This window comes from Cohnella baijiui, from assembly GCF_020731285.1.
Taxonomy (GTDB): domain Bacteria; phylum Bacillota; class Bacilli; order Paenibacillales; family Paenibacillaceae; genus Cohnella.
The window spans coordinates 113,841-171,511 of sequence record NZ_JAJFOW010000009.1; the positions used below are offsets into that span (position 1 = coordinate 113,841).

Consider the following 57,671-nt stretch of genomic DNA (forward strand, 5'->3'; position numbering starts at 1 on the left):
GAACGACGATCGGCTAAAGGCCGAATCCAGGCGGCTTCAAAGCGAAGCCAAGGCTGGCGCGCCGCTCGACAAGCTGCTGATCGATGCTTACGCACTCGTTTGCGAAGCGGCGCAGCGAACGCTTGGCATGCGGCCATACGAGGTTCAAATGATGGCGGCTATTGCCCTTCACGAAGGGAATTTGGTCGAAATGCAGACAGGCGAAGGGAAGACGCTTGCGGCCGTTATGCCGGCGTATTTAAACGCGATAACGGGCAAAGGTGTGCACGTCCTGACGTTTAACGATTATTTGGCGAACAGGGATGCGGAGTGGATGGGACCGATTTATCGGTTTCTCGGACTATCGGTAGCCGCGATTCAAGCGGGCATGAGCTTGGCCGAGAAAAAGCAAGCTTATTCGGCGGACATTACGTACGTGACGGCCAAAGAGGCGGGCTTTGATTATTTGCGCGACTCGATTGCGATGACCGCAAGCGACACCGTCCATCGGGCTTTTCATTACGTGATCGTCGACGAAGCGGATTCACTGCTGCTCGACGAGGCGCGTGTTCCGCTCGTAATTGCAGGCGAAGCTGCAACTACTGGAAACGACGATACAAGGTTCGCGGCTGTGGCCAAGCAATTGCATCATGAAGAGCATTTCGTTTTCGATGAGTTTAAGCGTAACATCTACTTAACCGAAGCCGGCTCCGAAAAGGTAGAATCGCTATTGCACTGCGGTAATTTGTACGAAAGCCATAACCATTATTTGTTAACGTCCATCAATTGCGCTCTTCATGCAGAGGCTCTATTACAACGGGATATCGATTACATTGTACGCGACGGTAAAATCGAACTGATCGACGAATATACCGGACGCGTGGCGGAAAACCGGCATTTGCCCGACGGGCTGCAAGCCGCGCTGGAAGCGAAGGAAGGGCTTAGTCCGAAAGCCGGCGGCCAAGTACTCGGCACGATCACGCTTCAGCATTTGCTGAGCTTATACCCGAAAATCAGCGGAATGACGGCTACCGCCCAAGCTTCGGCGATCGAATTCGAGGATATTTATTCGCTGCAGGTGGTTCAAATTCCGCCCAATCGTCCCTGTATCCGAATCGATCACCCTCACAAAATCTATACCCACAAGGAAGCGAAGCTGAAAGCGCTGGTCGCCGAAATCGCGTCCGTCCATGCGACCGGAAGGCCGATTCTGATCGGCACGTCGAGCGTCGAAGAGTCGGGCATGTTGGCGGAGTGCCTTCGGCAAATCGGCGTGAATGGCCATGTGCTTAACGCGAAAAACGATTCGGAAGAAGCCGAAATCATTGCCAAAGCGGGAGAGATCGGCGCCGTGACAGTGTCCACGAACATGGCCGGGCGCGGCGTGGATATACGGCTTGGCGGCGGAGACGCGAAGCAGGCGGATGTTGTCGCGAAGCTTGGCGGTTTGTATGTCATCGGTACGCTCGCGAATGAAAGCAATCGAATCGACGACCAATTGCGCGGTCGCGCAGGCCGGCAAGGAGATCCGGGGGCGTCCAGATTTTTCGTAAGCTTGGAGGACGATTTGATTTTGCGTTTCGGCATCGACAAAGCGATCCCCTCCTCCTTCAAGAAACTCAAACAGGACGAGCCGCTCGATGAAGCGATGCTGCGCAGCAAAATCGGCCACATTCAGCACGTGATCATGGGCCAAAACTTCCACATCCGCCAAGAGCTGAACCACTATTCGGATATGGTGGAGGAGCAAAGGCGCATCCTGTATAAAGATCGCCTCGCTATTTTGACCGGCGAAACGCCAATGAGCCCCTCGGAACAGCGCGTCAGATTGTTTTATATCGACAAGTTTTGGGCCGAGCATCTCGCATATGTTTCGTATATTCGCGAAGGCATCCATTTGGAAGGCCTTGCGAACCTCAACCCGATCGACGAGTTTCATGCGCGAATTATACATGCGTTCGAACAAATGCCGGCGAAAATAGAAAAAGAAACTTCGAGCATGTTGGCAAGGCTCGGCCATTCGAACGATCCTTCCGAGTGGGAACGGTTAGGCTTGAAAAGCCCTTCCTCGACGTGGACGTACATCATAAACGATCAGTATGCGCAAAAGGCCCTTCTAGCCCCCGTCGCCGTGGGTCCCGACATTATCGGTGCTATCACGCTTGTCCTTAAACCTGTCGCCAAACCTGTCCTCGACTGGCTTTTTAGAACGCATCGTTGGCGGTAGGCGAGCGATACTTGCACGAGTAACAGTAACTTCCGTTGTGGTCGCTTTGTTGTATTGATTTTATGTTGATTGACTCGGTTATTCATTTCAAACTGTTAACCCGCATACGATAACCGGAACGGCTGTCGCTATTGCGGGGAAATTTCGTCGGATTCTTGTTTGCAAAGCATCGGTTGCAAACGAAGAACCCAAGTAAGGTCAACGACAATCAAGTGCCTTATTAATGTAGATGCACGAGAAAAATCAAATACTCAACTCGACCAATCCGCGTCCGACGCGGCCTCTCGGCTCTTATTCTTCGCCCGTCGCGATCGGATTCTCGCTATACGATTGAACGGGGGTTTTCATCATCGCTACTTCTTTGACCTCTTCATTCGCACGTCCTTTAAAAGGAGGTTAATTATGTTGAGGAAGAGTACAAATTCAGGTAGAAGGTCTGCAGTAATTACTGGGGTGTTATTAATAGCCGGGTTGGTTACAGGTATATTTAGTGTTGTTCCTGTTATAGATGGAGCAGACTACCTTGTCAAGGCTTCTACTAATGAAAACCAGGTACTAATAGGGGCGTTTTTCCAGTTGTTAATGGTTGTTGCATATGTCGGTATTCCTATTTTGATGTATCCGATTTTAAGTAAGCATCATAAAGGTTTAGCTCTTGAATCTGTTGCTTTCGGCATCATTGCGGGTGTGTTCATTATTATTGGTGTAATCATTCTTCTATTGCTATTGACGTTAAGCCACGAATTTGCAAAAGTTGGAACCCTGAATGGTTCGTATTTTCAGACCCTGGGTGGATTGTTGCGGGAAGGACGTGATTTGGTGAACCATGTGGCAACGACACTTGCATTTGTTTTGGCTTTGTTCTTGATTAGCTGCATATTTTACCAAACAAAATTAGTCCCACGTTGGTTGTCAGTTTCGGGTCTTATTGGGTCTACATTGTCTATATCGGCAAGCTTATTATTTATGATTCGCTTCATCGGTCTGGATGCAACATACATGATATTGAACATTCCAATAGCCTCTCAACAATTGGTTTTGGCTATATGGCTAATCATTAAAGGATTTAACCGGACGGATACTCTAGAAAAGAAGGTGTAACTGAAATGAATAAATCAGAAAGTTTTTGGGATAAAACGGCAAGTAAATATGATCAAATAGAGATGAAGGATGAACAAACTTACATCAATATAATAAATAGAACGAAAACGCATCTCAAAATAAGCGACATTGTTTTGGATTACGGCTGTGGGACTGGATTGATATCGAATGAAATTGCAGAATATGTAAAAGGAATGCATGCGATTGATATATCTTCTAATATGATCGCCATTGCCGAAAACAAGGCAAAAGAGCGGAACATTGCAAATATTAACTATGCTCACACAACCATTTTTGATGAAAGGTATGAGAAAGGTTCATTCGATGTCGTCATGGTCTTTCATGTTCTGCATTTGTTGGAAGATGAACAGATCGTTCTGCAAAGAATAAATGAACTGTTGAAACCAGGAGGATTATTGATTTCTGCAACACCATGCGTGGGAGAAAAGATCGTTCTAAAATACTTGTTATTGTTTGCAGGCAGAGTTGGTTTAATGCCGAATATCAAATCATTTAAAATACGCAATTTAGTCGATACAATTGAGGAAGGGAATTTTTCAATTGTCGAATCGAATTGCTTGAAGAAAAGTTCTCAGGAATATTTCGTTATTGCTAGGAAGATTTGATAGGGGCCACCTGGTATCTTACCTGTTAGTAACGGCCTTTTCGGATGATCATTGATAATTAAATATGCCGTTCTTAAACGCTTCTTCATCATTGTTCTCAATACCAAATAAAGCTTCTTGAAGCGCAAATGTGCCCCTGTAAAACCTCATTCGCGATTCAGCGCCTTGAAGATCAGGGTAGAATTTGTACATCTGTTTCAAAAAATCTTCTCCGTATCCGCTTATTATGGCGGCAGCATCCACAGCGGGATCACCTACATGCGATCCGCCAAAATCAATTACGCCTGCAACTTTCGGAAGGTGATGATCGATCAATATATTTCCCGCACCGAAGTCACCATGCACAAATGCTGGTTTATATTGAAAGTTCATTGTATCATTCAAAAAGTCCTCGAAATGCTTTCTTATGAGTACTTGACTCTCATTGCTCATATAACGAAACAGTTTCTCTTGAATACGTATGTACATGTCCTCCCAATACTTATATTGATTTTTTTGATAGTGATGATCGACGAACTCTTCTTGTAAAGGAACACTGTGCAATTCAAATAAAAATTGTGCCAGCTGGTTGGCTATCAGATCTAAATCTTCATGGCCCATAGCGTGAAAAGCTTGCATGTCGAAAATTTTTCCCGGTATCCTACGATAGCCTACAAATATCTCTCCCACAGTCTGCGATTCGAGGCTCTCATAAATAGGGTTTGGTATATCAAGAGTAATGTACTTGTATATGAACTTTAATAACCGCGTTTCTTCATGTAACTCTTTAATGCCTTGATGATATTTGGGGAAACGGAAGATGAGTTCATTATTGACCTCAATGACCGTGTTGTTTTGACCGTTTTCATTGAGGATGACCGAATGGATTCGTAGGTTTGGGTACACTTCCAGTATTTTTTGTGCATAGTTCTTCAGCATAAATAGCCTCCATATGAATGGTATTCCAAACAGCGACAAACCAGGAAACCATTGACCTGTATCTTGTTCGCTCGGATTTCCAAAATTTATAGTTTATTATATATGAACTTTTGCCAAACTGTACGTCAAGAACGGCGGTGATCCGTTTTCGCTGCAAAAAAATACTCGGACACCACGACATAAGCATGGTACGAAATACGTCCAGTTGAACAACCGCGACATTACAGGGTTTGTGGCTGATACCGGGAACGCCAAGATGCCAAGCGAATTGCTCCCAAAAGCAGTCGGACTCTTGCTCCGCACGAAAGATTGCGCCGCACTTGTTTGTGGATGAAGCAAAACCGACAAGCGTTCAATAACAACCTGACCCGACCGCCTCACCGTGGCTGGCTCCGGGGTTCCTGCAACCGCTTTCTCCAACCTCTTGTTTGCAAGCTGTTGACAGAAAAGCCCAAAGAGGGCTGCAACAGCCCGCCATCGGTAACCTGTCACAGCCCCAAAACCCGCGTCCGACTCGGCCTCTTCACACAGATTGTTGGTGGCTGTTTGCAATCATTCCGCTATACCATCGCTTATTGCTTGGAGTTGGCATTTAAGAGCTGCACATATTCATCCTTGGTTAAACCAAATAGAATAGAGTTTAAATATTGGCCATTCGTGTAGTAGACTTGGCGACGAACTCCCTCTTGAATACAACCGACTTTTCTCAACATCGCGGCAGAGGTTTCGTTTCCTTCAAGCACATTATCATTAAACTTATTCAGTCTGCGCTCAAAAAAAGCATACTTCAAAAGGATGTGTACAGCTCTTGTGCCGTATCCCTTGCCTCGGTGGTCTCTGTCGATTTGAATACCAATACTGAAAGTGCCGTTTCTTTCGTCGATGCTGTTTAGGTTGATTCCGCCAACATTCTCGCCATTCATGTTTTCAATTGTAAACATAAGACGATTCGAAGAGAAATCGGAGAAGTTTTCCGCGAACGTCTTTGCCTCTGTAATTGTTGGCGGTAGCTCAACTGCGCATTCAAGAAGACGCCGTGCAGGAGTATCAAACCTATTGATGTAGTGTTCTTCCCAATCTTCCGGCTGTATTGCGCGTAACCGTATCACTTCATCCTGCCAAAAATAATTACTATAATCTATTTGCCTCATCTATTTTTACCTCCATTCTTCTCTCGATTTTACCTGGGTAATCCAATATGGAGGTAGTATTTATTCGTTATAAGTAATCTGTCCGTTCGCAGTGGCCTTTCCTCGAATAAAGCGAATAATCCATACCCACCCTGCGGCGTTCCCTGCTCGTTCAGGCGGAAGCTGCCTCCCTCCATGATTCCGGCTTTCAGAAAGCTTTCCAGGAGCCGGAGCACGCTTCCGTCCACGACGGTCCACTTTACCATCTCCATTAATTTCTCGTGCGGGATGGCGTCGAAGTACGATATCCGCATCGATGACAAAACGATATCCGTCCGCCAGATCCTTGCGGATGTTCTCGAGCGCCATGTGCGCGCTTCTTCCGGGCCGGAATCCATAGCTGCATGCCATGAACTGTTCTTCGAAGAGGGGTTCCAGTACCCGCCTTGCTGCGGCTTGCACCACTCGGTCTTCCACGGTAGGAATCCCCAGCGGTCTTTGCGTTCCGTCTGCTTTCGGGATATAGACGCGTTTTACCGGCTTGGGCCGGTACTTCTTGTCCTTTAGCGCCTGCTGAAATCCCTCTAGATTAGACTCCAGCGTCGATTCGTATGCCTTTACGGTCACCCGATCCACCCCTGCCGCTCCACGGTTTCGCTTGACCTCCCGGAAGGCTTCCTCCAGGTTTGGCTTCGCCCAGATCTTGTCGATGAGGCTGTACCATTTTCGTCCTGCTTGCGTCTTTACTCCTTCACGAGCGTGCTTGTCCTGCCTTAGTTCTTCCATGCCCGTTCTCCTCCCCTCGCAGTTCCGCGGTTCGTAGCCTTGCGGCAATCTCCGCTTCCCTGCCGGTACTCGCCCCAGACGGCTTCTCCTTATGTTCATTCCCCGGCTCTACGCACCTCTTGGCTCCCCGGCTCCTGTCTGGCACATGGTTCCCCACACTCACGCTTCTTTCACGGTTCCAGGCTTCGCACAAGTCCTCGCCTTTTGGGTCGGGGCCTGCATCGACGACGTTCTGCGTCGATTCACTTGCCTTTGCGGCCTTTCCGGCAAGCTTTTTAGCTACTATCCCTTCTTTTGACTGCTTACCACCCGTATCCGCAACCTTGATCTTCACGACCTTGGTCTCGGTTACCAAAAAAAAAATTTGGAGACGATAAGCCCTCCTTGGGTCACGTCAAACGACTTTCCCCCGAATCCAATTGACGATAAACATGAATTCCGAATGAGAGAGCAACATCTCAAACGTCACCTTGCAATATAGTTGACCATGAATTCCAAACAAGGAGATGAAGGCATGAGTAAGTTGAAGGGTAAAATCGCTTTAGTAACCGGTGCAAGCCGGGGGATTGGTCGTGGCATTGCGTTGCGTCTAGCGCAGGAGGGCGCAGTAGTTGCAGTACACTATGGAAAAAGACAAAATGAAGCAGAGGAAGTTGTTCATCAGATAGAGCAAAATGGAGGTGCCGCATTCGCGATCGGTGCTGACTTAAGTACCCTTAACGGCATTCATGATTTATATGCGACTTTGGATGAAGCCCTTCAGGAACGTACAGGCGATAATCGTTTTGACATTCTTGTGAATAACGCTGGAATCGGACAAATTTTAACCTTTGAAGAGACGACGGAAGAATCTTTCAACGAGGTCATGAACATTAATGTCAAAGCACCGCTTTTTGTTACCCAACAAGCTTTACCGCGTCTGAGAGATGGAGGCCATATTATCAATATCTCTTCGTTTGTAACACGTGTGGCCTCCCCCAGTGTTTTCGCCTACAGCATGTCGAAGGGTGCAGTCGACACGCTTACGCACGTCTTGGCTCAACAGCTTGGGAGCCGTAATATTACGGTGAACGCCATCCAGCCTGGCATCATTAATACAGAGATGAATGCCGGGACGTTGCAAAATCCCAATGGACAGAAATCTGCCGCTGGTCTTTCAACCTTTAAAAGGTGGGGGGAGCCGGAAGATGTTGCAGATATTGCTGCCTTTCTGGCCTCGTCGGACAGCCGTTGGGTCACTGGTCAATTAATTGATGCAAGTGGCGGATCTCATCTGTAAATTAACGGGTCTTTGCTCCGGTTGATTGCCGCTTGCCATATCGATGGCAGCGAAGGAAAGTCGTGACGAAAGTTTGGCGGAGCAAGTTTTGCTACGTTGTTACCAGAAGAAACCAATGCGAATCGGAATACCGGGAACGCACCAAATGCAATCGAATCGCTCCGTATGACGATCTTGCACTTGCTTCACACGAAAGGATTCACCGTTCCTGTTCTGGGCGGACTGAGACAAGGGGGGACAAGCATTCAAGAACAACCTGTCTCGACCGCCCTGCTGTGGCTGGCTCCGTGCTTCCTGCAACCACTTTCCTCGACTTCTTGTTTGCAAGCTGTTGAACGGAAAACCCAAAGAGGGCTGCAACAGCCCGCCTCCCGGCAACCTGTCACGGCCCTCCACCCCGCGTCAGACGCGGCCTCTCGGTTCTTACTCGTCTCCCGTCGCAATCGGGTTTTTGCTATAAGAAATCCAATCGCTCCAGCTTCCGCCGTACAGCTTCACGTTCGCGAAGCCGGCTTCCTGCAGCGCTAGCACGTTCGGCGTCGCCGTAACGCCGGAACCGCAGTAGACGATGATCTCGCCATCCTGCGGCAGATCGGCGAAGCGGGCGCGCTGCTCCTCCGGCGACTTCCACGTGCCGTCCTCGCGGCGGCCGGCGCTCCAGACGCGGTTGATCGCGCCCGGAATATGCCCCGCCTTGCGGTCGAGCGGCTCCACCTCGCCGCGGTACCGCTCGGGGTCGCGCGAGTCGATCAACACGGCCCCGCCATGCAGGGCGACCTCGCGAACCCGCTCCACGCCGACCAGCATGTCCGGGCGAGGCGCCGCCTCGTACGCCGTCGGAACGACGACCGGCTGATCGGCCGTCGTCGGGTAGCCGTCCCGAACCCACGCCGAGTATCCTTCTTCCATCACGTATACTTGCTCATGGCCGAGATATCGCAGCACCCACCAGAGGCGCGAAGCCATCGCGCCGCCCTGGTCGTCGTAGGCGACGACGCGCGACTCGCGGCTGATGCCGGCCCGGCCGAGCCGCTCCGCCAGCGTCTCGACATCCGGCAAGGGATGGCGGCCGCCATGCTCGCTGATCGGCGCGGACAGATCCCGTTCGAGATCGACGTACACCGCGCGAGGGATGTGGCTCTCCGCATAGGTTTCCTGTCCGGAAGCCGGCTTGCCGAGCTGGAACCGGCAATCGACGACGACCAGGTCCGGCTCGTAGAGCCGCGCCAGCAGCCATTTTTTCGAGACGACGTGCTTCGGTTGGTTTGTCATGATTGGGTCATTCCCCTTTCGAAATGGGTTAGATGCCTTTCGGATGAAGCCCCGACTGGCGGGCCGAACGGCTCGCGGCAGCCGCGGCGAAGATGATCGCCAGCATCAGCACCGCGACGACGGCCAACATCCAGCGCGTCGCATCGACACCGTGCTGGTCAAGGAACCATCCGGTCCCCTTGGGCAGCACCGCGCCGCCGAGCAGACCGAACGCCATGAGCAAGCTCGTCGTTCGCTCGGTCATGCCCGGCGCGGAGCGGTTCGCGAAGACGAGCGCCACCGCGAACATCCCGGACATCGCGAGTCCCGCGCCGAACGCGAGAACGAACATGGCGGAAGCGCCGCCGCCCAGCGCGCCCATCAGAACAAACATGACGGCCGCCGCGCCGCACATCGCGAGCAGGTAGACGGAGCCGCCCCAACGGTCGGCGAGCTGCCCAGAGAACAGCCGCCCGATCGTCATCGCGCCCCAGAAGACGCTGAGCGCCAGCGTCGCCGACGCGTCGGACAGCCCGCTGCCTTGCACGAGCAGCGAAGGCAGATAATGCGCGAAGCTCATCTCGAAGCCGACGTAGACCGCGAAGAACGCCGCGCACGCGAGCAGCACCGTCCGCGCCGGGCCGCTGCCCAGCAGGCTTCTGCGCGCCGCCGGCGCTTCCCCGCCCTCGCCCTGCGCGGCCTCGGCGTCCGACGACGGACGGTTCAGGATCGAAGGCCAGAAGACCGCCCACAGCAGCAGCGTCAGCGCCGCCAGCGCCCCGACGAGGCCGAACGCCCAGCGCCATTGCTCGATGTTGATAAGCAGCGCGCCGACGAACGGCATGATCAGCGCCCCCGCCCCGAAAAACACCTCGACCCGGCTCATCGCCGTGTTAGCCCTCGGCCCCGCAGAGCTGATGATGAACGAGCCGACGGTCGGCTCCGTGATGCCAAATCCGAATCCCGCGACCGGCGCGATCGCAAGCATGACGCCCCACGAGGGCAGCAGCGTATAGGAGAATTCGGCGACCAGCATGCAGGCGAGCGCGCCCAGCAGCAGCTTGCGCTTGCCGAGCCGGTTCATCAGCCAGGGCGCGCAGAGCGTGCCGATCAGACCGCCGAGAAATTGATTCATGACAAGCTGACCGCCGTCGCCGTATTGGACGCCGTACGCGTGAACCATCGGCTCCATGACCGCGCCGACGACGAGCTGGCCGAGACCGATCGTCAAGTATGCCAGACAACCTAAGAAAACGAGTCTAACCATGTGCCGTATAAGTGCTCCTTCCCGCGATCCGTTATGGAACGCCGACTGTCCTATCATACCACGCGCCGCCCGCCGGCGGCACCGTGCGTCCGGGAAAATCCCTACGGCCGACCCGTTCTATGGTATGCTTGAACGAACGAAGGGACGAGAGGGGTACGGGAAGTGAGCTTGCCTGAATTTCATTTTTGGCCGATGACGGAGCAAGACGCCGCTGCCGTCTGCGAGTGGCGCTACCCGCCGCCCTACGAGATGTTCCGTTGGCTGCCGTGGACCCTGATGGTGCGGCAGCGGCGGGAATTCGGCGATCCCGACATTCGCAGGCAGCAGTATGCGTCCGTCTGCGACGCGGACAGCCGATTGATCGGATATGCGCAATTTTTTCCGATGGAAGGTGTCGTTCGATTGGGGATGGGCCTTCGCCCGGATTGCTGCGGAAAAGGGTGGGGCGCGGCGTTTGCGCGCGCGATCGCGATGGAGGCGTCGTCCCGGCAGCCCGGCGCGCAGATCGACCTCGAGGTGGAGCAGTGGAACGCGAGGGCGATCCGCGCCTACGAACGGGCCGGGTTCAAGATCGAAGACCGGTACGATCGGCAGGCGTCGCACGGAACGATCTCGGTCTATTGCATGGTTTATTCGGGCTAAGGGCAAGCCGAACCGGGTTTCCCGGTCTCCTTAGTCGAACAGGTCGCCGAACACGTCGAGCACCGATTTCTTTTTCTTCTTGTAATGTCCCTGCTGGCTGCCGTACCGCGGATCGCGGCCGTGGTTCGGGTCGTGCCCCTGGTTGTAGCTGCCGGGCTGATTGTAGGTCTGCGGCTGCCCATAGCCCGCCCGACGGCGGCGGTCGTCGTCATCGTCGTCGTCGTCGCGGTAATGCCATTGGTTGTAATCGTCGCGGACTTCTCGGACGTCGGACATAAGCTTGTCCAGCTCGCCGCGATCCAGCCAGACGCCTTTGCACGCAGGACATACATCGATCAGAATGCCGTTTTTCTCCACTTCGCGCATGCGCGAATCTTCGCAAACCGGGCACTTCATCAAAGATCAGCCTCCTTCTTCGTATTACGACTTAGTACGGCGCCGCCTCCGGTTGGTTCCGCCATTCCAGCCATTGTCATATCTCCCAAGCCTCTCTCATAGGGTGTTAACGAAGTAAAAACGGCTGCGGCGTCCTCTGACGAAAGCGGTCGTTTTTCTCGGCGACGGCCGCGGCCAAAGAGAGGGGAGAACGCTCGCTGCCGGGTCGTCCACGGAAGGACATATCACGCGAAGGAGGCTCTCCATCCCTTGAAAGTACTCAACGTGATCAGCTTGATCCTCATCATCCTGGGCGGCTTGAACTGGTTGTCGGTAGGCTTGTTCGAGTATGACGTCGTCAGCGAAATTTTCGGAGGCAGCACCGAAGTCGGATCCAAGATCGTATACATTGTCGTCGGCGTAGCCGCGCTGTATGCATTGTCGCTGTTCGGCAAGGTGGCCAGGGACGACTGATCGTCTGCCGGTCAATCAAAAAGCCGTTCCCGCGGCGCTCTCTTCGGAGCGTGCGGGAACGGCTTTTTTCTGCGCAGGGATTTGCGTTCTTCGTTTACGGCCCAAGCGGCTCGCTTCAGGCAAGTCGCTGCTGCAGCAGCGCCTCGTAGGCCCTTGCCGAGGCGAGATCCAGCTCCGTCAGTCCCCCGGCGTGCCAGGTGGTCAGCTTGAGCGTCACTTTGCGGTAATCGATGGCGATGAACGGATGGTGATCGTCGGCCTCCGCGACGTCCGCGACCTGCCGCACGTATTCGATTGCCGTGGGAAAAGTCGGAAACATCGCCTTGCGGACAAGCCATTTGTCCTCCTCGACCGACCATTCCGGCAGTTCCGCGAGCGCCGCCTTCCATTCCGCTTCCGTCAGCCGCCGTGCTTTGCCCATCGTTCGTTTCCTCCCTCTTCTTCCCACTGCACGCGCTGCAGCGCGCCGTATTTGCGCCGATAGCGCGCGAGCAGGGCGATCCAGGCCGGACCGAATACGCCTAGGAAAAACAGATTCGCCGCCGCATGCACGCCGTCGAACGGCAGACCGGCCGCATACAGCGCGGCGATCGCGGACCACGAATGATCCCGGGTCCAGAAGTCCAGCACCAGCGTCAGATTCATGATCCATCCGTACAGGAATCCCCAGCAGACGCCGAAGGCCGCAAGCGGCAGGCGCCGCCGCCAGAACGGCCGCCGGTGCGCCAGCAGCCCGGCGGTGTAGCCGGCCAACCCCCAGGCAAACATCTGCCACGGCGTCCAAGGCCCCTGCCCGAGGAACAGATTCGACACGAGCGCGCCGACGGCCCCGACCATCCACCCCGCCTCGGCCCCGAACGCGACGCCCGAGACAACGACCACGAAGGTGACGGGCGTGAAGCCGGGCAACAGCGCCGCGAACGGGAAGCGGCTCACCGCCGCGATGGCCGCCATCACGGCGAGCAGGACGAGCTCTCTGGCCTGGCGCTCCCGGCGTTCGAACCGCAGCAGGAACGGGATCATCGAGAGCAGCACGAGCACGATGCCGATCAGGAGCGCATTGCCGCGCTTCAAGGCGTAGACGGCCAGGAGCAGGTAAAGCGCCGCCAGAACGAACGTTGCCGGCCAGACGGGAAACTTCCGCTTCATCGCGCGCCCGCCTCCTCGGCCGTTCGCCCGTGCGTTCGGAACAGCCGGTGCAGCGAGGTGGCGTAGAAGAGATTGTCGCGGAAAAAGTCGTCCGGCGCCCCGTCCGCCACGATGACACCGCCGAACAGCAGCGCGCAGCGCGTCGCGTAGGCCGCCGCGAACTCGACGTCATGCGTGGCGAGCAGCAGCGTCGTGCCGTCCCGGTGCAGTGCCGACAGATGCTCCGCCAGCCGAAGCTTGGCGAGCGGGTCGAGGCCTTTGGTCGGCTCGTCGAGCAGCAGCGCCCGCGGGCGGCTCATGAGCGTCATGGCGAGCGCGCCGAGCTGCTGCTCCCCGCCGCTCAGGTCGTGCGGGTGGCGGTCCAGCAGCGCCGCGAGCCCGAATTCGGCGGCAGCACGCTCGGCCGCCGCCGCGGGATCCGATAGGCCCGCCTGCCGGGCAGCCTGCCGGAGGTCTTCGCGCAGCGTGTCGTGCGCGTAGTGCAGCACGGGATTCTGCGCGAGGTAGCCGATGGCGGCGAAGCGCTCCGCGGGCGATATGCGCGAGAATTTCGCGCCCGCCAGGCGGACGTGGCCGCGCTGCGGCTGGCGGAGGCCAGCGAGCAGCTGAAGCAGCGTCGACTTGCCGCTGCCGTTGCCGCCGAACAGGACGACCCAGTCGCCGGCGCGCAGCTGCCATTCGAGCCCTTGCAGGACGGCCGGGGCGTGCTTCTCATAGGCGAAGAACACGCCGTCGGCCGAGAGCAGCGCGTCGGCCTCCCGCCGAGGCGCGGAGACGTCTGGTACGGCCACAGCCGACTCGAACGGCACGGACGAGATCTCGCCCGTCGCCGGCAGCCAACCGCGGGCTTCCTTCACCGACAGCGGCGGCTCTCGATGCGGCGCGGCAGCCGGCTGCTCCCGCTCGAGCGCCCACCGGGTGACGCCGGGGAGCGACAGCCGCCAAGCCGGGTCGCCCCGGCGAACGGCTTCCCGCGCGTAATCGCGGGGCGAGCCGTCGAAGACGACCTCGCCCCCATCGAGACGCACTACCCGGTCCGCGATCGGCAGCAGGTCGTCGATCCGATGCTCGCTGAGGACGATCGTCATCGCCCACTCCTCGTTCAGCCGCTTGAGCATGCCGAGGAGCTCCCTGGCCGCCAGCGGATCGAGCTGGGCCGTCGGCTCGTCGAGCAGCAGCACGCGCGGCTGCAGCATGAGCACCGCGGCGAGATTGACGAGCTGCTTTTGTCCGCCGGAGAGCGTGTCAGTGCGCCGGTCCAGCAGCGGCTCCAGGCCGAAGAAGCCCGCCATCTCGGCCATCCGACGCCGCATCGCACCCGGCTCCAAGCCGAGGTTCTCCATGCCGAACGCCAGCTCGTGCTCGACGGTGTCGACGACCAATTGGTTGTCGGGATGCTGCATGACGAAGCCGATCGCGGCCGCGGCCTCCCTCGCCGGCCAACGCTCGATCGGCGTGCCGTCCAGACGGATGGCGCCGGATACGCGGCCGCCGGGAGACAACTCCCGCTTGATCAGCCGGAGCAGGGACGACTTGCCGCTGCCCGAAGCCCCGCACAGCACGACGAATTCGCCGTGCGCCGCCTTCATCGAGACGCGGGAGAGCGCCGGCCGCTCCGCGTCCGGATAGGTGAACGTTACCCGTTCCAGTTCGATGCTCGCCATGCTCTTGCGTCCCTCCATTCCCAGCCCAGCGGCATTGCAATATAGATGAAGTAACCGAGCGCGACCCAACCGTCGCCGCCCGAGAGCGAGACCGGCTCGAGCCGCGGGTAGACGGCGAGCAGCCCCCATCCGCCGGCCCAGCCCGCGAAGAGAGCCGCACCCGTTGCCGCCAGGACGCCGAGCGCGAGGCCGTCGCGCGCGCGGAACCGGTAGGACGAATAAGCGCTTCGCTCGCCCGTCCCGTACCCTCGCGCCTGCATCGAGTCGGCCGTCTGCAGCGCATCTTCCAGCGACCAGGCGAGCAGCGTGTGCAGCAGGCGCGCCCCGCTGCGGACCCGGTGTCCGAGACCGCCCTCCGTCACCGAAATGCCTCGCGTGCGCTGGACTAGCGCAAGGTCGCCCAGCCGGCGGCGCAAGCGCGGGATGAGCCCGGTCGCCATCATGGCGACGAGCGCCGTCTTCGGCAGCAGGCGGGCGAATAGATAAAGGAACTTTTGCTCCGTGAGCACGAGCCGGTAGGTGACGCACAGCGTCAGAACGTTTGCCAACATGATCGCCATCGTCGCCCCGTAGACGACGGACTCGAGCGTAATCGGGATGTCTCCCCAATAGGCCAGAACCGTGCGTCCCCGATGGGAGAGGAGCGGATTGACGATCAGGACGAAAGCGGCGCCGACGAGCATCGGCAGCGCCCACCGGCGCAGCGAGGCGGCGCGGTCCAGCGCGACGTTGGCCAGGATCGCGCCGGCGAGGCCCGCCAGCAGCACGAGCGGGTGAAACAACAACATGCCGAAGGTCAGCCCTCCGGCATAGTAAACGAGCAGGACGACCGGATGCAGCGAGCGGAAGCCGAAGCCCTCTCTCATGGCTGCTTGCCCGAGCCGCCTGCGTCGGTCCCGGCGTTCTTCGCCGCCTCGTCCTCCTCCACATAGTACCAATCCACGCGATCTCCGGCTTCGAGCTTAAACGTACCTGCGCCGACGTCGGCCACCTTGCCGTTCACTTTGTACTTCCAGCCGCTCGTCGGCCCGTCGTCGAACTCGAACAAGCCGTCGATGCCGGCCACATAGGACATGGCGCCGCTGCCGCGAATCTCGTAGGCGAGCTTTCGGGCCTTGGCGCCGCGCTTCAGCACGTCGACGACGGCGTCGCCCTTGCGGAGCTCGACGCTCGTCGCCTTCAGCACCTCGCCCCACTCGGCGTTGCCCGTGACCGACAAGGTGACGGCCTGCGCCTTCGGCTCCGGCGTCACCGACGCGCGCGGAGTGGGCGACGGCGATGCCTTGCCGCCGGACGCCTTGGGCGAGCCGGGCGCGGAGGACGCGCCAGGGGCGGCGCCCGGGTCGGCGGAGGCGGCAGGCGGCTTCGCGTCGCCGCGCTCCGACCGGGACGGCGGCGAGGCGCTCGCCGAAGCGGAGGGCGCGGGCGAGCCCCCGCCGCCGTTCGCGCCGGAGGCGGGGGCGGCAGGCGAGGCGGCCGGATCGGCCGGCGACGCCGACGATAGAGACGCCGAGCCCGGCGCCGGACCGCCGGCCGAGGGCGCGGGCGAGAACGTCCCGGCAGCGTCGGGAGGCGGCGCGCCGTTCGTCGCAGCCGAGCCACAGCCGGCGAGCAGCGGGAGCGCAAGTGCCAGCAACAGGCTGAGCGACCGTCTCCCGATCTCGTTTCGCTTCATCCTCACCCCTCCTCTCCGGCTCCCGCCTTGCATTTCTCTTCTATAATTCTACCCGCATCTTGCGAGTCTGCAGATCCATCCCGATTACTTGGCGCCGGCGCCCACGCCCGGCTCCTCATAGAGCCGCACGGCAACGACCGCCGCCTGCTCGCGGCTCAGCGCCGCCTTCGGCGAGAACTTGCCGACGTATGCCGTCATCCAGCCGCGGGCCATGACCGCCTGCACGGACGGTAGCGCGCCCTTAGCCACCTGCGCCTGGTCGAGTAGCGCGGCCGCATCCGCCGGCGCCTCCAGCTTCAACGCGCGCGCCAGCAGCTGTGCCGCCTGCTCGCGCGTCAGGGCGGCGTCCGGCGCGAACTTGCCGGGCGCGACGCCCTCCGTCAGGCCGGCCGCGGCGGCAGCCTGCACATCCTTGGCGTACCAGGCGGTGCCGGGCACGTCCGCAAACTTCGCGCCGTCCGCCCCTTCAGCGGCCGGCAGTCCAAGCGACCGCACGAGCGCGGAGACGAACTCGGCGCGGGTGACGGCTTGCTTCGGCGCGAAGCTCGCCGCGCTATCGCCCGGGCCCTTCAACAGCGGCACGATGCGCGCGAGCCGGACGGCGTCGCTCGCCCATGCGGCGATCGCGCTCTCGTCCTTGTACGCCGCGGCGACCGGCAGCGCCGTCTCATACCGAACGGCCAGCGGCACCGCATCCGTACGGTAGCCGGTTACCGTCAGCCGGTGCAGCCCTTCCTTCAGTCCCCGGAGGGAGGCTTTACCTTCGCCATCCGTCTTCGCGGTCTGCCCGTCCACGGACACCGTCGCGCCCGCCAGCGGTTGCGGCGCTCCGAACGTGCCTGCCGCCCAATCCCATTCGCGGTAAGTGACCGCGACGACGGACGCTTCGCCCGGACTCGCTGCCGCCGGGGTCAGCGCGACCCGGTCGATCAGCTTCGTCTCGTCCGAGCCGTAGTAGACGACGACCTCGTCGCCCGCCTTCAGGGCGAAGACGCCGATCCCCTCGGACGGCACGATCCAGGCGCCGTCGCGCTTCACCGCGTACAGCCAGCCGTCGTAGCCGCCGAACTTGCCGCCGGCGATGCCGGAGACGGTGGACAGATACTTCCCGAACGAGGCTTCCTGGACTTCGTAAGAGACGGACTTCGCCTTCAGCAGCTGTTCGAGCGCTTCAAGCGCCGTGCCGCCCTTCGCCGCGCCCGCCGCCAGATCGCCTCCGTCGCCTTCCACCCGGACGAAGACAGACGAACCGCCAGCGGCAGTGGCGGCGCCGACTTGCAGCGCCTGCGTCCATGGAATGAACGCGGGCGCCGCGTCCGTCCGATAGCCGTCGACGGTCAGCGTGTAGGCGCCGGCAGGCAGACCCGCCAAGGCCGCCTTGCCCGACGCGTCGGTGCGGACGGTCTGCTGGCCGACATGGACCGCGGCGTCGGCGGCCGGGCTGACGACGAGCTTGCCCGTCGCCCAGTCCATTTGTTCTTGCTCCACGGTAACGGCGAACGGCTGGCCGTCGCGCAGCGATGCCGGCTCCAGCTTGACGCCGTGGATCGCGGCGGTCTCTCCGCCGCCGTAGTACACGACGAGCTTGTCGCCCGCCTTCGGCGCGAACGCGCCGAGCCCCGTCTCGATCGGCAGCCAGGCGCCGTCCCGCAGGACGGCGTACTGCCAGCCGTCGTAGCCGCCGAATTTGCCGTTCTGAACGCCAGCGATCGATTCCAGCATCGGTCCGAACTGCGGGTGCCGCTGTACCGTATATGCGACGCGGTCTGCATCTAGCACGCGGACGAGCGCTTCGAGCGCGCTCACGCCCGTCGCCTCGCCGGACGCGATCCGGCCGGCGAGGCCGTACACCTCGACGTTCGCCGTCTGCCCGACGGCCTCGCCCGCATACAGGGTCGGCAGGCTGTTCTGCCAGCGCTGAACGGCGGCGAGACCGAGCAGGGCGTTCAGGTTCGCCATACCGTCGGCTTTGCCGCCCGCAACGTGCGCGAACTGGCCGTCCGCCAGACGGTATTCCAGGAGGCGCGTCAGCGCCGTATGACCGGACTTCGCGAAGCGCGCGTCGGCCGTCGGGTCGATGCCGAGCGAGGTCAGCGCGACCAGCACCTGCGCCGCGCTCTCGCTCGATTCGGACGGCGCGCCGAAGCCTCCGTCCTCCTTTTGGACGCCGGACAGCCAGGTCAGCGCCGCATCGACGACCGGGCGGATGTCCGCGCGGTCTTGATCCTTGGCGAGCGCGGTCAGCACGATCGCCGTCACGTCGACGTCGGAGGAGCCCTTGGCGATCGACCAGCCGCCGTCCGCGTTGCGGTTGTCGACCAGCCATTTCAGAATGGCGTCGCGGCTCCACTTGTCCTGGGCGCCTGGCGCATAACCGCCCGCATCCAGCGCGATGAGGGCGAAGGCCGGGCCGTTCGGGCCCTGATTCGTCAGCTTGTCATGATTGGCGATCCGCTTCAGCAGATCGGCCTTGTCCTTGCCGACGCTGCGCGCGTCGCCGCCGCTCGCGTTCAGCGCCAGCGCCACCCGCGCTTCGTCGGTGACGAGGCGCAGCGCGCCCTCCTCGACGCTCTTCGCCGCGACGGTCAAGTACCGGCTCGCCTGCGACTGTCCCGACCGTGCCAGCGCGAACGCCGCCCAGTCGCTGATCGGCTCGCTCTTCGCGACGACGGCCTGCAGCGCCGCGATCGCTTCCTTCAGATCCGGGCCTGCAGCCTTGGCCGCCTGATCCTCGCTTGCCGCCTGCGCCCCTTGCGGCCACGCGCCCAGCGCCAGCTGAAGCGCGATGACGAGCCCCAGCGCGGCGCGCAGCCAAAAGCGAAAGCCCGACTTGTTCCCCTGTGCACGCATCGATCCATCTCCTCCGAACCTCTCATTTTTCCGTTCCCTAGCTCGGCCAAACAAGTAAAAACGGCTCCGCCGTCTTCAAGGAAGATGGCGGCACGTTTTTATCGGTGGTCATACAGAAATGGATAGGGCTAAAACTTATACATTCTGTATGACCGAAAAAGCGCCCCTCGAACACGAGGGACGCTAGCAGAGGTGAAAGCGCGGAAAAAACGGGACTTCGCCCGTCTAAGGTGCCTGCCGTCACACCCCGCCTATTCCTCGTAGGCTTGCAGTGTCTTCGAAAACAGGCAGTTCTCCTGGCTCATGGATCGCCGCTCCCCGGACCTTCCCAACGCGCGCGCGCGTCAGTGGTATCTCCCGGTTCGCTCCCCATTCACAGTGGCGGGACCGCGTCGGATTCGCACCGACTTCTCTATGAAGCGCGGAAGCGGCTCGCCTGCACGATCCAATCGCGCGCCGCCGTCCGTTCATGCACCTGTTTTCCGCTTTCATTCGGTTGTGTTGCCATCTTATCACGCCCCCTGCAGGCTGTCCATATCGGAGGCCGCCCCAGGCGCGGCCCGGCAAGGCGAATTTGTGAAAATCCTCTGCGCGCCTCTAATGCTTTGGGCCTCAAATGTCGATAAACCTATTACCGTGTCGGATACGACAAACTGTTCGAGCCACGCTACTCTACTATTTCATTTACATGCTGGGGTGCTCTTTGATGAAGAACTCAACGATTATCGGACTTATATTGGGCGTTGGCGCGCTGGTCTTCGGCATGCTGCTGAAGGGCGCGCCGCTCGTCGCCCTGATCAACAACCCGGCGGCCTACATCATCATCCTCGTCGGCACGTGCGCCTCCGTAGCGATGGCGTTCCCGATGAGAGAGCTCGCCAAGGTGCCGAAGCTGTTCAAGCTCGTCTTCGTGGAGCAGAAGCTGCTCCCGCGCCAGGACGTCATCCGCCTGTTCATGGAGTGGGCTTCGATCACCCGCCGCGAAGGCCTGCTGGCGCTCGAAGCGCGCGTCGAAGAGATCGAAGACCCGTTCCTGCGCAGCGGCATGCGGATGATCATCGACGGCAACGACCAGGACTTCGTGCGCGACGTGCTGCTCGAGGACATCTCCGCGACGGAGGAGCGCCACCGCGTCGGAGCGCAGATCTTCTCCCAGGCGGGCATGTACGCGCCGACGCTCGGGGTTCTCGGAGCCGTCATCGGGCTGATCGCCGCCCTCGGCAACCTGGCCGAGATGGAGAAGCTGGCGCACGCCGTCGCCGCCGCGTTTATCGCGACGCTGCTCGGTATTTTCACCGGCTATGTGCTCTGGCACCCGATCGCGAACAAGCTGAAGCGTCTGTCCAAGCGCGAGATCGAGCTGAAGCTGATGATGGTCGAAGGACTGCTCTCCATCCAGTCGGGCGTCTCCACCACCGCCATCCAGCAAAAGCTGTCCGTCTTCCTCACGCCGACCGAGCGTCTGGCAATGGCTGAGAAGGAGGAAGCCGATCGTGAGCAAAAAGCATCGGCATGAGCCGCATGAGGAGCACGCGGACGAGTCCTGGCTGCTCCCCTATTCCGACTTGATGACGCTGCTGCTGGCGCTGTTCATCGTCTTGTACGCCGCCAGCTCCGTCAATACGTCCAAGCTGGAGGAGTTGAACAAGGCGTTCCGCACGGCTTTCTCCTCCGGCATCGGGATTCTCGACAAATCCGCCGTCATCCAGAACGAGAAGGACGACCTGGACAAGCGCCAACAGCAAGAGCGGGCCGACACGCAGCAAAACCGCAAGTCGCTCGTCAAGCAGGAGCAGGAAAACCTCGAGAAGCTCAAGAGCCAGCTCGATCAATATATCAAGAAGAACGGCCTGTCCTCGCAGCTCGAGACGCAGCTCAACCAATCGCAGCTGATGATCACGATCCGCGACAACGCGCTGTTCCCCTCAGGCTCGGCGGACGTGAAGCCGGACGCCCGCAAGCTTGCGGTCGCCATCGGCGCCATGCTGGAGAAGTATCCGGACTACGAGGTGATCGTTTCCGGCCATACCGACAACCAGCCGATCAGCACGTACGAGTTCGCCTCGAACTGGGAGCTCAGCTCCAAGCGCGCGATCAATTTCATGAAGATTTTGCTGCAAAACCAAATCTTCGATCCGAAGAAGTTCAGCGCGATCGGCTACGGCGAGTACCGGCCGCTGGAGAAGAACGACACCGACGCCGGACGCGCGAAAAACCGCCGCGTCGAGGTGTCCATCCTGCGCAAGTACACGGACTCAACGAGCGAGGACGCGACGTTAAACGCCATCGCGCACGACGCAAGCCAAGTCGGCACGCTGTAAGGCCAGTAATCCCGCCTGCGACCGTCCACGCTCCGCCAAAAAAAACGCCCATCCTCCCAGCCGCTGATCGGCGAGGGGATGGGCGTTTGCCATTTTGCCATTCGGGGCCGAATACCGTTGATCGTACTAGGCCGTACATGGTCATCTTAGTCGTTCATGGTTGTTCAGGGCCGTTCATGGTTGTTCAGGGCCGTTCATGGTCATTCTGGTTCGTTTAAGGTCGCGCTTGAATGCCAAGGCTCGATCAGAATACCTCGCCGGCAAGTCCAGGGAGACGATCGTTCGCATAGACAACGATGCGGCTTCCGGCGTCGTCCCGCCGGTTCGCGGCGGCGATCATGGCCGCGGCCACCGTATCCGCGCCTATGGCGCGGTAACGGCGCAGCGGGCCGGCCAGCAGCGGCGCCGCCGCCTTCATGATGATCGAGGCGAATCGCTCCCCGGCACGAAACTGCTCGCGCTCGCCAAGCAGCAGCGACGGCCGGAAGATGCGCAGTACGGGCAGCGGCAGCGTCCCGAGATCGCGCTCGATCTCTCCTTTGACACGGTTGTAGAAAAATCGCGAGTCCGGCGCGGCACCCATCGACGACACGATCAGGAATCGCTCGGCGCCCTTGGCGACCGCCAAACGCCCCAACGCCAGCGGATAGTCGTGGTCGACCGCACGGAACGCCGCTTGGGACCCGGCCTGCCTGATCGTCGTGCCGAGCGCGCAAAACCAGTCCTCCGCCGGCGGCACCCTGTCCGCTTCCGTTTCCAGCCGGTCGAAGTCGACCACGAGATTCGTCAGCTTCGGATGGCTCCCGGTCAGCGGTCTGCGCGTCAGAGCGACGACGGCGTCGTATTTCGCATCGTCGAGCAAGCGGCGCAGCAGATGCCCGCCGACCAGTCCGGTCGCGCCTGCGAGAATGGCCGTCTTGGGCGCGTCAGTCATCGATTGCATCTCCTTTATCGCGTAGGACTATCTGTGGAATTAGGTTGGCGTTTCCCCAGGCGGATCTCCGTTCTCCGGATCGGAGGAAGCCGCATCCGGCGCGGCGCTCGCAGGCTGCTCCGGTCCCTCGAAGCTCCGCAGCAGCTTGGCCAGCTCGGCCCACGTGACACGCCGTTCGGGATGAGGCATCGGCTGCGGGAGCAGTCCCCTCGCCTGAAGCCAGCTCATATCCTCATTGGCCAGACTCGACCAGTCCACCGCATGGACCCGCTGGCGTTCCCCTTCCTGCGCCTGCGCCCGCATCCGATCCTGATCGGGTCGCAGCATCCGGTTTGAGCTCATTTCCACGCGTACCCCTCCTTTTCCTGCCCATTCGAGCATCTTCCGCCAGATGGCGACGACATCTTGCCCGTACCGGGTCCCCGGGACCCGCCAGACGCCGTTCAGGTCTTCCCAGCAAGGCTCCCGTGTCCGTACCTCGTTCGCGGCACCCTCGTCGCCCGCCGCGATCGGCAAAGCGGTGAAGCTCTCCGCGAATCGCCTGAGCCGCACGATCTGCTCCTCGACCGCCGCCTCTGTGTCGTAGCCCGGCCCCGCCGACGTCGCCGAGCCGATCCATCCCGCGCGGCGCAGCGAAGAAGGCGCGGGGGTTGCCGCCCAGGCTTTCGTCTCGTAGACGGCTTGGCAATACGCCACGTCTCCGCGTACGCCGTAGCGCTCCCCGATGCGCAAGTACAACTCCTCCACCTCCGGCGCCGCCGGATTTCGCCTGTGGATATAAGCGCGCATCTCTTCGGCCGAACAACGGGCGAGACCGAGGATCGACGTCTTGCCCGACGGCATCAGGTCGGTCGCTTGACGGAATTGAAAGCCGATATCCTGGATCATTTCGCACCTCTTTTCGCAATCCATGCCTGCGAATTGCTTGTCTCCTTTCTACTCTATTCAGGAGGTGCTTGGCTTTTGAACTTCTTTTCCACTCTGTTACAATAAAAAAGCAGTTATGCCCACGATATACACATAGGTGTGAATAACTATGTGGACAAACATTTGGTTATCCACAGAATTGTACACACCATGTTAACAACGAATACACGTTCGCTGGGAAGGAAAGGGGATTTTGCGGTTTGTTGACGGAGGATGAACGCTGGATGCAGGAAGCGATCCGGCAGGCCGAAATGGCCGAAGCGATCGGAGAGGTGCCGATCGGCGCGGTGATCGTCAAGGATGGGGAAATCGTGGGGACGGGCTTTAACCGCAGGGAAACGGGGCTCGATCCGACGGCGCACGCGGAGATGGTCGCGATCCGGGAGGCTAGCGAGAAGCTGCAAGCCTGGCGCCTGATCGGATGCACGCTGTACGTCACCCTGGAGCCTTGTCCGATGTGTGCGGGCGCGATCCTCCAATCCCGCGTCGAGCGGGTGGTGTACGGGGCCCCGGACCCGAAAGCCGGCTGCGCGGGGACGCTGATGGACCTGCTCCAGGATTCGCGTTTTAATCACGTCTCTCCCTGGACGTCGGGCGTACTTCAAGAGACGTGCGCGGGGCTGCTCACGAACTTTTTCAGACGGCTTCGGAGTCGGAAGTAGGATTGGCGGAATCCCGGCGCCTGCCGCTTTCCTCCATGCGCATGCGCTGCAGTTGGACGATGAGCCGATCGGCCTCTTCGCTAACGGCGACGATTTCCGGATCGGTCAAATTACCCAGGTCGTTAGCCATGTCGTGAAGCCTTCGTTGTAGGGTTTGAAGTCGACAGATCAACGTTTGCGGATCAATGGCAGTCATCCGGCCGCTCCTCTCCCTGCGATTTTCGTCAAGATAAGCTTGTACGTCTTATTATATTTTCCATTATAAGATAAAATCTTTGGTGATGATGTAGAACAATGTCGAGTGAAACTGTAAATTTCAATCTTTTTTTGACAAAAATAGGTCTAATTGATCATATCCAAGTCCAAATCGGGAGTTGAACGAGGTGCCTCAACATCTGCTGCTCATCGAGGACGACGAATCGCTGCATCGCGGCATCGCCTTCACGCTTCAGCAGGAAGGCTTTGATGTGACCGGTGCATATAGCCTGGCCGAAGCCGAGCGCGCCGTTGCGAACCGCTCCTACGACCTGATCGTGCTGGACGTCCAGCTGCCGGACGGCAGCGGATTCGACTTTTGCGCGCAGCTGCGCCGGAGCTCGGACACGCCCGTCGTCTTCCTGACGGCGAGCGACACCGAGATCGACGTCGTCCGCGGTCTCGATATCGGCGGCGACGATTATATTACGAAGCCCTTTCGTCTGCGGGAGTTCCTGTCGCGGATCCATGCCGTGCTCCGGCGCCGCACGGCCGGCAAGCCGCAGGAGGAGGAGACCTCTCTGCAAGCGGGCGACCTGACTCTGTTGCCCGGGGAGATGCGGCTGCTCAAGCAGGACCGGGAGATCGCGCTTAGTATAACCGAGTTTCGTCTGTTATTCCTGCTCATGAGCCACCCCCGCGCCGTTTTGTCCAAGGACCAGATTCTTCAGCACCTGTGGCAGAACGGCGGGGACTACATCGACGACAATACGGTGGCCGTCAACATCCGCAGACTGCGGGAAAAAATCGAGGATCGTCCGGAGGATCCCCAGCGGATCGTGACGGTGCGGGGCGCGGGGTACCGATGGAACGCCTAGACGACGGTCGCCTCCCGGCTGGTCGGCTATGGCGCAGCGCGAGCGTGCGGAGGCTGGCCGCCGTGTTCCTCGCCGCGATCGCGGCGGCAGCGGTTCTCGTCGCCGCCTATACCGCATATTCCACGGCCAAGCTTAAGCAAGCCTGGCTGGCGCACGAAAGCGCCATCCTCGGCACGCTGGCCGAGTCGCATCCGGAGCTGGCGGCGGATTGGTTGAAGCAGGCGACTTCGAAGGAAACGTCGCCAGAGTCCGTAGCGCGCGGCCGGGAGCTCGCCGCCCAGTACGGCATGGACGAGCGTCTCGACGCGTCGCTCATCCCGGTCGTCACGGAGCAGCGGACGCGGACCTGGGTACTGCTCGGCGCCGGGACGGCCGCGCTCCTGGGGGCGCTCTTCTTGCTGCTGCTGAGGGGGGAGCGCCATCAGCTCGGCAATGTGCGCAAGCTCGCGCGCTCGCTCGAAGACGCGGTCAAGCTGGGGCGGCCGATGGACTTCCGCCTTTACGGAGAAGGAGAATTCGGCTTGCTGGCGCATGGCGTGCAGGAGCTCTCCACGCGGCTGCAGGAGACGATCGCCCAGCTCCATCGGGACAAAGCGTTCCTCAAAGACACGATCGCGGACATCTCTCACCAGCTCAAAACGCCGCTCGCCTCGCTCACGATCTATGTCGAGCTGCTTCAGGAGGGACGGCTCAGCGCCGACGAGGCCGCGGAATTCCTGCGGACGTGCAGCCGCGAGCTGGAGCGCATGGAGTGGCTCATCCTGACGCTGCTCAAGATCGCCCGCCTCGAAGCCGATACGCTGCCGATGCAGATGACGGACGCCCCGCTCGTCAAAACCGTGCAAATGGCCCGCGATTCGGCGCGCCGACTTGCGGAGGAGAAGGGCATCGAGATCGTCGCGGCCGAGCCGGCGGAGCCGATCTCTCTCCCCCACGATCCCCGGTGGCTCGCGGAGGCGATCGGCAATTTGCTCAAAAACGCAATCGAGCACAGCCCGCCGCACGGCCGGGTCACGATCGCCTGGGCGCGCACGCCGGTGTTCGTCCGGCTGCAGGTGTCGGACGAAGGGCGCGGGATCGAGGAGCGGCATCTGCCGCACATCTTCAAGAAGTTCTACCGCGCGTCCACCGGCGGCAGCGGCGTCGGCCTCGGCCTCCCGCTCGCCAAGACAATCGCCGAGCGCCACCACGGCATGCTGAATGCCGCCCGCAACGAAGCCGGCGGCTCCACCTTCACAATGACCTTGCCGCTGGGACATCTGCCGAAGTAAGGTGAAAGGGGAGTTGTGCGGTTTATCCGCATAACTCCCGGCGCTCGCGGCCTTGCGACCCGAGTTACTCGGTTTTTCCGCACATCTCCGGCCTCCCACCCCACTCCGGCACCTCGTTGTGCGCTTTTTCCACATAACTCCCGGCGCTCGCGGCCTTGCGACCCGAGTTATTCGGTTTTTCCGCACAATTCCGTCCTCCCACCCCACTCCGGCGCCCCGTTATGCGGTTTTTCCGCATAACTCCCGACACTCGCAGCCTGCGCGGCCCGAGTTATTCGGTTTTTCCGCACATCTCCGGCCCTCCACCCCACTCCGGTGCCCCGTTGTGCGGTTTTTCCGCATAACTCCCGACACTCGCAGCCTGCGCGGCCCGAGTTATGCGGTTTTTCCGCACATCTCCGGCCCTCCACCCCACTTCGGAGTCCAGTTGTGCGGTTTTTCCGCATAACTCCCGATGCTCGCAGCCCGCGCGGCCCGAGTTATTCGGTTTTTCCGCACATCTCCGGCCTCCCACCCCACTCCGAAGTCCCGTTGTGCGGTTTTTCCGCATAACGCCCGATGCTCGCAGCCCCGGCGGCCCGAGTTATTCGGTTTTTCCGCACATCTCCGGCCTCCCACCTTACTCAGGTGCCCCGTTGTGCGGTTTTTCCGCATAACGCCCGATGCTCGCAGCCCCTGCGACCCGAGTTATTCGGTTTTTCCGCACATCTCCAGCCTCCCACCCCACTTCGGAGTCCCGTTGTGCGGTTTTTCCGCATAACGCCCGATGCTCGCAGCCCCTGCGACCCGAGTTACTCGGTTTTTCCGCACATCTTTGGCCCTCCACCCCACTCCGGTGCCCAGTTATACGGTTTTTCCGCATAACTCCCGGCGCTCGCGGCCATCGCGGCCCGAGTTATTCGGTTTTTCCGCACATCTTTGGCCCTCCACCCCACTCCGGTGCCCAGTTATACGGTTTTTCCGCATAACTCCCGACACTCGCAGCCTGCGCGGCCCGAGTTATTCGGTTTTTCCGCACATCTCCGGCCCTCCACCCCACTCCGGCGCCCCGTTGTGCGGTTTTTCCGCATAACTCCCGACACTCGCAGCCCCTGCGACCCGAGTTACTCGGTTTTTCCGCACATCTCCGGCCCTCCCGCATCGCCACACAGCACCCATGCACCAACGTTATCCTTCCCCCACCGACACTTTCGTCCTTCCTTACAACTCTGTAAGGTTGCACACCTCGCGCTGTAAGGTCCGAAAGATATACTGACTACATGATCAGTTCGTCACGATAGAAAGGATGAATGCAACACCATGAACGTTATCGAAGCCGCAGGCCTCACCAAGCGCTACGGCAAAGAAAGCACGCTCGTCGAAGCGCTGAAGGACGTCTCCTTCTCCATCCCCCAAGGGGAATTCGTCGCGATCGTTGGGGCGAGCGGCTCCGGCAAAAGCACGCTGCTCCACCTGCTCGGCGGATTGGATAAACCCTCGAGCGGCGTCGTCCGCATCGACGGCGAAGACCTTTACGCGCTGAAGGAGAAGGAACGCGCGGTGTTCCGCCGCCGCAAGATCGGCTTCATTTTCCAAGCCTATAATCTCATTCCCGTCCTGAACGTCGAGGAGAACATCATGCTCCCGCTTCTGCTCGACCACCGTCAGCCGGACAAGGACTATATTCGCGAGCTCATCCACACCCTCGGTCTCGAGCAGCGCCGCAAGCATCTGCCCTCCGAGCTGTCCGGCGGCCAGCAGCAGCGCGTCGCGATCGGGCGGGCGCTCGCTTACCGGCCCGCGATCGTCCTCGCCGACGAGCCGACCGGCAATCTAGACAGCGCCAACGGCCGGGAAGTGCTTGAGCTGCTGAAGCTGTCCGTCCGCCAGTTCCACCAGACCGTCGTCGTCATCTCCCACGACCTGAACGTCGCGGCCGAAGCCGATCGCGTCATCCGCATGCAGGACGGCAAACTCGTCAGCGACACCCGCGGAGGGATCGCGCAATGAACGGCTACGGCGCACTGGCGGGCAGATATCTCAAACAGCAGCGCAGAAGAACGGTCCTGACCATCGTCGGCATCATCCTGTCGGTCGCGCTCATCAGCGCGCTCGGCACGATGGGGCAGAGCATGAAGGACAATATGGTCACGCAGACGATTTACGATACGGGTGCATATCATATCGGCTACGGGAAAGCGACGCCCAAGCTGTACGAGAAGCTGAGCGGCAACGTTCTTTTGGACGAAGTCGCGGCTTACCGGCAAGGGCCTACGACCGAAGTCCGGAACGGCTTCAAGGTCCAACTGGTCGAATCGACCAAGAACGGCTTCGACCTCTCTCCGATCCATCTGCAGGAAGGCCGTCTCCCGCAGACGCCCGACGAAGTCGTCTTCGAAGAGTGGGTGCTGCAAAATCTCGCAGGCCAACCGGCCTTGGGCGACACGGCGGAGTTCGTTAAGCCGAATGGCGACAAGCACGCGTACAAAATCGTCGGTATTTTGAAAAACCAACGGTTTTCGAAAGAGGACGGCAAAACCAATGCCTTCACCTTCATGGCGGACCCGGGGGCTCCAACCGATGCCACGCTTGTGGTTATGGCTACGTTCAAGAAAGGCGTCGACATCAGCAAGCATTTATCCGAATTCCGCGACTTGGACAAGGAAACGTTCACCACGAATGCCCGGCTGCTGGCGCTGATGGGCGAATCCGCGGACGACAGCTTGAATAAAGCGTTGATTGTCATTTTCGGCATCCTTATCGCGCTCGTCGTGCTGTCGACCGTCGCGGTGATCTACAATGCGTTCCATATCGCGGTGCTGGAGCGGATGCGCCAATTCGGACTACTGCGCACCATCGGCGCGACGCCGAACCAGATTCGCAAGCTCGTGTTCCGCGAAGCGGCCGTGCTGGCGGCGATCGGCATTCCGATCGGGCTCGTGGTCGGGTACGGCGCGCTGTGGCTCGTGCTCTGGGGCATGACGTCCGCCGGCTTCCGCATTCTGTCGCTCGATCAGTTCCATCTGCAGTTTCACGCCTGGATCATGATCGGCAGCATCGGCGTCGGTTTGCTCGCCGTGTTCCTGGCCTCATGGCTGCCGGCGAGGAAGGCAAGCCGCGTATCCCCCGTAGACGCCGTCAAAGGCGCGGGCAGCATCGTACGGGAAACCTACAAGCGCGTACGCATCCCGTCGCTGCTGAACATCGTTGGCGTGGAAGGCAACATGGCTTCGAAAAACATTCGCCGCAACCGCTCGAAATTCCGGATCACGGCCTTCTCCATCGTCGTGAGCGTCATGCTCTTCATCGTGTTCCATTATTTCATGCAGGAGAGTATGAACCTCACCCTGGATAACAGCGAGGACAACCAGGTAGCGTTTCGAATTTCGCAGTCCATTAACAAATATGACGAGAACGGCAACCCGATCGGCCTGAAGGATGTCGTGTCCGAAGAGACGATCCGCTCGATCGCGGATACGCCCGGCGTCAAAGCCGTTTATCGGAAATATTACATGCCGAACCCGGCCGTCATTGTGCCTAACGACAAGGTGGATCCGACCTACACCGACTTGATGGGGGAGATTTTCGAGCACCGGGACTTCGAAGGCAAGGCGTCCCAGCTCATCTATTCGAATCTGGTTCTGTACGACGACGCGCGGTTTAAGGAAGCGGAAAAGTACCTCATCGCGGGTACGGCCGATCCGAAAAAGCTCGCGAAGGACAATGCCGTCCTGATCGTGCAGAACGTCAAGCCGATGGTTCATGCCAAGAAAAAGAAAATTGAAATGCCGATCACCCGGCTCCAAGTGGGCGACACGCTCAACCTCCTGATGAGCAATGAGTTCGATCCCAAAAACGTGAAGCAGGTGAAGGTAGGCGGCATCCTTTCGCAGTCCCCCTTTTCTCCGACGCTGCAAGAGACGCAGCTCGCGGTCTTCGGCGCGAAGCCGACGATTGTCAAGCTGCTGGAGGGAACGGACGAAACGTTCGTGTCGTACGGCACGACGCTTATGGGCTTGGACGTGGCCGTAGAAGACGGCGCTTCGTACGATCCGATCCGTCTGACGCTGAACAATATCGTGGCCCAAAAACCGAATGCGCAGCTGTACGATATCGCGCAGACGCAAAAAGAAAACCGGCAGTTCAACCTGCAGATGCAGATTTTCGTCTACGGCTTCCTTGTCGTGATCATCTTGATCGGCAGCTTGAACATCATCAACACCGTGCAGACGAACTTGCTCCTGCGCCGCAGGGAGCTTGGACTTCTCCAGGCCGTCGGCATGACGATGGGACAGCTGCGCCGTATGGCGACGCTCGAGGGCATTTGGTACGGCGTGATCGGGAGCTTCTGGGGACTGATTCTCGGCACGGGTCTCAGCTACCTCCTGTACCTGCAGCTGAACGGCATGCAAGGGATGCCTTTCCGGTTCCCGTGGGTAGGCGCCATCCTCTCGTGCGGATTCGCCCTCGCCGTCGGTCTGCTGTCGGTCCAAGGGCCGCTGCGCCGGATGAAGAAGGCGAACCTGATCGAGGAGCTGCGCGAAGAGGTCTAGCGTGGTGGTTGTGCGCAAGAAACAAAAAGAGGGACCCGGCCGGCGACGGCTTAGGTCCCTTTCTTTGCATTTATGCCAGAATAGAACGGACATTTCGGATCACGCTTTTGAAAAAATCCGAGTCATCGGAAACGTTCCCCACGACCTTGATCTTTCGTTTCCGCACGTCCAAGCTTTTGAATTGATCCGTCAGAACAACACCCGTAAACGCCAGTCCTTCCGGAATCGGAACTTCAAACGCATAATCTTTCGATTGATTCGTAATGGGACATACGACCGCGAAGCCGGTCAACTCATTAAATTCGCCATCGGACAGTACGATGGCGGGACGGCGACCCGCCTGCTCTCGCCCAGCTTGCGGATCGAAGTCCAACCAGATAAGGTCGCCGCGTACCGGAATGGTCAAATGAGCTCGTCTCCTTCAATCCCCAAGTCGATTTCTTCATGCCGTCCTGCATCCGACTTCACCTTAGAGAGCAATGATTTCAAATGTGAACGCAATTCTTCGTTTGACTCGGGCAAACTCAGCGGGCGCAACAAAATATGATTTTCCGGGGTAAGTACCGCCTCCAGCTCCGCCCCCTCGACCAGATTCATTCGCTTCAAAAATTGATTGGGAATCCGAACGCCGCTGCTGTTTCCCCATCGGCTAAGCGTTACCTTCGTCATCAGGACCGTGTCCTTTCCCGTATGTTGACTCAATTATATCGCATCCTTCCCACCCTGTATATCTATATGATATACATGAATCAGAAACATGATACGATTCATCTGCCTATACGCCTTTACTCCCACGCTACAAGAGCGCATGACGATTAATTCACATGCGAAAGAGACCCGGCCGGCGACGGCTCGGGTCCCTTTGCATTATTCTGCCGGCCCGGCCGGAGCGCACGTCTCGCGCACGATCAGCTCGGTCGGGAGGATGATCTCGGGCGAAGGACAGTCCGGATCGACGACGAGGCGGTCCAGCATCTCGATGGCGGTGCGGCCGATGGCGCGCATGTCTTGGCGCACGGTCGTCAGGGCGGGACGAACGTTGCCGGCCGCCTCGATGTCGTCGAAGCCGATGATCGAGATGTCGTCCGGTACAGACAGTCCGGCTTCACGGATCGCATCGATCGCGCCGAAGGCGCTCCTGTCCGAGCAGCAGACCACCGCCGTCGGCCGCTCCGGCAGCGCGAGCAGCCGACGCATGGCGGCGTATCCGCTCTCCCGGCTGAAGTCCCCCTCGGCGATGTAGTCGGGCCGGTATGGCAGCCTGCGATCGGCCAGGCCTTGGCGGAAGCCGGCCAAGCGGCGTTCGCCGGTATACGAGCCGGGAATGCCCGTGATGAAAGCGATGCGGCGGTGCCGCAGACCGTCCAAGTAGGCGACCGCCTGCTCGATCGCGGCGGCATTGTCGGACGAGATATAGCCGGCCCGGGGGCCCGTCCGGTCCAGGTCGATGAACATCGCGGGAATGCCGGCGTCCACCAGCTCGTCCATGTTCAGCTGGTCGTGCTGGAAGCCGAAGACGAGCACGCCCTCCACATTGCGGCTTAGGCAGTGCTGGACGAAGTTGTAGTCCGGATGGGCGGAGAGCTGCGACAGGTAGATAAGGTCGTAGCCTCTGGCTTGCAGCGCTTCGTCGATCCCGCCGAGCAGGCTGACGAAGAACGGGTGCGCGATCCCCGTCGTGAGGAACACGCCGAGCGTCATCGAGCGCCGCCCGACGAGCGCCCGCGCGGCCGTATTCGGCCGGAATTGCATGTCGGCCACGATCCGCAGCACGTTCTCCCGCGTCGCCTTGCTGACCGTCGTATAGCCGTTGAGCACCTTGGATACCGTCGCCACGGATACGCCGGCGGCCTTGGCGATGTCGCGTATGGTTGCTGCCATGAATCGATCCGTCCCCGCTCTGCTCGAAAGTCTGACTTGCTCCAGATGTCTCCTAAGATACCCTGATTTGGAGGGCTTTGCAATCGCCCGGCCGGCCTCCGGCGGGAGGCGGCCCTGCTGCTTTTCGCCGACCGCAAATGGTGGTATAATAAACTTCACGCGCGCCCGTAGCTCAGCAGGATAGAGCAACAGTTTCCTAAACTGCAGGTCGTACGTTCGAATCGTATCGGGCGCGCCAGTTATTAAATGCACAGAACCCTCTCTTGGCGGGGTTCTTTTTGTTTTTAATGGGCTTTCTATACAATCAAATCATTCCATGCTATATTTTACTTGCAGTTATTGGAAAACGTCTTGTTAACATCCATTTTATATTGAATAGAGCAGCTTGTATAGGATGGGACAAGTCCTTCCACACCCGATTCATCCGTGACTCCATTAGAATAACAGCAGAAAGTATGATAGAATAAATACATTATTAAAAGACATTAAAAAACTGGTGAGAAAATCATGTCAAAACGACTCAACAGCATCGAAATAAAGAAGATCAATCGCAACAACATATACAAGTACTTATATCAACGCGATCCCATCTCCGTACAGGACATCGCGTATTCTTTAAAGCTGAGCTTACCGACCGTTGCGCAGAATCTTAAGGAGCTTCAGGAGAAAGAATTAATCGTGGAGACCGGACTGTTTGAATCCACGGGCGGAAGAAAAGCTAAAGCGATCGCATACAACAGCACCGCGAGATATGCGGTCGGATTGGACATTACCCGCAATCACGTCGGACTCGTGTTAATCGACTTGAGCGGCAACGTGCTGAACAACTCGAGAAGGCAGTTTCCCTTCGAGAATTCCAGAGACTACTTCAGCGGGGTCGGCGATCTCGTTAAGCGCTTCATCGAGGATTGCCAAGTGGATACCGGCAAAATATTAGGGGTAGGCATCGCGCTGCCGGCTATTTTGTCGGCCGATAAGCGAACCGTAAGCTACGCCACCGTGATCGATTTTCAAGGGGGAACGGTGGAGTTGTTCTCCGAATTCATCCCCTATCCGTGCACTTTGAGCAACGACGCCAACGCCGCTGGATTTGCCGAACTGTGGGGAAGAACCGACATCCAGAACGTCGTCTATCTTTCGCTTAACAATAGCGTGGGCGGGTCGATCATTCTGGGCAAAAACATTTTCGCGGGCGAGAACCAGCGAAGCGGCGAGTTCGGGCATATGACCCTTTTCCCCAACGGCCGTACTTGTTACTGCGGTCAAAAAGGATGCGTCGATGCATATTGTTCGGCAAAGGTGTTGTCGGAAAGCACGAACGGGGACATCGCCGAGTTTTTCAAGCAATTAAAGCGCCGGAATCCCCCCCAGACCCAAGCATGGGAGGAGTATTTGTCCAGTCTCGTGATTACGATTAACAACCTTAGAATGAATTTCGATTGCAACGTCATTCTCGGGGGTTATGTCGGCGCGTATATTGAAGATTATTTGGATCAACTCAAAGCGCTTGTGGCGCTAAAAAACACGTTTGAATCCAAAGCCGACTATCTCCAGACGTGCAAGTACAAGCTAGAAGCTACGGCGGTCGGCGCTGCCCTGCAGCAGGTCGAAACGTTTATCGACAGCATCTAATCGCTTTTAAACGCCGCAAAAAAACAGGGCTTCCGCGCAGGAAGCCCTGTTTCTCGATTCGCATGGAGATTATGAAATCTTGATCATGGCTTTTACGACTTCGTTTTTGTTCCGTATGACGAAGTCGAACGCTTCTTTGCTATCCTCGAAAGGGAACTCGTGAGTAATCATCGCTTCGACATTGATTTTGCCGTCGGCAATGGCACCGATCGCGGCCGGATACAGATTGCGGTAGCGGAAGACGGATTTGATGTCGGCCTCCTTCCACATGATCTGCATGAAATCAAAATCGATGATATCCTGCGGAGCCAAGCCGACGAGCACGATCGTACCGCCCCGCTTCACGAGATAAGACGTCTGCCGGATCGTATGGGCGCTTCCGGCCGTCTCGATGACTTTGTCCGCGCCTGTCCCGCCCGTAAGTTCCATTACTTTCTCGATTACGTTCTCGGCCTTGGCATTGATGACATGGGTAGCTCCCAACTGTTGAGCAAACTCGAGTCTTTTGTCGATGATGTCTACGACAATGACATTCGTTGCGCCGTAAGCCTTGGAAGAGAGAAGCCCCATCAAACCGATGCACCCTGCTCCGAGCACGACCACCGTATCGCCTAATTTGATTTGGCCTTGAGCCGCAGCATGCAGGCCGACTGCCAACGGTTCGACCAACGCGCCTTCCTGGGAGGTGACATGGTCGGGCAGCTTAAACGCCATATTCGCCGGATAGGCGATATAATTCATTAAGCAACCGTCATACGGAGGCGTCGCCAGAAAAGCGACATCCGGGCACAGATTGTATTTGCCGCTTTTGCAAAACTCGCATTGGCCGCAAGTACGGCCCGGCTCCAAGGCGACCCGATCGCCGACTTTCAAATGCTTCACTTCAGATCCGGCGGCTACGACCGTTCCCGCGCATTCATGGCCCAGAATAAAATCGCCTTTTACGACATAGTCGCCAATTTTACCGTGTTCGTAATAGTGCACGTCAGAGCCGCAAATGCCTACGTATTCCAGTTGGACTAGAACGTCATTCTCCTTGATTTCCGGGACGTCAATCTCTCTAATCTCCATATGGTTAAGACCCGTCATATATGCCGCTCGATTAAGCATGGTAATCTCCCTCCAAAATTCACTCCATCTCTATAAGCGCTATGACTGGTTATTGGATTGCGCCGGCTTTTTTCAGCAATTCGATATACTCGTCTACATTGTCTTTGTTGATCAGCGGGTTGCCGATATCCGTATCGATCTGTTTGGATTCTCCGGTCAGAAGCTTGTTGCTCGCATCCAACAGCTTTTCCGCCAGTTCGAACGCGTTTTGCAACGTCGTGGACGTCATTTTTCCGTCCTTGATTAGCAGAACGGCTTCCGCGGTTCCGTCAACGCCGTAGGCAAGCATATTTTGGTATTTGGGGTTGCCTTTCACGACTTCGAGCGCTCCGGCGGCCATATTGTCGTTCATGGAAATGACAGCGTCGATATTGTCATTGGACTGTACCCAGTCCTCCATATACTTCATCGCTTCGTCTTTGTTCCAATTCGCGATTTGTTCTCCGACGATTTTTACGTCCGGGCGTTTATCGAAAAATTCGGTTTGCCAGCTTTTGCGTCTCTCTTCCGCATGGAAGTTGCCGGAAGGACCATCCAATACGACGACTTTCGCATTCTGAGGAATTTGTTCAAGAGCGGCGCGAGCGTTAACCGCCGCTTGCTCGTAAGGTTGCGCGTCTACGGAAGAAGCGCCTTCAATTCCGGAAATGCGAGCGTTCGTCGTAATCGCAAAGATGCCGGCTTTAATGAGCTTCTCTACGTACGGTCTTTGAGCTTCTCCGTTATTCGGCTGTACGATGACGAGATCGTACTTGTTGGTAATGGCGTTTTCGATCACGCTGTTTTCTTTGTCGTCGTTCGCTTGGCCGTCGAAGACGTCCAGTTTCATATTCGGGTATTTCTTCGCTTCCTCTTTTACTGCATTCGCCAGCCAAGCAGCGAAGGAATCCGATTGCGCGCGCGCCACATAGGCCACTTTATATTTTTTGGCCCCGGAGTCTCCATTCGCCGCATTCGCATCCGACGAGGCCTTGTTGTTGGAACCGCAACCCGTCATCATCCCTGAGAGCAATAGCAAAGATAAAGCACCGTAAACCAACTTTTTCATCTGAAACCCATCCTTTTTTTGTATTTTAAACAGGAAGAATGCCTGCTTAATTCGTTTGCTTTTGTTCGTTCTTCTTTTCGGAATTGCCCAATATTTGCTTGGTTCTGCGGCCCTTCGTTCGAATATCGTAAATAACGGCCAGGGCGATGATTCCGCCGCGGATAATTTGCTGCAGATAGGAATTGACGCCATTCAAGTTCATGATGTTATCCAGGAACCCTACAATGAATGCGCCTACAAGTGTTCCGCCGGCAGTGCCGATGCCCCCGGAGAAGCTGGTTCCGCCTACGATCGAGGCCGTCAACGCTGTAAACTCGTAGTTGATGGCGCCGTTAGGAAGCCCCGCATTCACGCGAGCCATGAACAAGACGCCCGCAATCCCTACGAAAATGCCGTTGATGATGAACGCCGTGTACTTAATCTTGTGAACGTTAATCCCCGATGCAACGGCCGCCTCCTCGTTGCCGCCTACCGCGTACAAAGATCTTCCGAAACGCGTGTGGTTCAGCAAATACCAGGTGAGAATCCCAAATGCAATCAGGAAGATGACCGGGATCGGAATAATGCCAAGAGTGCCTTGTCCAATCTTGACGAAGTCGCCGAGCTGAAGAATGTTCTGCCCCTGCGTAAAATAAAGCGCTACGCCGCGGGCGACCGCCATCATCGCCAACGTGGCAATGAACGGCGGCGTCTTAAAGGTACTGATCATGACGGCATTAATGACGTTACAGACGACACCGGTCAAAATCCCCGCCAGGATGGCCAGGATCATCGAGCCGGTTGATTTATAGACGGATACGGCGAACACCCCCGAAAGCGCTAATACAGAGCCCGCGGATAAGTCGAGCATGCCGCTTATAATCAACATTGTCGCTCCGAATGCCAAGATCGTCGTTACGGCCAACTGCGTCGAGATATTGGTCATGTTGTTAACGGATAAGAAGTTGGGGTTGGCGAAAGTGCAGAAGATGAACAAGAAGACTAAAACGAAATGGATGCTATATTTCTTTCTAGCCGTGTACCAGAATTTCAATCTGTATTCCCCCTATCATTCGCGATCGTTCCTGTAGCGTATTTCATGATTAACTCCTGGGAAAATCGTTCCTTCGTCAATTCCCCCATGATCGTTCCCTTGGCCATCACGTAGATGCGGTCGCACATGCCAATGAGCTCGGGCAGTTCGGAGGAGACCATGATGATTCCTTTGCCTTCCTTGGCCATATCGGTCACCAACTTGTAGATCTCGAATTTGGCTCCTACGTCGATGCCCCGCGTCGGTTCGTCCAGAATCAGAACGTCAGGGTCTCTGAGCATCGACTTCGCCAGCAATACCTTCTGCTGATTGCCCCCGCTTAAAGACGCGATTACAGTGTCCAGTGAAGGCGACTTCACTTTCATGTGCTGGAAAGCGTCAGAGACAAGCCGCCGCTCTTCTTTCTTATGGCGGCGAAAGCGGTTGAACACTTTGTGCAGGCTGGACAGCGTCGTGTTCTCCATAACCGACCGCACGGGGATGATGCCATATCTGCGCCGATCCTCGGACAGCATGACCATGCCTTGCTCGATGCTGTCCCTGACGTTGTTAATGGAAGTTTCTTTCCCCTTGATGCTCATTCTCCCGCTTAGCAGCGGATCGAGACCGACCAGCGCCCGCATGACTTCGGTGCGACCGGCTCCCATCAATCCCGCAAAACCGACAATCTCGCCTTGCTTCACATGAAAGCTGACATCGTGAAATACGCCAGGCTGGTTGTATGCGTCTACGACAAGCAGATCGTCTCCGATCGCGACTGTTTCTTTGGGGTAGGTATTCGTCAGTTTGCGGCCGACCATCAGGTTGATTAAGGTTTCCATGTCTAATTGGTCTTTCGGACGGCTGTCCACGACCGTTCCGTCGCGGAAAATCGTAATATCGTCGGCAATTCGGAAGATTTCGTCCATTTTGTGCGAGATGTAGATGATGCTTACTCCCCGCGCTTTGAGCTCCTTGATCTTGGCGAACAGTCTTTCCACTTCTTTAAGCGTGATCGCAGACGTCGGTTCATCCATAATGATGATGTCCGATTTGTTTGAAACCGCTTTAATAATTTCAAGCATTTGAATATCGGATACAGACAAATCTTTGAGCTGTGTCGTCGGAGAATAAGGCAACTGTTCCGCGGCCAACAGCGCTTCGGTTTCGCGCCTTACTTTCTTCCAGTCCACGCTTCCTCCTATTTTCTTGACCGGCAATCTGCCCAAAAACAAATTCTCTTCGACGGACAACTCCTTGACGAAATTCAATTCTTGGAAAATCATCGAAATCCCGAGTTTTCTTGCCTGCATGGGGTTATTGATTTTAACCGGCTTTTCATCGATCAGAATTTGGCCGCTATCCGGTTGATAGACGCCATTAATAATTTTCATCAGCGTCGATTTTCCGGCCCCGTTTTCGCCGCAAAGCACGTGTACGGTGCCCTTTTTCACCGAGAAATCAATTTTGTTTAGCGCTTTCACGCCAGGGAATGATTTTTCAATATTCGACACCCTTAATTTGATGCTTGCATCCATGCCCTTCCTCCCCCGATGCAATGAACATTTGGAAAAACTTAGATCAACAATTTTATATATATCTTTTACAAAATGATTTTAATAAGATTATAGAATGCGATTGCATGATCGTCAATACTCGACCTCGAGGATTTCGACAAGTACTGGGAATTGTTCCTTTTGCGAGGTGCAGTGCAGTTAGGGTTAGGGCCCTGACGGTTTCTTTTAGAATCGGAAAAGCGCCCGCTCGCGAGCAAACCGAACCGCCTCGGCGTGATGATGAACGCCTATCTTGGCATAAAGCTCGGATACATAGTTTTTGACCGTGCCTTGACCGGTCGCCTGATGCGTCTAATTCCTATGTCGACTGTCCATTCTTGGAGTGTCCGAGATCGAGGAGGGATATGAGGTTTTGCTGCGAAGAGGAAACATCACCATGCTACAAGACTTTATAGTGCTGATCATGGCGGGAGAATAAGCGTGGGCAGGGGGCATCTCCTACCCGCACAGCCCCCTTAACCATATAACCTAAAACAGCTTCCGAATCGCCTCCGCCCCCACCTCGACCTGCGGCCGGAACGCCTCGGACCGCGCGTAGCGGTCGAGGCTGGACAGGAATTGCCTTCCCTCCGGCGTCTCCAATACCCGCTCGATATCGAGCGCGCACGCGAGCAGGTTGCCGTTCCGCACGCGGCATTCGAACAGGAAGCCCAGCTTGTGGTTGCGCTCGAAGTTGTCGATCGTCCGGACGATCGGCTCGAGCGCCGACGGGAGGTCATCCAGGATAAACGAGCGGGAATGCGAGACCAAGGTCCACCACGGGTACGTGGAATGCGTCTCGCTGGGGAAGTCCGCCAGCGCCGCGTGCCCGTTCTCGATCAGCAAGCCCAGCGTGCCGACCGGCACCGGCTTGCCCATGCTTTCGGAGATCGAGCGGAACATGGGATAGCACCAGAAGTCCGTGCAGTACGTGCCCTCGATCGCCCGGGTCACGCGATCCGGACGAGGCAGGAGCACCACGTTCTCTCCCCGTTCCAGGCGCGCGAGAACATCGTCAGACCATTCCTCCGCCCAATGAACTCCGCCGCTCGTCCGATCCAGCGGCACGTCCTGCGGATAGATCCACAGGTCGTAAGTTTTGCGAATATCCGTATTCGCCACCTCCAGGGCCAGGACGACCTTCGTCATCGCAGGGACGGCGGGCAGCTCCACGCTCAAGTCGGCGATATCGACATAGGCCTCGCCGTTCGGCGCCGTCGCGCTCGCGTGCCCGCTGGCGAGCACGGTCTCCCCGGCTCGCATCTCCCAGTGGAGATCGAACCGCCCGAGCGGCGTGGCCCGATAATATGCGAGTTCGACATGCGCGTCGAAGCGCTCTCCGGCGGTATAGTTGTATTTCTCGAATCTCGCGAGCAGCACCGCGTCCGAGCAGAAGCTGCGCCATTCCTCCGGCGTGACGAGCCCTTTGCTGTCCATGAAGGCGTCCAGGATGCCGACCAGCGCGGTGCCCTGACCGCTGAAATCCTGCAAGTCCAGGATTTGAAAGCCCGCGAGCTTGCGGGAGCGGAAGGCGGCCTCCAATTCTTCTTTGTAGCAGGCGACGGCGAGTCGGCCGGAGCTGGCGAAGTAGGCATCGGTCAGGTCCCCCAGCCCTTTCGCCTCGAGCCGTTCCCGGAACGTCTCCAAATTCCGGGCTTTGAGCGAACCCGTATATTTCTCGATCTCGGCAAACTGCGGAAATGTGGCGTACTGGCCGATCTCGTGCGAGATCACCGGAATTCGGGGAATGAGCGCTTCTTTGGGTGCTTCCGTCTGCACGGTTCGGGTCTCGGTACCGTATTGGATCTGCACGGCTCCCGCTTTGCCCGACTCGGCTTCCTCCTGCCCGCCAAGCGCGGAAGGCTGGATCTGCTCGTCGTAATCCTTGCGCGTGCCGGGCCGATCCGTCTGGACGTGACCGAGCGGCGCGTCGCACATCGCGTACGACCCCCGGAACAGGCGCTCCTTCGAGAAGCGAACCCCGCAGAAGAAGTCCTCGTGCGGCAAAATGGTCGGCGCGAACTGAAAGTTATTGGAGCCTTGCGTGTACAGAGGCCGATCGTCGAACGCTTTGTAGGCCTTCAGAATGTCGTCGATTCGGCGCTTGCTGCCCCACAATTCGTTGCCGAGCGAGATCATGACGAAGGAAGGATGATTGCCGTAGGCCTCCAGCATGGCGAAGCCTTCGCGGATCAGATAATCCTGCTCGGCTTGATTGTGATTGTCGTAGGACTCGTCCGTGACGGTCCCCCAGAACGGCAGCTCCGGCTCCATATAGATCCCGAGCAGGTCCGCCGCTTCGAAGGCGGCCTCCGGCGGGCAGCAGGTATGGAAGCGATAATGATTGATCCCGTAGGATTTGGCGATGCCGAGAATGCGCAGCCATTCCTCGACGGTCGTCGGCGCGAAGCCGGTCAGCGGGAAAATGAGGCCGTCGTGCTTGCCCCGCAGGAAGGTCCGGACGCCGTTGATCGTGAATTTGTCCCCGTCGGCCTGGAACGCCCGCAATCCGGCGGTCACCTCGTGCACATCCAGCGTTTCGCCTGCTGCGCTCCGCAATTCGACGGTTAGCTTATACAGCGAAGGCTCCGCTTCGCTCCAAAGCCGGGCCTCCTCCCCTAGCGCAAAATGGACCGACATCTGGCCCCCTTCACCGTCCCCATTCAGCGCATAAGTCCGCTCGGCTACCGCATGGTCGTGACCGTTGCGGCCGACGGCCGAGACAGCGAGCAGCTCCGCGCCGCTGCCGACTCGGCGGGCCTTCACCGTGAACGCCCGATCCGCGACGCTCGGATACACTTGAACGTTCCGCAGGTAGGCCTGTCCCGCGAACTGCAGCTCGATTCGGCCCGTCACGCCGTTCCAGTTGGTCTGGGTGTCGGGGGACGTCAAATGCCCGCCCTTGGTCGGATAGCCGGTATTGTCGACGCGAATCGTAATCGTATGGCGGCCGGGGGAGATCCGATCGGTCACCTCGTACAGGTGGGGCGTGCTGAGACTGTTCCGCGTGCCTACCTCTCGTCCGTCGATCCAGACGGTCGTCACTCTCGTCCGTTCCAAGTACAGAAAGGCGGTCCGGCCCGCCAGCGCCTCCGGGATCTCTACCTCTCTCGAAAACCAAGCCCAGCCTTCGAACCGGTACTCGTCGGTGAGGCAGCCGATTTCGACCGCGTCGTTCCGCTTCCCCTTTCGCGCGTAGGAAGTCGTCCCCGGCAGCCGCATCGTGTCGCCGAAGGGCAATTGCAATCCTGCTTTCCGCTCGTCCAGCTGAAGCTGCCAGGTTCCCGACAAATCGATCTTCGTATGCAAGCGATCATCCTCCATTTTCTTTAAGTTTAAGGCACGGCGTCAGAGCCTTGCGAAGGCAAGCCCCTATCTCGAATCGCGATAGTCGCGGTATTCCTGCGGCGTCGTTCCCGTTACTTTTTTGAACAAATAGGTGAAGTAGGCGGCGGTCTGGAAGCCGACCTGCTCGGCAACCTCGTAAATCTTGACGTTCGGGTCGCGCAGCAGGTCCTTCGCTTTGTTCATGCGCGCTTCCTGGACGAAGTCCGAGATCGTCCGACCTGTCTCTTTTTTGAACAGCACGCTCAAATAGCTCGCATTCAGGTGGAATTGCTCCGCCAGCTGTTTGACCGTCATATGGACCTGCAGATGCTCCCCGATATACTCCGCGATTTTCCGGATCAGGTGATGCTGCGGCCCAGCCTCCTCCCGCCGGGTGAGCCGGCTGAATCGGGCCATATACTCCAGCACCGCTGCCCGAACCTCCTCGGCGCCGGTGCAGTCGATCAATCGCTGCCACATGCGAATATTGGCGCCGTCTCCGTCGGCTTCCTTGCCCGGATCGATCTTACGCACGAGCTCGCTGATCAGCCCCAACCCGAACGCCTGAACATACGAGTAGGAGATCGGCCGCTGCGTCAGCAGCAGGTCGAACGCATGGTTGAAGAGCGCCATTGCCCGTTCGCCTTCGCCGCTCTCCAGAAGACGGACGATTTCCGGCACTTCCTCTTCCTTCAGCCGGTAATCGCGATATTCGTCGGCCTCGACCCGGTCGAAATAGAGGATCTGTCCGCCTCCGCCCAACCGCGCGTTCGCCATCATGTGCTTGGTTTCCTTGTACAGCAGCGGGACCTCTTCCCAGCCCCGGCATTCCCGGCTGACGCCAATGGTTACGGAGGCGTCGTACTGCTCCCGGATCACCTCTTGCATGAACAGCAGCTGCTTCTCCATCTTGGCCCGGTCGCCGGGCTCCGCGTTCAGATGGACGACCGCCGCCTCGTCCGCGCCGGTCTTGCCGATATACGCGCCTTCCCATCCGGACAAGCCGATGCGGACCGCTCCCAGGAGGCCGTCGGCGAGCAGAATCCGCTGCCGGGCATCCGGCGCGCTCGCCAGATCGATGCGGTCGTACCCGAAGACGAACAGCCTGATCGGCCCGACCGCGGGCGGCAGGTCCAGCAGCCGGGTCCAGGACCCCATCAGCGCCTCGTCCTGCGCGCGCCCTTCGATGAGATCGTTCAGGAAGCGGTCCTGGAGCACGTCCAGGCTGCCTGTCACCTTCTCCTTCAGCGCGTCGGTTTCCCGCTCGATTTGGTTGCGCTTCTCGATCGCCGTCCGGAACGAAGCGAGCTTTTCCTCGATCTCTTCCGTCTTGATCGGCTTCAGCACGTACGCTTTGGCGCCGAGATGGATGGCTTCCTGGACGAATTCGAATTCGTCGTAGCCGCTGATCATCAGCGTTTGAAGCGATTGCAGATGCGGGTAGTCCGACTTGCACTTCGCGAGCAGCTCGATCCCGGTCATCCCCGGCATCGAGACGTCCGTGATCAGCACGTCGACCTTCGCGTCCGCGAGGATGGCCAGCGCGTCTTCTCCCGATTCGGCCGTCAGGGGAACCGCGTACCCAAGCCGACTCCAGTTCACGTGCCGGACGAGCCCTTGGATGTGCAACGGCTCGTCGTCGACGATTAAAGCCTGGATCATATGCCTTCACCTCGTCTTAGCTCCGGGCGCTCCTCGCAGACGGGAATGCGGATCGAGACGGTCGTCCCCTCGTTCCAGACGCTGTCGACGTCCAACCTGCCCTCCGGCCCGAAATACAGAAGCAGCCGCTCGCGGATGTTGTTCATGCCAAATCCGTTGTTCGTCCCCTCATAGCTGCCGGCCCGCACCCGTTCCAGCACGTCGGGCTTCATGCCCTTTCCGTTGTCCGACACGCTGAAATGCACGGTTTCCTCTTCGCGCCGAATGGCGATGCGAATGATGGCGTCCGGTCTGCTCGTAATGCCGCCGTGCAGATAGCAATTTTCCACGATCGGCTGGAGCAGCAGCTTGATCGTATACAGCTCCAGCGTATCGTCTTCGATCTCCCACCGCACGCCGACCCTGCCGGGATAGCGCAGCTCCTGGATCTCCAGGTACGCTTTCAAATGCTCGACCTCGTCGCGAATGCGGGTCGCGTTGACCCGATTGTTCAGGGCCAGGCGATAAAACGTCGTCAAGGCGTCGATCGTGCGCAGCTGCATCTCGTCCTGCAAGTCCATGGCGCGCCATCGGATAAGGCTGAGCGAGTTGTAGATGAAGTGCGGATTGATCTGCGCCTGCAGCGCCTTAAACGATTGCTCCCGTTCCATGAGATTCGCCTGCGTGTTCTCTTCGACCAACCGGCCCAGCCGGCTCGACATGGAGTTGAACAGCACTTCGAGCTCGCCGAGCTCGTCGCGATCCCGGTTCTTGACCGTCACGTCGAACACGCCTTGAGAAATATCGGTCATGCGGTGGCCCAGCTTGCGAATGCGCCGTACCACGTTTTTGAGCACGGTCATGACCAAAAAGATGGAGATGAGCAGAAAAAAGGCGATCCCGATGCCGACTGTGTAATAGATGCGTTTTGTTTGCTCCTCCATTTGGTCGATGTGGACCAGCGCGGCGACCGACCAGCCGTCGCTGAGCTTTTGCACGATGAGCACCTTCCCGTTGATCGGGGCGCTCACCTGATTCTGGTGCGCCCAGTAGGACTCCAGGGAGGAGGACGAGAGACGGTTGCCGATCTCGGAAGATTCGGAGGATGCGATAATGTGTTCGTTCTTATCGACGATGTACAAGTCCCCCGCCCCGCTGAACGGATGGTTGAACAGCTCCGCGAATACGTCGTTGTAGTCCAGCAGCAAATAAATGACGCCGTAGATGCGGGCGTAGCGGTCCATGATTTTACAGGAGACGATCAGCTTCCTCGGGTCGTTCCGCGCATTGGACCAGCTCAGAATGTCCGGCGAAGCGAGCGTTTGCTCATACCAGTCGTTCTCCCGAATGCCGGCGGGCATCCGATCCTCCGGCTTCCACAGCATACCTCCGTCCTGAACGAGGCTGTCGTTGGTATGGTAAATGCGAAAATCCTCGATGCCCGGCAAATATTTCGCGGTGAGCGGCAGCGAACGGTCGACGTAGTTCACCGTCTCCAGCTGCTCGAGCATATCCGTATAATCCCGGGACAGCCTGGAAACCAGTTCCCCGTCGGTGGCGGTGCGGGTCGCCAGCAGGTCGTAGCTCTGCTTTCGAAAATCGATGCTCTGCGCGGTCTGCCGAACCGCTTCCTTGATGGTCAGCAGGTAATTGTCCCGCACGCTGTGGAAGGTCAGAAGGCCCGCTCCAACGGCCAGTAGGACCGTGGGAATGAACACGATCAGCCCGTAGAACAGGACGATCTTCCCCCGCAGCTGCATGGACCTCGTCGCCCGAACGATCCATTTCTCCAGCGATTGTTTGAGTGTCACTGCGATCCCCCGTCCCTGTTGCAGCACGGCCGCCTCGGAACGACAAACGGAGCAACCCGATGGGCTGCTCCCGTTCCGTCTTTAGAACTCGCCGTTGGCCTGGATGTCGGCTTGGTACGTCTCCAGCCATTCGCTCTTCATCTCGCTCCAGTGCGCGCGCTTTTCCAGCGCGTCGTGGAACGCCTTCCAGGCCGACTCGAACTGGGCGTCGTCCTTGGCCATCAGCAGCTTGGCGCGATACTCCTTGCGAAGGTTCTCCAGCTCCGGCGCGTACTTCTCCCATACGCCGCCTTCTTTGGGCGTAAGCAGATCATAAGAGTGCGCCCCGCGCACGGCGCCCATCTGACCGACCGCTTCCGTGAATTGGGCGGTTTTGGCCGCGCCGGCTTTTTCGACCTCGTTGTTCCACCATGGATACCACTTGTTGCTGAACGAAGACGTCATGTAGAGCTCCGGCGTCACTTTGGCTTTTTGGGCTTGGTCGCCCGAATTGCGTTGTTTCTTATAATTATCATCGATGTACTTCCATTTTCCAAGCGGCTGATCGACCCAATCCCAGTACTTGCCCGCTGGACCCTCGTTGATGACTTGCTGCTCCTCCGGCTTCGGCGTCAGCGTGTAGTCGAAGAACTTGAGGATGGCGTCGAGGTTCTTCGTGTCTTTGCTGATGTAGACGTCGTATCCCGGATAAGGATTCACGACCTGGTTCGTACCGACTTGTTCGACGCCCGGCACGGTAGGGTACGGGATGACTTGGTAATACCAACCCGGCTCAGTCGGGCCGTCGAGCGTCTCCCACAGGGACGCGTCGATGTTGAAGAAGCTGCCGACGTTCAGCGCGACGCGGCCGGACTTGTTCTTCTCCTTGTAGCGCTCCTTCTTGTCCGTCACGACCTCGTGATCGATTAAGTTGTCGCGGTACATCTTGTTCATCCACTGATAAGCGGCCTTGTACTGCGGATCGTCGTAGGAAAAGACGAATTCCTCGCCTTTCTTCGCAACGCCCTGACCCGACGTAGATACGCCGAACGCGGTCAGAATGGCGTTCTCGTCGTTCCAGCTCGCCGTATCGTTCGTGTCCATCAGGAGCGACATCGGGAGAAGGGTCTTGCCCGAAGCGTCCTTCTGCTCGGCGGCCTTCTTCAGGAACGTCTCGACGCCTTCCAGCGTCTTCAGATCGTCCAGCTTCATGCCGACCTTCTCGACGACGTCCGTGCGTACGGTCCAGGACAGCGAGGACCAGCCCGGCCACGGATCGTTCGGATTCTGGTCGAACCAGGTCGGGATGGACCAGATATGGCCGTCCTTATCCTTCATGCGGTCCAAGTAGGCTTTGGGGATCGCGGCCAGGCCCGGGTATTTGTCCGGCATGTCGAAGTATTGCTCGAGCGACATGATTTGATTGGAGCGGTTCATGGCGCTTTTGACCGTATCGTTCCGGCCGAAGATCGCGGCATCCTTGAAGCCGCCCGTATTGATCTTAAGGTTCAGCGCCGTGAGGGCATCCCCCTGCGTTGCTTCCAACTTCACGTCGACGCCCGGCTCCGCCTCTCTCCACTGCTTCTGGATCAAGCTATCGTTGTTGATCGTCGCCGTCCATCCCAGCCACAGATCGAATCCCAGCTTTTGGCCGGAGGATGCGGCCTGGGTGCCCGAGGCTTCGGAGCCGCCAGGGCTGCCGGCCTCGTCCGAGTTGCCCGATTTGGAGCAGCCCGCGGTGACCGCGAGCACGGCTGCCAATGCGAAGGCGGCCCACCCTTTGGCTTTTCTGTTGGAAATCATGTTTAACTCCCCTGTTCGGTTTGGTATTCGGTATATAGACAATTGCGTATACCCGACGTTGGAAATTCAAGCTTACCCCTTCACCGACCCGATCAGCACGCCCTTCACGAAATACTTCTGCAGGAACGGATAGATGCAGAGAATCGGAATCGAGCTGACCATGACGACCGCCATCTTGATGGACATCAGCGTAATGTTCTGCATCTCGGAGCTTCTCGCCAGCGCCTCCTGGTTCGAATTCGAGCCGAGCACGGCGGACAGATCCTGGGCCGACAACAGCTGCTGAAGGAACGTCTGAACCGGAATGAGCGATTGATCGGTGACGTAGAATGTGCCCGCGAACCAGTCGTTCCAATGACCGACGGCGGTGAACAGGCCAAGCGCGGCCAGCATCGGCTTCGACAGCGGCACGACGACCTGCAGCAAGGTGCGGACAGGGCCCGCTCCGTCCAGCTCGGCGGCTTCGGTCAGCGCCTCCGGAATGCCTTGAATGAACTTCAGCATGACGAACATGTTCCAGGCCGAGAACAACCCCGGAACGATATACACCCAGAACGTATTGAGCAAGCCCAGGTTGTTCAATTGAATATAGAAGGGGATCAATCCCCCGTTGAACAGCATCGTAATCAGGATGTACGTGAGAATCGTGCCGCGCAGCGGAAGCTTCCTGTACGACAGGCCGTACGCCGTCAGCAAGGTGACGAGCAGCCCGCCGATCGTGCCGACGATGGTCCTGCCGATGGTGATGAGATAAGCGTGCCGGATCACCTCGTTGCCGAGCACGATTTCGTAATTGATCGTCGTGAAGGAGCGGGGCCAGATGTAGACGCCGCCCTTCGCCGCATCCGCTCCTTCGTTCAGCGAGATCGCGAGCATGTACAGGAACGGATACAAGACGCTTACGCATAGCAACGCCAACAAGACGATAATGATCGGATTTGCGATTTTTTCGGCTGTATTTTGTTTCATAGTCTCACCATAATCCTTCGCCGTTCATTCTGCGGGACAGCCGGTTCGTCGCCAGGACGAGAATCAGACCGATCACGGAGGAGAGCAGCCCGACCGCGGTCGACATGCCGAAGTAGCCTTGCTGCAGCCCGCTGCGAAGCACGTACGTATCCAGGACGTCCGCGACTTCCATGTTGGCCGAGTTCATCAGCGGATAGATCTGGTCCATCCCAACGGTAATGAGGCTGGGAATGCTGAGGATAAGGACGATCGAGATCGTCGGCATGATGCCCGGAATCGTAATGTGTCGGATCTGCGAGAGTTTGCCGGCGCCTTCGACCTTCGCGGCCTCGTAGAGCTGCGGATCGATCGTGGTGATGGCTGCCAGATAGAGAATGGTGTTCCATCCTGTCTCCTTCCAGAGCCCGCTGCCGACGACGATCGGCCGGAACCAGTCGGTGGATCCCAGGAAGAAGATCGGTTCTCCGCCCATCTTGTCGATCAGCTGGTTGACCATCCCGCCGTCGAGCGTCAGGAACGATTGAAGCATGTAAGCGACGACGATCCAGGAGAAGAAATGAGGCAAATAGCTGACCGACTGCACGAAGCGCTTGAACGTGGAGTGGGTCACTTCGTTGATCAGCAGCGCCAACAGGATGGGAGCCGGAAACCCGAATATAAACTTCAATACGGAAATGTACAGCGTGTTCCGTACCACCGTCCAAAAGTGCGGTTCGCGTAGGAAGGCGAAATTGTCCAGGCCGACCCAGGGGCTGCTCCAGATGGACGAACCGATCTGAAAGTCCCGGAACGCGACCACGATACCCGCCATCGGAATATAGCTGAACAGAAACAGCAACACGACACCGGGCAAAATCATCAGATACTGCCAACGGTGCTTGTAAAACTTAGCGTACATAGCCATCCTCCTCGTATTCCCATGATAACGGGGAACGGAAAGCGCATCCACGTGACGACGATTGGATTTCTATCGTTTTCATTAGGAGTTGGCCGTGGCAGCTGGATGGCAGCATCCCATAAAAAAGAGCGGCGAGGTCTCTGCCTCGCCGCTCTATTCTTGCTTCCTTCCTTATGCAAAGGGGTGCGCCAATTGGTCCGCGTGGAGGACGATAAGCGCGATGTTGATGGCGGCAAACACCAATGCTGGCGACGATTTGCCGATCGGGTCTTTGGCCTTGAGGTGCACGAGGAACGCGGCCAACATCGTAACGCCCAGCCAGATGCCGGCCCATCCGATCGCTCCCGCATACCAGTAACCGGCGATGAGAACGGCGGCGCCCAGGAGCTGCACAAGGCCCGTCACGACGCGGAACCACGAAGGCAGGCCGAGATGCTGGAACATATCCGTCCAATACTTGGCCCCGATGACCTTGGCGGTGCCCGAAAATACATAGTACAGAACCAACAAAGATTGCAGAACGATCGAAAGCACGGTCATTTGAAACTCCTCCTCGTTCGATGGTTTCTTGCTCGATTTACTCCCCTAGATGAGCCAGGTCCAGCTTTGCGAGACGCGCCGGATCGTCGACCTGTTCGATCCCGACGATTTTCCCCTCCGCAAAAGAAAGGGCCAGTACGAGGAGCAGATGCCCTCGCGGAGCCACCAGGATGCCGACCTCCCCGTTCACGAGCGCCGGACGTGCGGCACGGGCGCGTCCAAACATGAGCATCTTGGCCACGTCGCGCGCGCCCCGAATCTCGGCGGCATTCCCCTCCGACACCGTACGTCCGCTTCGCAGCACGACTTCCGGATCCAGCACCTCGATAATCGACTCGAAGTCTCCGTTGCGGGCTGCGGCGAGAAAGGCGTCTACCAGCGCCTTCTGGGCGACGAGATCGGTCCTTCGCGCGGTCTCCTCCGTCCCCTGCACGCGGCGGCGCGCCCGGCTGGCGAGCTGCCTCACCGCCATCTCGGAGCGTCCGATGATGGGTGCGATCTCCGTGAAGGGGACGGCAAAGATGTCGTGCAGGACAAACGCGATTCGCTCCACGGGATTCAAGTTGCCGAGCACCACGAGCAGGGCCAGACCGACCGAGTCGGCCAGGATCGCTTCCTGCTCGGGATTCCCTCCGGAGGCGCGATCCATGAACCGCTGTGCCTCGGGAGATGTCATCGGGTCTTCCCGCCGCGACTTTCGCGAGCGCAGCATGTCGAGGCACACTCGGGAGACGACCGTCGTCAGCCATCCCCCGAGGTTGTCGATCTGATCTTGATCGGAGCGGCTGAGGCGCAGCCAGGATTCCTGGACCGCATCGTCCGCCTCGCTTAACGAACCGAGCATCCGATAAGCTACCCCCTGCAGGTGGGCCCGGTGAGACTCGAACTGCTCCGCTAACCAATTGCGTTCGTCCATGGGTGAACATTCCTTTCTAATTTGCGCTCAATAGGATGACGTATCCGAAAAGAGGAGTGTGACAGAAAAAAAATGATTAAAATAAATGGATATTTTATACATGAAAGCGCAACTATTAACTTCTTTGGCGTGTCTGTTATAGGTAGAACTGTAAAAATAGAGGAGGGAATGCACTTGTTTACGGCAAAAAAGCGTCTCTCATTGCTCGTGTTCAGTATGATTTTGATTGGTTTATCGGGTACGCCCGCATACGCCCATGAGATGTACTTTACGAAAAACGGCTCCACCATCACAACCGTGCCGCTGAGGTGGATCAATAAAAATACGAGTACGGGCCGGTTAAAGGTCCTCATCGACAAGCAATATTTGAAAGATTCGTGGGCGACGTATTTCGAAGACGCGCGAGTAGCCTGGCATTCCTCCAACGTCCCGGCCGAATTCACTACCTCCTCCACCTCCGTCAATACGTATATGGCCACGGCTTCCGCGGATTATTGGAAGCAGCGATTCCCGGGCGATTCGTCCTGGAGCGAAGTCATGGGCGTGACCGATCTGTACGACACCAACGGCACCGTCATCGACAGCTACGCCAAAGCTTCCGCTTCCACGAAGCAGATCAAAGGGGCCAACATCTACGTCAAGCCGAATCCTTACAACAACTCGGTTTTTGATTATCGCAGCACAATGAGTCACGAATTCGGTCACGTCCTATGTCTGGGTCATTCTCATCTGGCCGAATATTCGCCCGCCAATCCTTCCACCGATCCTTCTATTATGAGTTACGATTACTTGGCGTTGAAGAAAAGCTATCTGCCCCAAACGCACGAAGTGAACGATGTGAAAGCGATGTACGGCTACTAAAAGGATAAGTGGGAGGGACAGAGATGAAAAGATCCATTGTGTTGGCCTGTTGCGTAGCGGTCGTCGCAGGGGCAGTCGTCTTTGCCGGAGAGCGGGCGAAGAGCCCGGGTACGGCTTCCCCGGAGCCTTATGTGGAATCCCAGGTGATCGAGACGCCGTCCGGCTTCCGCGTTCATATTCGCAACCCCAAACGCCTAGATGAAGTCGTGAATTACGCCAAGTATATCGTGGAGGGGAAAATTGTCGCGGCGGAGGACTTGGCGGAACCAATTTCGCTGCAGGAAGGCACGCCGGAGCGAGCCATATCCGAACAATCCGGCATGGGTGCGGTCCAGACGCGCCACGGGACCAACTATACCATTCAAGTATTGGATTCGATCAAAGGGCAGCTGCAGGATCAAAAGATTACGATGTACCTGACGGATGACGATCAGAGCTACCGTCCCAAGCTGAGTGTAGGAGAGCAATACATTTTCCTCTTGGACTGGAACGATGCGATCGGCCGATACGTCGACTTCCACCCCTATGCCAGCTACTTCAAGGTCGACGCCTCCAACAAGGTGAAGACGATCTACAAAAGCACGACGGACTTTTCCGAGCTGGACAATCAATCCTTCGACAAAGTGAGACAGAAAATCAAGGACATCGTCCAGCAGGGCAATGGGTAAATTCTCCTCTCCTGCAATCCAAACGGGTGGGTGCTATTCTAAATAACAAGCAAAGCCGCGGACGCCGCGGCTTTGTCCTGTTTCGGCACGCGCAGCAAGGGGAAGACGTCCCCTGCCATCTATTGACAAGAACCGTCGCTCTCCCTATGGTTGGATTTAGAGAGCCATTGCCCACTATGCGACAAGGAGACTTTTCATGACCAACGAACTGACCTTCTCCTCCCTTCCTTCCCCCGAGTCCCTCTCGGATGCAGCGTCCATGCAGCATATCTGCGAAGCGGTACGGTTTCCGGCAGACGTGACGGCCGCATTAGCCGAAGGGGCCGGGCGGATCGCCGCCGACCTTGCGCTTGCCAATTCGGCGCAGCGCTACCTGAGCGAACTGTTCGCGGGAGGAAGCAGCCGCCCTGCGGAAGAAGTCAACGAGGAGCTGCTGAATAGCGGCCCTGACGGCGCGATGCTGGCCGCGGTCGTCTATGCGGGGGCGATTCCGCAGCTGTGGGCGCGATACCGGCAGCGCGGCATCCCGGCCGAGGTGCTGATCGATACGGTCCAGGATCTCCCGCTGTGGATGGAGACGCACCGCAAACGCCACGGACGCTGGGGGCTCAGCGAGTTGGGCTGGCTGTATTCGCATCTGAGCGGCGAGCTGTATCGGTTGGGACGGCTGCAATTCCACTTGATTCCGAACCCGTTTGCCGTGAAGGTATTCCAACATCGGGAGAGCGGGGAGACCGTCATGCTCGCGGATGCCGGCATCCGCTTCCGGGCCGACGGGCAGGTCGACGGCACGAACGGCGTCTCCGATCCCGAAGGCGGTTGGACCTCGGCGTACGCGTTCGACGGTCGGCGCCATGAAGGGAATCCGATCTCGCGGCTAGGCGCCGCCAGCCGGACGCCCCTTGGGCTTGATGCGGCCGAATGGAATTTGGTCTTGCAGCAGGACGACACCGTGCTTAACGTGCACATCCCCGAAGGCGGACGCATGACGCCCGAGGCGTGCCGCGACTCGTATGTCCGCGCTGCCCGCTTCTTCGCCGGGCACTACCCGGAGCGGCCGTTCGGCGCGTTCGTCTGCGAGTCCTGGCTGCTCGCGCCGCAGTTTCGATCGCTGCTCCCGGAAGACGCGAACATCGTCCGCTTCCAGCGCGATTATCATCTCGTCCCGGTGCTGGCCAACGAGGGGCAGACGCTCGAGCGCGTCTTCGGCTTCGGCACGAAGCCCGCCGACCTCCCCGGCCTCCAGCCGCAATCTTCGCTGCAGCGCGCGGTTTACGACCATTTAGCGCACGGCGGGCACATTCACAACGCCGGCGGCATCCTGCTGAAGCGCGAAGTCGCGACGGACTAGCCGACTTCGGCTTCCCGAATGGAAACCAAAAGCTCAGGGGAGCGATTTGGGAGAGGCGTCTGTTAGCATAAACCGAATAAAACGCCGCCGGGCAACCGGCAAGGGGGATTCGGATTGGAAGCCGCAGAAGGAACGTTTCGGGGACATCAAGGGATCGAGTTGTTTTACAGGCGTCTCCCGGCAGCCCGCTTGCCGGCCAAAGGAGCGGTCATTGCCGTTCACGGGCACGGCGATCATAGCGAAGGCTTGCAGAATCTGTGCGGCATGCTGACGGAAGGCGGCTATCACGTCTATGCATTCGACCTGAGAGGGCACGGCCGAAGTCCGGGAACGAGAGGCGCGATCCGCGATTGGCAGGAATATCGAGGGGATCTGCATGCGTTCCGAACGATGGTCGCCGCCGAGACCGGGTGGCTGCCCTTGTACGTGGCCGGGCACAGCCTGGGGGGCGTCATCTGCACGGACTACGCGTTATCCCATGGCGACGGGCTATCCGGGCTGATGCTGATTGCTCCCGCCCTCTCCTACGAGGCTACGTTTTGGGAAAAGTGTCTGATTACCGGCTTAGGAAAGCTCCGTCCGCATCTGACGATCCAAAAGCAAGGGAGCGCCGAGGCGCTGACCCGGATCCCCGAAGTCCGCGCGCGGCTGGTCTCCGATCCTTGGCGGCACCATACGGTCACGCCGGGCCTGGGTCTCGGTCTCCTGAAGGCGACCGGACGAGTCGCCAGACAGGCGCATACGCTGCGGGTGCCCCTGCTGCTGCAGTACGGCCTGGACGATGCGATCACGCCGCCTGCCAAGCTGCGGACGTTCTTCGACGCCGTCGGCACGGCGGACAAGAAAAAGAGCGAGTACCCCGGGATGCTTCATCGTCCCTTTGAAGACGAAGGTTGGGAGACATTCGGCGCGGATCTGCTGGGGTGGCTGGATCGGCGCTAGCGGGTTCGCAGGACAATTAGACTACTAAAGTCTGATAGGAGTTTTAACAAACTCGATTTATTAAATAATCCTACTGACACTACTATTATAATTTTTCTTTTTTAAGGTGATATAAATGTTTTCTGCTCAAACGATGTGGATGCAAGTCTTATATGGACTTTTAATACTACTTATATTAGGAATTATCCTTTTCAAATGGAATAAAAAGAAACATTAGGCGCAGAAATTCAAGCCTTGATAAGGGCAACATCCGGGAGGTGATCTTATCGGCAACATCGACAAGCGCAACCGTCTGGACGAAGAGGTCTTCGACTACACCGTGAACAAGGACAACAAAGTGTTCATCACCTGGCACGGCAAACAGGTCAAGATCCTGGCGGGCAAGGAAAGCGAACGATTTCTTAGTCGGATCGCGGGCAAGGAGCATAAGGAAGCCCAGCTCATCATGGCCAAGATCACCGGCAACTTCAAGCGCGGCAACGAGAAAGACAACAAGTAAACGCTGACAGATTCCGATTGACGGTCTCTATTCGAGCGTGATATAGTTTCCCTATTCCCATGAACTTACAAAAGGAGGTCGCCAAGATGGCAAGCCAGATCACTCCAGCTGCATCCTACAACTTCATAGGCTTGTTTCCATCGGCTGACCCTGCCGTGCGTATGCGGTAAGTTTCCCATTTTTTGCATACCTCGCTCCAGGCGGTTGCGCCTGGAGTTTTTTATTGCTCCCTCCAGCGCTCCCGTCTGATGCAGCCTCGGTCCCCGCGGTCATGCCGGCCCAGATTGGCTATTCTCAGAAAGGGGCATCTCTTTATGCCGCACCAACCGCAACCATCCAAACGCTCCATGACCTGGCTGCTGCAGTATCTTCGCCCGGTCAAGTGGCGCATGCTCGCCCTCATCCTGATGCTGCTCGTCACCACGGGGCTTCAGCTCCTGAATCCGCAGATCGTTCAGCGGTTCATCGACCGCGCGACCGGCTCGGGCGCCCTCTCCAGCCTGCTCTCGCTGGCAGGGCTGTATCTGGTCATCGCGGTGCTGAACCAGCTGTTCACGGTCGCGGTGGACTACTTGGGGAACGACGTCGCCTGGCGCGCGACCAATCGGATCCGGTCCCACCTGCTGCGGCACACGCTGCGGCTCGATATGCGGTTCCACAACGTCAAATCGCCCGGCGAAATGATCGAGCGGATCGACGGCGACGTGACGCATATGTCGAACTTCTTCGCGATGTTCATCGCCAAAATCGTGGGCAGCTTCGTGATGCTGGGCGGCATCCTCGGCTACATGTTCGTCTACAACTGGCCGATCGCCCTCACGATGACGGTCTTCACCGGCCTGTCCATCTGCGTCATGTTCTCCATCCGCGACATGGGCGTGAAGGCTTCCCAGGCGGAGCGCCAGGCGAACGCCGCCCTCTACGGACTCATCGAAGAGCGGATTGCAGGCATCGAGGACGTGCAGGCGAACGGCGGCGTGCCGCGCCTGCTCAACCGGTTCCATCGCGCGATGCGCTCGGTGTTTCTCGCCGGGCGGCGGGCGTGGATGCTGCGCGTCATGCCTTGGAACATCACGGTCGTCATGTTCACGATCGCCGTCACCGTCGTGCTCGTGCTCAGCATTCGCATGTACCTGCAGGAGCAAATCACGCTCGGGATGCTGTTCCTCTTCTTCCAGTACACGCAAATGCTGAACGAACCGATCGAGCAGCTCGGCGATCAGATGCAGGAATTCCAGAAGGCGAAGTCCGGCCTGCGCCGCTCTCAGGAGCTGCTCACGCTCCGCAGCGAGATCGCGGATGGCGAGCGGGACGATCTTCCCGCCGGTCCGCTGTCCGTGTCCTTTGAGCAGGTGAACTTTGGCTACAACGAGGACCAGCGCGTCCTGCACGACGTGACCTTCGAGCTGAAGCCGGGCGAGCGCCTCGGGCTCATCGGGCGTACCGGCAGCGGCAAGTCCAGCATCAGCCGACTTCTGCTCCGCCTGTACAATCTGGACACCGGCACGATTCGCGTCGGCGGCGTCGACATCCGCTCCTTGCGCCTCGAGGCGCTGTACCGACGGGTCGGCATGGTCACACAGGACGTGCAGCTGTTCGACGGGACGCTCCGCGACAACCTGACGCTGTTCAACCCCGACCTGTCCGACGCGGAGATCCTCGCGACGACCGAGCGGCTCGGGCTCCGTACCTGGATCGACGCGATGCCGGGCGGCCTGGACGCCAAGCTGGCGTCCGGCGGCTCGTCGCTGTCCGCCGGGGAGGCGCAGCTGTTCGCGCTGACGCGGGTGTTCCTGACCCAGCCTAGCCTGGTCATTCTGGATGAGCCGTCCTCGCGTCTCGACGCCGCTACGGAAGCCACGCTGCAGTCGGCCGTGAATCAGCTGCTGGAGCGCTGCACGGGCATCGTGATCGCCCACCGGCTGTCTACGCTGGACCAGGTCGACAAGATCATGGTGCTGCGCCAAGGGCGCATCGTCGAATTCGGAGACCGGGCCGCGCTGGCCCGGGACGAGAACTCGGCCTATGCCCGTCTGCTCCGTACGAACCGACAGGAGGAATTGGCATGACGGTCACGCGTTTTATGGGGCGATTGTTCCGCTACAATCCCTTCT

Annotated in this window: 51 protein-coding genes, 1 tRNA gene, 1 pseudogene and 1 riboswitch (2 of these 54 cut by a window edge); of the genes and pseudogenes, 22 read left to right on the forward strand and 31 right to left on the reverse strand. The window is 58.5% G+C overall.

Features of this window, described 5'->3' with window-relative positions; all coding sequences use genetic code 11:
* From secA2 to LKX83_RS12145, 3 genes are all read left to right on the forward strand, one after another.
* Positions 1–2,206: the 3' portion of an accessory Sec system translocase SecA2 gene (gene secA2, locus LKX83_RS12135; RefSeq protein WP_227882601.1), read on the forward strand. Its footprint begins 113 nt before the window's first position; the window shows 2,206 of its 2,319 coding nt (coding positions 114–2,319); the start codon falls outside the window, past its left edge; the stop codon is at positions 2,204–2,206.
* Positions 2,207–2,608: 402 nt separating this feature from the next.
* A complete protein-coding gene (locus LKX83_RS12140) occupies positions 2,609–3,307 on the forward strand; it encodes a DUF4386 domain-containing protein (protein WP_227882529.1) in 699 nt (232 codons plus the stop codon).
* Positions 3,308–3,312: 5 nt separating this feature from the next.
* Positions 3,313–3,933 (forward strand): class I SAM-dependent methyltransferase, encoded by a 621-nt coding sequence (locus LKX83_RS12145; RefSeq protein ID WP_227882530.1) that lies wholly within the window; start codon positions 3,313–3,315, stop codon positions 3,931–3,933.
* A 48-nt stretch (positions 3,934–3,981) separates the two neighbouring features.
* Here the strand turns inward: LKX83_RS12145 and LKX83_RS12150 are convergent, their stop codons facing one another.
* From LKX83_RS12150 to LKX83_RS12160, 3 genes are all read right to left on the reverse strand, one after another.
* Positions 3,982–4,851 carry a phosphotransferase family protein gene (locus LKX83_RS12150; protein WP_227882531.1) on the reverse strand — a complete coding sequence of 290 codons (870 nt, stop codon included), beginning with the start codon at positions 4,849–4,851 and terminating at the stop codon, positions 3,982–3,984.
* Between the two features lie 572 nt (positions 4,852–5,423).
* Positions 5,424–6,002, reverse strand: a complete 579-nt coding sequence (locus LKX83_RS12155) for a GNAT family N-acetyltransferase (protein ID WP_227882532.1) — start codon at positions 6,000–6,002, stop codon at positions 5,424–5,426.
* A 60-nt stretch (positions 6,003–6,062) separates the two neighbouring features.
* Positions 6,063–6,767: a reverse transcriptase domain-containing protein gene (locus tag LKX83_RS12160; protein ID WP_227882533.1), complete on the reverse strand. Its 705-nt coding sequence runs from the start codon at positions 6,765–6,767 to the stop codon at positions 6,063–6,065.
* Positions 6,768–7,281: 514 nt separating this feature from the next.
* On the opposite strand from LKX83_RS12160, the gene LKX83_RS12165 reads away from it, so the two are divergent.
* Positions 7,282–8,046, forward strand: coding sequence for an SDR family oxidoreductase (locus LKX83_RS12165; protein ID WP_227882534.1), 765 nt, complete (start codon positions 7,282–7,284; stop codon positions 8,044–8,046).
* Positions 8,047–8,469: 423 nt separating this feature from the next.
* On the opposite strand, the gene LKX83_RS12170 is transcribed toward LKX83_RS12165, so the two are convergent.
* Together LKX83_RS12170 and LKX83_RS12175 are read right to left on the reverse strand one after the other, a co-directional pair.
* Positions 8,470–9,318 carry a sulfurtransferase gene (locus LKX83_RS12170; protein ID WP_227882535.1) on the reverse strand — a complete coding sequence of 283 codons (849 nt, stop codon included), beginning with the start codon at positions 9,316–9,318 and terminating at the stop codon, positions 8,470–8,472.
* Positions 9,319–9,346: 28 nt separating this feature from the next.
* Positions 9,347–10,564: an MFS transporter gene (locus tag LKX83_RS12175; RefSeq protein WP_227882536.1), complete on the reverse strand. Its 1,218-nt coding sequence runs from the start codon at positions 10,562–10,564 to the stop codon at positions 9,347–9,349.
* Positions 10,565–10,726: 162 nt separating this feature from the next.
* Between LKX83_RS12175 and LKX83_RS12180 the strand changes: the two genes are divergently transcribed.
* Positions 10,727–11,206, forward strand: coding sequence for a GNAT family N-acetyltransferase (locus LKX83_RS12180; RefSeq protein ID WP_227882537.1), 480 nt, complete (start codon positions 10,727–10,729; stop codon positions 11,204–11,206).
* Between the two features lie 30 nt (positions 11,207–11,236).
* Here LKX83_RS12180 and LKX83_RS12185 read toward each other — a convergent pair whose 3' ends face one another.
* Entirely contained in the window at positions 11,237–11,602 is a 366-nt protein-coding gene (locus tag LKX83_RS12185; protein WP_227882538.1) for a TFIIB-type zinc ribbon-containing protein, read from the reverse strand.
* Positions 11,603–11,851: 249 nt separating this feature from the next.
* On the opposite strand from LKX83_RS12185, the gene LKX83_RS12190 reads away from it, so the two are divergent.
* Positions 11,852–12,055, forward strand: coding sequence for a DUF378 domain-containing protein (locus LKX83_RS12190; protein ID WP_227882539.1), 204 nt, complete (start codon positions 11,852–11,854; stop codon positions 12,053–12,055).
* Positions 12,056–12,170: 115 nt separating this feature from the next.
* On the opposite strand, the gene LKX83_RS12195 is transcribed toward LKX83_RS12190, so the two are convergent.
* The 6 genes from LKX83_RS12195 to LKX83_RS12220 all read right to left on the reverse strand — a co-directional run bounded on the left by LKX83_RS12195 (position 12,171) and on the right by LKX83_RS12220 (position 19,393).
* Positions 12,171–12,476, reverse strand: coding sequence for a 4a-hydroxytetrahydrobiopterin dehydratase (locus LKX83_RS12195; protein ID WP_227882540.1), 306 nt, complete (start codon positions 12,474–12,476; stop codon positions 12,171–12,173).
* Positions 12,455–13,204: an ECF transporter S component gene (locus tag LKX83_RS12200; RefSeq protein ID WP_227882541.1), complete on the reverse strand. Its 750-nt coding sequence runs from the start codon at positions 13,202–13,204 to the stop codon at positions 12,455–12,457. The genes LKX83_RS12195 and LKX83_RS12200 overlap by 22 nt, the downstream gene beginning before the upstream one ends.
* Positions 13,201–14,868 (reverse strand): ABC transporter ATP-binding protein, encoded by a 1,668-nt coding sequence (locus LKX83_RS12205; protein ID WP_227882542.1) that lies wholly within the window; start codon positions 14,866–14,868, stop codon positions 13,201–13,203. Before LKX83_RS12205 ends, LKX83_RS12200 begins: the two co-directional genes overlap by 4 nt.
* Complete coding sequence (locus tag LKX83_RS12210) at positions 14,841–15,734, reverse strand: energy-coupling factor transporter transmembrane component T (RefSeq protein ID WP_227882543.1); 894 nt, start codon at positions 15,732–15,734, stop codon at positions 14,841–14,843. The genes LKX83_RS12205 and LKX83_RS12210 overlap by 28 nt, the downstream gene beginning before the upstream one ends.
* The gene (locus tag LKX83_RS12215; protein WP_227882544.1) at positions 15,731–16,543 is read right to left on the reverse strand and encodes a DUF4430 domain-containing protein; all 813 of its coding nucleotides are present in this window, start codon (positions 16,541–16,543) and stop codon (positions 15,731–15,733) included. The genes LKX83_RS12210 and LKX83_RS12215 overlap by 4 nt, the downstream gene beginning before the upstream one ends.
* An 84-nt stretch (positions 16,544–16,627) precedes the next feature.
* Positions 16,628–19,393 (reverse strand): S-layer homology domain-containing protein, encoded by a 2,766-nt coding sequence (locus LKX83_RS12220; protein ID WP_227882545.1) that lies wholly within the window; start codon positions 19,391–19,393, stop codon positions 16,628–16,630.
* Positions 19,394–19,662: 269 nt separating this feature from the next.
* Positions 19,663–19,846: riboswitch (cobalamin riboswitch) on the reverse strand.
* Between the two features lie 253 nt (positions 19,847–20,099).
* Here LKX83_RS12220 and motA point away from each other — a divergent pair.
* Positions 20,100–20,909 (forward strand): flagellar motor stator protein MotA, encoded by an 810-nt coding sequence (gene motA / locus LKX83_RS12225; RefSeq protein ID WP_227882546.1) that lies wholly within the window; start codon positions 20,100–20,102, stop codon positions 20,907–20,909.
* Positions 20,887–21,714, forward strand: coding sequence for a flagellar motor protein MotB (motB, locus tag LKX83_RS12230; protein WP_227882547.1), 828 nt, complete (start codon positions 20,887–20,889; stop codon positions 21,712–21,714). The genes motA and motB overlap by 23 nt, the downstream gene beginning before the upstream one ends.
* 244 nt (positions 21,715–21,958) lie before the next feature.
* Here motB and LKX83_RS12235 read toward each other — a convergent pair whose 3' ends face one another.
* Positions 21,959–22,648 carry an oxidoreductase gene (locus LKX83_RS12235; protein ID WP_227882548.1) on the reverse strand — a complete coding sequence of 230 codons (690 nt, stop codon included), beginning with the start codon at positions 22,646–22,648 and terminating at the stop codon, positions 21,959–21,961.
* Between the two features lie 39 nt (positions 22,649–22,687).
* On the reverse strand, positions 22,688–23,536 hold the full coding sequence (locus LKX83_RS12240; RefSeq protein ID WP_227882549.1) for a hypothetical protein: 849 nt from the start codon (positions 23,534–23,536) through the stop codon (positions 22,688–22,690).
* Between the two features lie 242 nt (positions 23,537–23,778).
* On the opposite strand from LKX83_RS12240, the gene tadA reads away from it, so the two are divergent.
* Positions 23,779–24,237 carry a tRNA adenosine(34) deaminase TadA gene (gene tadA / locus LKX83_RS12245; protein ID WP_227882602.1) on the forward strand — a complete coding sequence of 153 codons (459 nt, stop codon included), beginning with the start codon at positions 23,779–23,781 and terminating at the stop codon, positions 24,235–24,237.
* On the opposite strand, the gene LKX83_RS12250 is transcribed toward tadA, so the two are convergent.
* On the reverse strand, positions 24,212–24,433 hold the full coding sequence (locus LKX83_RS12250; protein WP_227882550.1) for an aspartyl-phosphate phosphatase Spo0E family protein: 222 nt from the start codon (positions 24,431–24,433) through the stop codon (positions 24,212–24,214). The two genes, tadA and LKX83_RS12250, sit on opposite strands and share 26 nt — an antisense overlap.
* Before the next feature lie 187 nt (positions 24,434–24,620).
* On the opposite strand from LKX83_RS12250, the gene LKX83_RS12255 reads away from it, so the two are divergent.
* The 4 genes from LKX83_RS12255 to LKX83_RS12270 all read left to right on the forward strand — a co-directional run bounded on the left by LKX83_RS12255 (position 24,621) and on the right by LKX83_RS12270 (position 31,113).
* Entirely contained in the window at positions 24,621–25,310 is a 690-nt protein-coding gene (locus LKX83_RS12255) for a response regulator transcription factor (protein ID WP_227882551.1), read from the forward strand.
* Entirely contained in the window at positions 25,298–26,581 is a 1,284-nt protein-coding gene (locus LKX83_RS12260; RefSeq protein ID WP_227882552.1) for a sensor histidine kinase, read from the forward strand. The genes LKX83_RS12255 and LKX83_RS12260 overlap by 13 nt, the downstream gene beginning before the upstream one ends.
* 1,299 nt (positions 26,582–27,880) lie before the next feature.
* Entirely contained in the window at positions 27,881–28,570 is a 690-nt protein-coding gene (locus LKX83_RS12265; protein ID WP_227882553.1) for an ABC transporter ATP-binding protein, read from the forward strand.
* Positions 28,567–31,113: an ABC transporter permease gene (locus LKX83_RS12270; RefSeq protein WP_227882554.1), complete on the forward strand. Its 2,547-nt coding sequence runs from the start codon at positions 28,567–28,569 to the stop codon at positions 31,111–31,113. Before LKX83_RS12265 ends, LKX83_RS12270 begins: the two co-directional genes overlap by 4 nt.
* Positions 31,114–31,183: 70 nt before the next feature.
* On the opposite strand, the gene LKX83_RS12275 is transcribed toward LKX83_RS12270, so the two are convergent.
* The 3 genes from LKX83_RS12275 to LKX83_RS12285 form a co-directional block, all read right to left on the reverse strand.
* Positions 31,184–31,519, reverse strand: a complete 336-nt coding sequence (locus LKX83_RS12275) for a type II toxin-antitoxin system PemK/MazF family toxin (protein WP_227882555.1) — start codon at positions 31,517–31,519, stop codon at positions 31,184–31,186.
* Positions 31,516–31,815: an AbrB/MazE/SpoVT family DNA-binding domain-containing protein gene (locus tag LKX83_RS12280; protein ID WP_227882556.1), complete on the reverse strand. Its 300-nt coding sequence runs from the start codon at positions 31,813–31,815 to the stop codon at positions 31,516–31,518. The genes LKX83_RS12275 and LKX83_RS12280 overlap by 4 nt, the downstream gene beginning before the upstream one ends.
* A gap of 165 nt (positions 31,816–31,980) precedes the next feature.
* The gene (locus LKX83_RS12285) at positions 31,981–32,994 is read right to left on the reverse strand and encodes a LacI family DNA-binding transcriptional regulator (protein WP_227882557.1); all 1,014 of its coding nucleotides are present in this window, start codon (positions 32,992–32,994) and stop codon (positions 31,981–31,983) included.
* 161 nt (positions 32,995–33,155) lie between these two features.
* On the opposite strand from LKX83_RS12285, the gene LKX83_RS12290 reads away from it, so the two are divergent.
* Together LKX83_RS12290 and LKX83_RS12295 are read left to right on the forward strand one after the other, a co-directional pair.
* Positions 33,156–33,232, forward strand: a tRNA-Arg gene (locus LKX83_RS12290).
* A gap of 269 nt (positions 33,233–33,501) precedes the next feature.
* Complete coding sequence (locus LKX83_RS12295) at positions 33,502–34,626, forward strand: ROK family transcriptional regulator (RefSeq protein WP_227882558.1); 1,125 nt, start codon at positions 33,502–33,504, stop codon at positions 34,624–34,626.
* Between the two features lie 69 nt (positions 34,627–34,695).
* On the opposite strand, the gene LKX83_RS12300 is transcribed toward LKX83_RS12295, so the two are convergent.
* From LKX83_RS12300 to LKX83_RS12360, 13 genes and pseudogenes are all read right to left on the reverse strand, one after another.
* Positions 34,696–35,736, reverse strand: coding sequence for an NAD(P)-dependent alcohol dehydrogenase (locus LKX83_RS12300; protein ID WP_227882559.1), 1,041 nt, complete (start codon positions 35,734–35,736; stop codon positions 34,696–34,698).
* 49 nt (positions 35,737–35,785) lie between these two features.
* On the reverse strand, positions 35,786–36,784 hold the full coding sequence (locus tag LKX83_RS12305) for a sugar ABC transporter substrate-binding protein (protein ID WP_370639073.1): 999 nt from the start codon (positions 36,782–36,784) through the stop codon (positions 35,786–35,788).
* 46 nt (positions 36,785–36,830) lie between these two features.
* Positions 36,831–37,817: an ABC transporter permease gene (locus LKX83_RS12310; protein ID WP_227882560.1), complete on the reverse strand. Its 987-nt coding sequence runs from the start codon at positions 37,815–37,817 to the stop codon at positions 36,831–36,833.
* Positions 37,814–39,334 carry a sugar ABC transporter ATP-binding protein gene (locus LKX83_RS12315; RefSeq protein WP_227882561.1) on the reverse strand — a complete coding sequence of 507 codons (1,521 nt, stop codon included), beginning with the start codon at positions 39,332–39,334 and terminating at the stop codon, positions 37,814–37,816. The genes LKX83_RS12310 and LKX83_RS12315 overlap by 4 nt, the downstream gene beginning before the upstream one ends.
* Positions 39,335–39,538: 204 nt before the next feature.
* Positions 39,539–39,631 (reverse strand): annotated as a pseudogene (locus tag LKX83_RS34335) (hypothetical protein); the annotation flags it as partial.
* A gap of 210 nt (positions 39,632–39,841) precedes the next feature.
* Positions 39,842–42,661 carry a glycoside hydrolase family 2 TIM barrel-domain containing protein gene (locus tag LKX83_RS12325; RefSeq protein WP_227882562.1) on the reverse strand — a complete coding sequence of 940 codons (2,820 nt, stop codon included), beginning with the start codon at positions 42,659–42,661 and terminating at the stop codon, positions 39,842–39,844.
* Positions 42,662–42,724: 63 nt separating this feature from the next.
* Complete coding sequence (locus tag LKX83_RS12330) at positions 42,725–44,341, reverse strand: response regulator (protein WP_227882563.1); 1,617 nt, start codon at positions 44,339–44,341, stop codon at positions 42,725–42,727.
* Positions 44,338–46,131, reverse strand: a complete 1,794-nt coding sequence (locus tag LKX83_RS12335; protein WP_227882564.1) for a sensor histidine kinase — start codon at positions 46,129–46,131, stop codon at positions 44,338–44,340. The genes LKX83_RS12330 and LKX83_RS12335 overlap by 4 nt, the downstream gene beginning before the upstream one ends.
* 81 nt (positions 46,132–46,212) lie before the next feature.
* Positions 46,213–47,913, reverse strand: coding sequence for a type 2 periplasmic-binding domain-containing protein (locus LKX83_RS12340; RefSeq protein WP_227882565.1), 1,701 nt, complete (start codon positions 47,911–47,913; stop codon positions 46,213–46,215).
* A gap of 72 nt (positions 47,914–47,985) precedes the next feature.
* Complete coding sequence (locus LKX83_RS12345; protein ID WP_227882566.1) at positions 47,986–48,882, reverse strand: carbohydrate ABC transporter permease; 897 nt, start codon at positions 48,880–48,882, stop codon at positions 47,986–47,988.
* 4 nt (positions 48,883–48,886) lie between these two features.
* Positions 48,887–49,780, reverse strand: a complete 894-nt coding sequence (locus LKX83_RS12350; protein ID WP_227882567.1) for an ABC transporter permease — start codon at positions 49,778–49,780, stop codon at positions 48,887–48,889.
* Between the two features lie 171 nt (positions 49,781–49,951).
* A complete protein-coding gene (locus LKX83_RS12355; RefSeq protein ID WP_227882568.1) occupies positions 49,952–50,320 on the reverse strand; it encodes a DoxX family protein in 369 nt (122 codons plus the stop codon).
* Positions 50,321–50,357: 37 nt separating this feature from the next.
* A complete protein-coding gene (locus LKX83_RS12360; protein WP_227882569.1) occupies positions 50,358–51,236 on the reverse strand; it encodes a sigma-70 family RNA polymerase sigma factor in 879 nt (292 codons plus the stop codon).
* 174 nt (positions 51,237–51,410) lie between these two features.
* On the opposite strand from LKX83_RS12360, the gene LKX83_RS12365 reads away from it, so the two are divergent.
* The 7 genes from LKX83_RS12365 to LKX83_RS12395 all read left to right on the forward strand — a co-directional run.
* The gene (locus tag LKX83_RS12365) at positions 51,411–52,097 is read left to right on the forward strand and encodes a zinc metalloprotease (RefSeq protein WP_227882570.1); all 687 of its coding nucleotides are present in this window, start codon (positions 51,411–51,413) and stop codon (positions 52,095–52,097) included.
* A gap of 23 nt (positions 52,098–52,120) precedes the next feature.
* On the forward strand, positions 52,121–52,765 hold the full coding sequence (locus tag LKX83_RS12370; RefSeq protein WP_227882571.1) for a hypothetical protein: 645 nt from the start codon (positions 52,121–52,123) through the stop codon (positions 52,763–52,765).
* Positions 52,766–52,961: 196 nt separating this feature from the next.
* Positions 52,962–54,116 carry an acyltransferase domain-containing protein gene (locus LKX83_RS12375; protein WP_227882572.1) on the forward strand — a complete coding sequence of 385 codons (1,155 nt, stop codon included), beginning with the start codon at positions 52,962–52,964 and terminating at the stop codon, positions 54,114–54,116.
* Between the two features lie 114 nt (positions 54,117–54,230).
* Positions 54,231–55,058 (forward strand): alpha/beta hydrolase, encoded by an 828-nt coding sequence (locus LKX83_RS12380; protein ID WP_227882573.1) that lies wholly within the window; start codon positions 54,231–54,233, stop codon positions 55,056–55,058.
* A 319-nt stretch (positions 55,059–55,377) separates the two neighbouring features.
* Entirely contained in the window at positions 55,378–55,557 is a 180-nt protein-coding gene (locus tag LKX83_RS12385) for a hypothetical protein (RefSeq protein WP_370639070.1), read from the forward strand.
* A gap of 314 nt (positions 55,558–55,871) precedes the next feature.
* A complete protein-coding gene (locus LKX83_RS12390; RefSeq protein ID WP_227882574.1) occupies positions 55,872–57,626 on the forward strand; it encodes an ABC transporter ATP-binding protein in 1,755 nt (584 codons plus the stop codon).
* On the forward strand, positions 57,623–57,671 hold the 5' end (the start) of the coding sequence (locus LKX83_RS12395) for an ABC transporter ATP-binding protein (protein ID WP_227882575.1). 1,748 nt of this gene lie beyond the right edge of the window; 49 of the gene's 1,797 nt are visible here — the first part of the coding sequence; the start codon lies at positions 57,623–57,625; its stop codon lies beyond the right edge, outside the window. Before LKX83_RS12390 ends, LKX83_RS12395 begins: the two co-directional genes overlap by 4 nt.

Bases quoted from the DNA above. Each gene is read 5' to 3' on its own strand.
- LKX83_RS12140 (WP_227882529.1), top strand. From the start codon at position 2,609: ATGTTGAGGAAGAGTACAAATTCAGGTAGAAGGTCTGCAGTAATTACT.
- LKX83_RS12145 (WP_227882530.1), top strand. From the start codon at position 3,313: ATGAATAAATCAGAAAGTTTTTGGGATAAAACGGCAAGTAAATATGAT.
- LKX83_RS12150 (WP_227882531.1), bottom strand. From the start codon at position 4,851: ATGCTGAAGAACTATGCACAAAAAATACTGGAAGTGTACCCAAACCTA.
- LKX83_RS12155 (WP_227882532.1), bottom strand. From the start codon at position 6,002: ATGAGGCAAATAGATTATAGTAATTATTTTTGGCAGGATGAAGTGATA.
- LKX83_RS12160 (WP_227882533.1), bottom strand. From the start codon at position 6,767: ATGGAAGAACTAAGGCAGGACAAGCACGCTCGTGAAGGAGTAAAGACG.
- LKX83_RS12165 (WP_227882534.1), top strand. From the start codon at position 7,282: ATGAGTAAGTTGAAGGGTAAAATCGCTTTAGTAACCGGTGCAAGCCGG.
- LKX83_RS12170 (WP_227882535.1), bottom strand. From the start codon at position 9,318: ATGACAAACCAACCGAAGCACGTCGTCTCGAAAAAATGGCTGCTGGCG.
- LKX83_RS12175 (WP_227882536.1), bottom strand. From the start codon at position 10,564: ATGGTTAGACTCGTTTTCTTAGGTTGTCTGGCATACTTGACGATCGGT.
- LKX83_RS12185 (WP_227882538.1), bottom strand. From the start codon at position 11,602: ATGAAGTGCCCGGTTTGCGAAGATTCGCGCATGCGCGAAGTGGAGAAA.
- LKX83_RS12195 (WP_227882540.1), bottom strand. From the start codon at position 12,476: ATGGGCAAAGCACGGCGGCTGACGGAAGCGGAATGGAAGGCGGCGCTC.
- LKX83_RS12200 (WP_227882541.1), bottom strand. From the start codon at position 13,204: ATGAAGCGGAAGTTTCCCGTCTGGCCGGCAACGTTCGTTCTGGCGGCG.
- LKX83_RS12205 (WP_227882542.1), bottom strand. From the start codon at position 14,868: ATGGCGAGCATCGAACTGGAACGGGTAACGTTCACCTATCCGGACGCG.
- LKX83_RS12210 (WP_227882543.1), bottom strand. From the start codon at position 15,734: ATGAGAGAGGGCTTCGGCTTCCGCTCGCTGCATCCGGTCGTCCTGCTC.
- LKX83_RS12215 (WP_227882544.1), bottom strand. From the start codon at position 16,543: ATGAAGCGAAACGAGATCGGGAGACGGTCGCTCAGCCTGTTGCTGGCA.
- LKX83_RS12220 (WP_227882545.1), bottom strand. From the start codon at position 19,393: ATGCGTGCACAGGGGAACAAGTCGGGCTTTCGCTTTTGGCTGCGCGCC.
- motA (WP_227882546.1), top strand. From the start codon at position 20,100: ATGAAGAACTCAACGATTATCGGACTTATATTGGGCGTTGGCGCGCTG.
- LKX83_RS12235 (WP_227882548.1), bottom strand. From the start codon at position 22,648: ATGACTGACGCGCCCAAGACGGCCATTCTCGCAGGCGCGACCGGACTG.
- LKX83_RS12240 (WP_227882549.1), bottom strand. From the start codon at position 23,536: ATGATCCAGGATATCGGCTTTCAATTCCGTCAAGCGACCGACCTGATG.
- LKX83_RS12250 (WP_227882550.1), bottom strand. From the start codon at position 24,433: ATGACTGCCATTGATCCGCAAACGTTGATCTGTCGACTTCAAACCCTA.
- LKX83_RS12260 (WP_227882552.1), top strand. From the start codon at position 25,298: ATGGAACGCCTAGACGACGGTCGCCTCCCGGCTGGTCGGCTATGGCGC.
- LKX83_RS12265 (WP_227882553.1), top strand. From the start codon at position 27,881: ATGAACGTTATCGAAGCCGCAGGCCTCACCAAGCGCTACGGCAAAGAA.
- LKX83_RS12270 (WP_227882554.1), top strand. From the start codon at position 28,567: ATGAACGGCTACGGCGCACTGGCGGGCAGATATCTCAAACAGCAGCGC.
- LKX83_RS12285 (WP_227882557.1), bottom strand. From the start codon at position 32,994: ATGGCAGCAACCATACGCGACATCGCCAAGGCCGCCGGCGTATCCGTG.
- LKX83_RS12295 (WP_227882558.1), top strand. From the start codon at position 33,502: ATGTCAAAACGACTCAACAGCATCGAAATAAAGAAGATCAATCGCAAC.
- LKX83_RS12300 (WP_227882559.1), bottom strand. From the start codon at position 35,736: ATGCTTAATCGAGCGGCATATATGACGGGTCTTAACCATATGGAGATT.
- LKX83_RS12305 (WP_370639073.1), bottom strand. From the start codon at position 36,784: ATGAAAAAGTTGGTTTACGGTGCTTTATCTTTGCTATTGCTCTCAGGG.
- LKX83_RS12315 (WP_227882561.1), bottom strand. From the start codon at position 39,334: ATGGATGCAAGCATCAAATTAAGGGTGTCGAATATTGAAAAATCATTC.
- LKX83_RS12330 (WP_227882563.1), bottom strand. From the start codon at position 44,341: ATGATCCAGGCTTTAATCGTCGACGACGAGCCGTTGCACATCCAAGGG.
- LKX83_RS12340 (WP_227882565.1), bottom strand. From the start codon at position 47,913: ATGATTTCCAACAGAAAAGCCAAAGGGTGGGCCGCCTTCGCATTGGCA.
- LKX83_RS12345 (WP_227882566.1), bottom strand. From the start codon at position 48,882: ATGAAACAAAATACAGCCGAAAAAATCGCAAATCCGATCATTATCGTC.
- LKX83_RS12350 (WP_227882567.1), bottom strand. From the start codon at position 49,780: ATGTACGCTAAGTTTTACAAGCACCGTTGGCAGTATCTGATGATTTTG.
- LKX83_RS12355 (WP_227882568.1), bottom strand. From the start codon at position 50,320: ATGACCGTGCTTTCGATCGTTCTGCAATCTTTGTTGGTTCTGTACTAT.
- LKX83_RS12360 (WP_227882569.1), bottom strand. From the start codon at position 51,236: ATGGACGAACGCAATTGGTTAGCGGAGCAGTTCGAGTCTCACCGGGCC.
- LKX83_RS12370 (WP_227882571.1), top strand. From the start codon at position 52,121: ATGAAAAGATCCATTGTGTTGGCCTGTTGCGTAGCGGTCGTCGCAGGG.
- LKX83_RS12375 (WP_227882572.1), top strand. From the start codon at position 52,962: ATGACCAACGAACTGACCTTCTCCTCCCTTCCTTCCCCCGAGTCCCTC.
- LKX83_RS12390 (WP_227882574.1), top strand. From the start codon at position 55,872: ATGCCGCACCAACCGCAACCATCCAAACGCTCCATGACCTGGCTGCTG.